This is a genomic window from Rhizobium aethiopicum (genome assembly GCF_900094625.1).
Classification (GTDB): Bacteria; Pseudomonadota; Alphaproteobacteria; order Rhizobiales; family Rhizobiaceae; genus Rhizobium; species Rhizobium aethiopicum.
The window spans coordinates 22,013-79,518 of record NZ_FMAJ01000016.1 but is presented as its reverse complement, the minus strand read 5'-3'; the positions used below and the strand labels follow the sequence as shown (position 1 = coordinate 79,518).

Below are 57,506 nucleotides of genomic sequence, written 5' to 3'. Positions count from 1 at the left end.
ATCCACGCTCGAGGGGGTTGAGCTGTCGATCGTCTTTGCGGAAGCGGAACCGGTGGGCAGTTTCGTTGGGACCAGCATCTCCGAGCCGCTACTCCAGATCGGCATCCTTGTCACCGTGGGCGGTTATCTGATCTATCTCCAGCCGCTGATGAGGATGGCCGTCGCAGCCACCTTCGCCCCGCAGATTGCGTTCGTCCCGATGTTAGGCTGCTCACCTGGCTTTTGGAGATGCCGCTCATACCCATGGCCTTGACCAAGTCGTCGACAGAACGAGTCGAGATTCCCTGGATATGCGCTTCCTGGATAACGGCCGTCAGAGCTTTCTCTGCCATGCGGCGCGGTTCAAGGAAGCTCGGAAAGTAGCTGCCTTTGCGCAGCTTCGGAATGCGAAGCTCGACGGTGCCAGCCCGCGTCTCCCAATCGCGGTCACGGTAGCCATTGCGTTGAGTGAGCCGCATCGAGTTCTTCACACCGAAGTCTGCACCCGTAGCCGAGCCTACTTCCAGCTCCATCAGCCGCTCGGCGGCAAGGCCGATCATCTCACGCAACAAATCTGCATCGGCACTCTTCTCAACAAGGGAGCGCACGTTCATCATGTCATTGGTCATCGGTGATCTTTCCGTCAGGTTGGTCTTGAACAACCCGACCCTAGCGGAAAAACACTGATGGCCGCCCGCAAAGCCGGTCACCCGCTACAGCGCAACGAGAAGCGCGCGGGCGCTCGGCTTTACTCCCTACCGTCACCTACGCCACGTACTGGGACACGATCCGATAGAACGGCCACCTTTTCCCGCGTGCAAGTGGCCATATGGGGGTGGCGTAATAACCAGGCATACGCGAGGTCGGTATGGCAGGTTTGATCTCTCCTTCCAGGTCGCTCGCGTTATAGATCGCGACGACGCCGGGCACCGAGAACGCATCGCCGACATCGATGTTCAGGATTCGGGCATGTGGCTGGTCGGAGCGTCGCAATGCGATATGCAACATACCGCGGCGCCATGTCATCGACATACTGACCAACACCCGTCAGCAGACGTGGATCTTCGGTGCGCTTGTCCCGCTTGCCGACAAGTTTGGGCCGCAGCTCGACGGAATGGTCCTGCTGGCTCATTCGTAGAACTCCACACCCTTTCGCAACTCTTGCCATTGCGCGTCGTCGTGGCCGAAAATGATAGAAGCTCCCCGCTCCCGAAGAGCTTTCAGGCGAGCGAGTGCCTCTGCGGCGAGTTCGATGTTCCAAGTATTTCTCGGAGCGATACCGGTGTCGACGCTCGCCTGGAGCGGGGCAGCATCTGAAGCGAGTATAAATGAACCATCTTTTTCCAGCTCGACACGGGCGACGGTCATTCCGGGGGTATGACCCGGCATGGGCAGCAAGACGATGCGCCCGTCGCCAAAGACGTCATGCTCGGCATTGAAGGTCTGGAAACCCTGGGGCTGGTCCCATTCTCCTCGAAGATAGCCTTGATTTTCTGCACCGCTTGCCGTGGCGGCCTGCGCCTCCGCTTCGTGGCAGAGGATCGTTGCGCGCCGAAAGTACGCGTTGCAGCCGCAATGATCGGGATGCAGATGTGAACAGATCACAACATCTATGTCCTCGGGATCGAGAGCAAGAGTCTTCAACTGATGAACGACCGTCCGCTCTGGCGAAAAGATCGGGGTCATAACCTTGCTTAACCCACCCCATCGCGCGCCTGGATCGATGGCGGCCTCTGGATTGCATCCGCTATCGAACAGCGCGTTGCCTTGGGGATGGCGCATCAGGGTGGCGTGAACCGGCAATTCAATCGCTTCTTCCTTCAGCGCCCCAGGGACGTAGATGGACCGGCGCATACGAAGGCGGCCGGCCTCGAGAAAATGCATCTTCATCTTAAGGTCCTCTCTTGCTAGCCAGTTCGCGGACGGCGTTGACGATGTTTTCATAGCCCGTACAACGACAGATGTTTCCTGAGAGCGCTTCCCTGATCTTATCATCGGTTTCCAGCGGATGGTGGCGAAGAAGGTCGATGATCGCCAACGATGAAACTGGGCCTACAAATTCGCATTGCAGGCCATGATGCTGGCGGAACGCTTCTTGGATTCGTCCGAGTATCGACGCTTCCCTGGCCATGGTTTCGATTTCGCTCCCGTCTGCCTGCACTGCAAGCATCAGACAGGAGCGTGCGCTCCTTCCATCGAGAATGACGGTGCAGGCACCGCAAACGCCATGTTCGCACCCGACATGGGTTCCGGTCAGGCAAAGGATCCTGGCGCAGGAAGTGGCTCAGCAGCGTTCGTGCTTCGATCGTGCGCGTCATATACGCTTCGTTGACGCTGACGGTGATCGTCTTCTCACTCATCTTGCTTGAAGCCTTTCGTGGTTCGCGCGGCTCCAGGCGGCGCGAAGGGCCCGTTTGGCAAGGACGCCTGAGAGATGCCTGCGGTAATCTGCAGAGGCATGGATATCCGTGTTGGGCGTGAGGATTCCAGCCAGGCGATCCGCCACCGTATCGAGAGCCGGCTCGGAAACATCCGTCCTCGATGATCTCTTCAAGCCGCAGCGGGGTTTCACCAACGCCCATCATGCCAACGCGAACGTCAGACGCCCTGCCATCTACACAATGCAGCGTCGTCGCAAAGCAAGCGAGTGCGAAGTCCCCGTGGCGTTTTGCAAACTCCTCAAATCCCCATCCGGCATCCGGTCTCATCGCGTCGAGCTCGACGCGAATTACAAACTCGTCCGGTTCCAACGAGTTGACCAGCGATCCGACAAAAAAATCGGCTGCAGGTATTTCGCGTCTGCCGCGCTGAGAGGAGGCGATGACCGTCCCACCGAGGAACCGTGTCATCATCGGCATCTCGGTCGCTGGATCCGCATGCGCGACGCTGCCGCCGAAGGTGCCGCGGTTGCGCACGGTCATATGGGTGACGTGATGCATCGCCTCATGCACGATCGGCAAGTGTTGGCGGATGATCGGGTCTGTCGCGGTCATGTGATGGCGTACCGTCGGCGCCGATTCTCACCCGATCTCCGTGCAGTTCGATCCGATCTCCATGAACCGACGTTACTACGCGCGGCGCCCAAAATCCCGCGGCCCTGCTCGGATGGATACGATCTCTCTGAGCAGTTCGAGGTTCTCGCCGGTCATGGTGGCCACGTCTTCGATCGTGCAGATATGCATCGAACGAGCCATCAGGCGGCCTTTTGCGCAGTGGAGACCGTCGGAAGCATATTCCACGGCAACAGGTCTTCAAGCCTATCTACCGGTTAATCTTTGATCTGGGTTAGGACGTCCGTGAGGTAGCTCTCGGGGTTGCGGCCATGCAGTTTGTCCGTTCCAATGATGGTCAAATATTAGCGTTGCGCTATCCCGTTCGTAATTTGCATCGTGTAAGTCTTCACTCCTGATGCTCGTTCTCGGGCCGCGCCACGCAACGCGCGGCCCGTCTTTCGGTTTTCTCAACCCGGGAAATTGCTACTCGGATTGATTGATTATTACGAGTTTATATGCAACCTTCGGTACGATCGCCGACGGTCGGCGCACATCAGGAGGAAAAACCATGATCCGTACTAATGCAGTTGCAGCACTTGTGTTTGCTGTAGCAACCTCAGCTCTTGCTTTCGATGCAAGCAACTTCAAGGATTTTTCAAGCATCGCATCGGCTTCCAGCAGTTGGCAGAACCAGTCCGGCTCGACGATGATCATTCAAGTCGACTCGTTCGGAAATGTCTCCGGCCAATATGTAAACAGAGCCCAGGGCACCGGATGCCAGAACTCGCCCTATCCGCTAACAGGAAGGGTAAACGGGACGTTCATCGCATTTTCGGTCGGCTGGAACAATTCGACGGAGAACTGCAATTCCGCAACCGGATGGACCGGCTACGCACAGGTCAACGGCAACAACACTGAGATAGTCACGAGCTGGAACCTCGCTTACGAAGGCGGCTCCGGTCCGGCCATTGAGCAAGGACAAGACACTTTCCAGTACGTGCCGACGACTGAGAACAAAAGCCTCTTGAAGGATTAATCTCCTCTGCCCTGCCGGCGCTGGCCCGTCAGAGATTGTGGAGCAAGAATTCATCGAATATGGCCAAAGGCTTAGACGAAGCTGCTTTCCCTGCCGAATAAAAGCGCCGCGTGCTCGTCCGCGCGGCGCAAATCCTTATTTGATGAGTTCAATGCGGCCAAAACTTTCCGGACAAAAGTAAGCATCCGAGGATGCGCCGCCTTGGGGCAAACGCGGCGATCTGATCAAGGTCGTTTGGCACGATGGCCAGGGGGCCTGCCTGTTCACGAAAAAATTGGAGCGAGGAAGGTTTATCTAGCGTGACGGCCAGGGCGCTTGTCTGTTCACGAAGAAGCTGGAGCGCGGCCGCTTCATCTGGCCGTCAGCCGCTGACGGCACGGTGGTGATCACACCGGCGCAGCTCGGTTATCTGCTCGAAGGTCTACAGAAATATCCCTGCTTGTGAGTCTGACGAATCATCACCGGACAAGATCGAGGTGCTGGATCCGAGCCATCCGTTATTTGGACGCCCCTTTAATGTGATGCGTGAGGTGGGACGTAGAGGCGGCAACTTCGCGCCGTCGTATGAGGTTGAACATCGTGGTGGATCGACCTTGCTGATACCCGTGTCTGCGACACAGGGATATGTCGAAGCCTGAAATACTGACGCGCGAAGGACACCATTCGCCCAATTGTGAGGAGAAGGTTTTGCCAATCACTGTGCAACGCCTCCGCCTTGCAGCGGGCATCTAGGTAAAGGCACAGCGCAACAGATGGACACACGAACCTAGTTTGCTCAGCGCCGTACAACTTGCCGCCAGGCTCGATATTCCCGTCAATTGGATTTACGTTCAAATCAGGCGGAAGCGCCTGCTCATCGACCAGCAATCAACCGGAGCATATTTGTTCCAAAATTCCCCAGCGGTCGTCAACGCGGTTCGCGACCTTCGCAACCGTACCATTCATCAACTCGATCTGAGAATCATTCAGCCTCACCAGGAGGGGCATCAACATGCGTTGTCGCTGGAGGGAATTGACTGGCGCGCACGGCAGGAAACCTGGCGCCCCAGCCGGGTTTGACTCAATTTTTGCATTGAAATTGTTGAGAAATCTGATTCAATGTCGTTATGACATTGCCGCCGCTTACCCTGCCATCGGACCTTGCCAGCGCTCATCCGGCGCTGCTGGCCGAACGTGCTGCGCGGCTGCAAGCTGAGGCGGACGCGGCCAACGCGAAGGCGCGGCTGTCGAGCATTGAGGCGCTCAACGTGCATTTGCAGTTGCTGACCGGCAAGCTGGAGCGCGAGAAGCACGGGCCGCGCCGCGAGCGCACGCAGCGGCTGATCGATCAGTTGGAATTTGCAGCTCGAAGAGCTCGTGGCGTAGGCCGCCGAGGACGAACTGAGCGTCCAAGAGGCCGCGGCCAGAACGCAGTCCGTGCGCGCCTTCGCCCGCAAGCGTCCAGTGCGCAAGGCGTGGCCCAAAGACGTCGAGCGCGCACGCATCGTCATCGAAGCGCCGACGGCATGTGCCTGCTGTGGCGGCTCGCGGCTGTCGAAGCTGGGCGAGGATGTGACGGAAACGCTGGAGGATATCCCGCGCCGATTCAAGGTGATCGAGACGGTGCGCGAGAAATTTACCTGCCGCGATTGCGAGGCGATCAGTCAGGCTCCCGCACCGTTCCATGCGACGCCCGCGCGGCTTCATCGGCCCTCAGTTGCTGGCGACGATCGTGTTCGACAAGTTCGGGCAGCACATCCCGCTGAACCGCCAGAGCACGCGGTTCAAATGTGAGGCATCGGTCCGTCGACCTAGACCCTGGCCGGTGAATGTTGATCCGAATGTCTTCGAGCTGCGGCAAATGCTGGAGCATCACTGTCGCACGGCATACCAGGAGGCAACGTAGCCGGCTGCGGCGACCCCATGCGAATGCGGGACGTCGCGGACGATGCTACCGACAATGGCGTCCCTTTGATCGACGCCATTCGGCCAGTTCGGCACGATGTAGCCGCGATAGCTGTAGATCCAGGTCTCGCCGGCCACATCGCCCTTTCCAGTGAATTGCAGCTCGACAGGGTCTCCCGGACGCACCGTACCGGTCAATTCCAGCGACCACCCGGGCCCACCAATGGTTCCGCCGACCTTGCGCCGAGCCAACTCGGTCAGCACCAGCGTTCCCTGGCCAAATTCCAGTGCATTGAAATCAACCGATAAATCGGGATTGTTGATCAGGCTGCGATAACTCCAAGTGCCAGTGAAGCTCATAGTTCCTCCCAATGGCGATCGACGCCCTAATGATGGCCGGAAACGGTGCCACCCTGGCCGTCCGGCAGGGTGATCCTGATGTTCTGCATCATGCCCTGGTCCTCATGATCGAGGATGTGGCAATGCAGAACGAACTCGCCGATATAGCGCTGGTAGTGCGTCCGCACGGTGATCGTGTAGCGCGCCGACGGATCGGTGCCGGGATTCTTGATCCACAGCGTGTCCTTCCAGACATTTTTCAAGCCTGGATATTGCGGATCGCCGTCGTCATCGGCGCCAAGCGCGCTGACATCGTTGCCGGCCGCATCGACAATTTTGATGATCTGAAACGGATTGACATGGATATGGAATGGGTGGCTGACGAAATCCGAGCGGAGCGTCCATTCGTCGACTCCGCTCAGCGGCAACGTCCGGTCGATGCGGTTGGGATCATAAGGTTTGCCGTCAACCTCGAAGAAGGTGGCACCCGGCTGTTTCACATCGATGTTAAACACCAGTTGCTGCTCGCCGGTGACCTCGCCCGCGTCGATGTCCGGATGGGGAATAAAGCTTGAGAGCGACATCTCGTTCTTGAGGTCATCGATAACCTTGCCGGCGACATTCTGTGACATCGTGCGCTCAGCCGCCGAAATCAGCCAATCCTGAAGATAGGTGCCGATCTCGCCATTGACGGCATGGCCGCCTACTGCAGTGACTATGCCGAGAAGCCGTCGGCTTGGAGCCTCCTGGTTGACGCTGGCCGCTGCCGGTGCGGCGCCATCGATGATGCAGTAGTCACCCGCTCCTGGCAACACCACCAGCGCGTCAACGCGGTAGCCCGGTTGCAGGATCGCTTGCTGCCGCATCTGCACCTGCGCCATTGTCAGCCCGTCCTGGGCCACCACCCCATACGGAATAGTATCCTTGCCGCAATTCTGGTCGATCCATCTGTCGGTGTCCGCTGCCGCAAGCGTGCGGAACGCGGTCGTCCCGGTCTTGCGCCGGATTTCGAAATTGATGGTGTCGCGAACCCCGGCGTGTATCATCCGCCACCGCTCGACCGAGCCAGCCTCCGCTGATGCCAACTGACCAAGCACCTGGCCGTTGACGCTGGTGAAGCGGCCCGAAGCCGGCCAACTGCCAGGTCCGAACTGATCGTAGCTTTCGATGCCGCCCACCTGTCCTGGCTGGCAATCATAAGTGATGTCGCCATTGTTATCGGTGCAAGCATATTGAATCTGCTGTAGCACCAAAACCCGTTCGGCGATATCGGAGCCGCCCGGCTGCTTCAATAGGCGGTCTATATCGCCAGTCTCGGTCGGTGTCGGCATGCGATCGCCACGGATGATCAACGCCCCGGACATGCCACTCGACACCTGCAATGCGGTTGATCCGTGTAGGTGTGGGTGATACCAGAAGGTGCCGGCGGGATGCTCAACGGCGATGTTGTATTCATATTGGAACGAAACGCCGGGACGGATTGAGATCAGCACATTATCGCCATTGCCAGACGGATTTACCCAGAGACCGTGCGAATGCAGGTTGGTACCGTTGAAGCAATGGGGGGTATTGGCACTGCCACCGCCGATGCCGCAGGTGGAATCCTGAGGGAACAGGTTGTGAAGCGTTACCCGCACCGTCTGACCGGGCCGTAGATCGATGGTCGGTCCAACCAATGGCGTGTCGGCACCGGATAAGCCGGTCTGGCGGGCGTCTTGATAGCCGCGCAGTTTAACGTGGTCGTAGCGCGCCGTGGCCGGATTGTAGATCTGTCGGTCGAGATAGGTAGCGTTCATATCGAGCAGAACCTCGCCCGGAAATGTCTCCCGGCTTTGTTCGAAGGTTTTCAGCATCCCCTGGGATTTTGTGATAGGTTGCAGCATATAGGCCAGGGGGTTAGTCACGGCCCTGGCCTCTTGAGCGACTGCGAATAGCGCATGGGTGACCGAAAAAACGCTCGCCATACCGAAGATCGCAATTTTGTCAGACACAGACAAACAACCCTCCCAAACCTCTGCCCGGAGTTTTGTTCTCCCCGGGTCGAACCGCATCCACAAAGTTCTACTGCGTCACCATGCGTTCACCTGCAATTCGACTTTGACTCGCGCGCTTTCTCGGGAGAAGACAGCTGCCGCCGCGCGACGAGAAAGTTTCAAGACTCATGCCACTCTGGCCGGATCGAGCCTCAGAAGGAATCTTGTGCCTATGCTTCAAGGACTTCCACGAGAGCGCGGTAGGAAGTCGGGCGGAACAGCACCATGGCGCGCACCTGACAAACCTGACAGCAGGTGTAGTAGGCCCGACATTTTTGTGGGGAGCATCGTTACGTGCGGCAATACGCGTCTCACCTTGTTTGTTTGTCGAGCTGCACTCGAGCAACGCCTTGACGCTCATATCGCGGTCACCGCCGCGGGCATTAATGTCGGCGTCACATACCGTTCATCACACCGCCTAATCGGAGAGACACCACGGGCAGACTACGCCAGTTCTTCCGGCTCTCTGCGCTGCGCGATGATCTCGAAACAAGGTTGCTTGCTCAGGAGTATCGCGCCCTGCTCCTCGACGATCATTTCGACGACGGCAGGAGGGAGCCCTTCCACAATCTTCTCCTATGGACGTCTCTTATGGACGTCCAACGCGATATCTCAGATGCACGGAGCCGAGGCCAGCGGCTTCGGCGCTGATAAACGTGAGCCTCGCCCTGCCGGCAAGCCCATCCTCGCCGCCCTCGAATATGGCCGGTGTATTCGACTTGCCTCCGATCGCAGGGAAGATGACCAGGCTGACCTCGTCAACAAGACCCGCCTTCAAGAAATGGCCATTGGTTTGCGCCCCGCCTTCCAGCATCAAGCGCTTCACACCGAACTCGGTTCCAAGAAGGTCAAGCGCGTTTTTCAGATCGACGCCATCTTTCTCCGAGACGATATAGGAAACGCCAGCCTGGGTGAGGCCCGCCAGGTAAGCATCATCCACGTCAGATCCTGTCAGGACCACAAGGTGAGCTCCGTCAATGTCGCTCTTGTCCCAGCGTAGCCGACCGTCCTTATCCACGATGACAGCGAACTCGCCGGCGTCCGGGTTGGCGATATGGATCGGTCGCGCGGCTGTGCCGGTTGCTTGATAGGGGCGGTCGACGGCGTCCGCGAACTCTTCTCCCGTCGCTCTTCCCGAAAGCCAGGCGTCGGCACCGATCTTCTCATGCAGGCCGTCATAGATCTTCACGAGCTCATCGACCGAATGGCCGGTTGCCTCGGCCCAATCATTGACGATCAATCGGCCATCCAGCGGCGACATCATGTGACAGATTACATAGGGTCTGGGCATTGGATTACTCTCCTCTACAAACATTCCACCGTCAGTGACCTGCCTTCAACCAGGCTGCGAATTTATCCATCCAGTCGGGGTGCCAGCGTGAAAGCGCCGGCCGGTTCAGGATCATGTCGTCGGCCGCCCAGCGGATCCTTCTGGCATCGATCGCAGACGTAACCGCGTTATCCGGACAGATGATGTAAAAATTCTCGTCGAGCAGACGGACCAGGAAGTATTCCACCAGTTGCTCTGCGGTCCATGCCTCATCGGGTTTCGCAATGCCCTGCGGCTTGAGTGCGATGTTCATGGGTGTCCACGTGTAGCCAGGGACGAGGAGATGAGCCGAAACACGACCTCCCGTCTCCTTCAGAAGCTCGTGCGACAGCTGTTCGGTCAGGACTTTGACAGCTGCCTTCGCCACCGAATATGCGGCGTTACCTGGAGGAGTCGTAATACCTTCCTTGGAGCCGAGGTTGACAACGGCCGACTGGCGACCGGCTTCGATCATGTAGGGCACGAAGACGTGTTGCGCGGCCTGAACACCTCGGAAGTTTACATCGATCTGGCGTCGCCACTTTGCAGGATTGTCCCAAGGGCCGGCTCCTTGCGTTATGCCCGCGTTGTTTACTAGAACGGCCACGTCGCCAAACCGCGAAATCGTTTCGTCCCGCAACCTGGTCAGTGCCGACAAATCTGATACGTCGCCGCTCACGATCAGGATGTCCGTGTCGAGTGTCGAAGTAACATCCTCAAGTGCGTCGGCGTCGAGATCCAGCAGCGCGAGCTTCATGCCGCGGGCCGCGAGAGCCCTCGCGATTGCCAAGCCGATGCCCTTCGCAGCTCCCGTGATGACCGCAACGCGGCCAGGAGCAACGACGCTGTTCATTCTCTCGCTCATTTTTTGTCTTTCCCGTCATTGGACCGTCACCGCTGGAAGGTGTGCCGGACAAGCCGTCGCCGTGGAATTTTTCTCCGAGAAGCGTGCCGGCCGATGGCACCAGCGCAGAGAAGTCCATCAACGCTACTCGGGCGCTTGGGTCGTCGGATCATATCCGCGGGCTGCGAACGACCGTTCGATCGCACTATAAGAATAGGGTAGCGCGACGGCTACTTGAAGTGAGCGGGATCGCACGCACCGATGAGCCGTGTTCACTCAAGGGCCTTCGTGACGTAGGGAATGCCTGGCCAGTTCGACCGCGGACGGGACCAAAAAGGTAACGCACTCCTGGTCCCTGCCAGATCGGTGGATGATTTTCACTCACCGCCCCGATCAATTTTGCTCATGTAACCAATCGGCTCCACGGGCATTTGGTCACCAGCGCCTCGAGACGATCGTGGTGCTGACCAAACCAAAGGAGTGAAATCATGACAGGGAATAAACCACTCGCAATGATCACGGGCGGCTCATCTGGAATAGGCTTCGAGCTTGCCAAACAATTCGCCAAGAATGGATTCGATGTCGCCATTTCAGGCTCAAGCGACAAGGTGAACGAGGCCGCCGATGCGCTACGAAGCCTTGATGCCGAAGCATATCCGTTCAAAGCGGATGCCTCGACGTACGATGGCGTCGAGAGGTTCTGGACCTTTACGCACGGGCTGGGGCGCCCCTTGGAAGCCGCGGCTCTGAACGTCGGTATCGGTATTGGCGGCGCCTTTGTCGATAACGATCTCGAGGATGAGCTTCGCCTGCTTGCGATCAATGTAACCGGGACCGTCCATATGGCCAAACGCGTCGTCCAACATATGGTCAAGAACGGCCGCGGCAGGATTCTCATCACCTCCTCGGTTTCGGCGACCCTGCCCACGCCATACGAAACCGTTTACGGCCCGTCGAAGGCATTTGGTTATATGTTCGCGTCTGCGCGAGGAGTTGCGCTCGACCGGGGTCACGGTGACGGCACTCCTTCCGGGCGCCACCAACAGCGACTTCCACGCGAACGCTGGAATGGGCGGTACGAAGCTCGGTGGCCAACAAAAAAACGACAAGACGCTCGTCGCCCAGCAGGGGTTCGAGGCTCTCATGAACGGCATCGACCATATCGTCGGCGGAGATCAGGAAACCAAGCGCCAGGTGTTGGAAAACCGGACGACCCCCGAGCCCGTCAAAGCCGCGCGGCAAGCCGAATTGACCCAACCGCAGTGAAGGAGCACGTCATGTCACATCTGAAAAACAAGGTCGCCATCGTCACAGGGGCTTCCTCGGGCATTGGAGCGGCGACCGCCAGAGGATTGGCGGAAAAAGGTGCGCGCGTCGTCCTTGCCGGCCGCAATGAGGAACGCCTCAGTCAGATCGTCGAAGACATCACCGGTTCGGGAGGTATTGCCAGCTACAAGGTTGCTGATGCCACGGATTTTGAGAGTACCAAGGCCCTCGTCGCGTTCGCCACAACGACGTACGGCCCGGTCGATATATTGGTCAACAATGCCGGCCTCATGCTCTTTTCCTATTGGAAGGATGCCGCCGTCGGCGATTGGAACAAGATGATCGATACCAATCTGCGTGGCTATCTGCATGCGATCGCCGCGGTGCTGCCGTCGATGTTGGAGCGCCGGTCCGGCCGCATCCTGAATATGAGCTCTATCGCCGGCGTTCATGTCGGCGAGGCGGCAGGGGTTTACGGAGCCACGAAGTTCTTCATACGCGGTATTACCGAAAGCCTCAGGAAGGAGGTGGGCGTGGGTAGCGGGATCCAAGTGTCTATGATCAGCCCTGGCGTGATCGATACCGGCTGGGCCGACAAGGTTCATGACGAGACGGGCAGAAAGATCGCCGGAGAGCTCAACAAGCAGGGTATTCCGCCGTCGTCGATGGCTGAAGCCGTGGTCTATGCACTAGACCAGCCCCCGGAGATCACGATCAACGACATTTCGTCCATCCAACCCGGCAGGACTGGTAGCCCGCGTTTTCGAGAGCTCAGAACTAGAACCTCCGGGACTGTTAGACCGCCTCGCGGAACCAACCGGTGCCGTCTCTCGTGGCTGTGGACACGAAGATCTTCATTGCATGACGATCTAATCCCGGACGTTTTCGTTTTTCAGCGACCGGGCCATCTCCGCCGTCCTTCGCAGGATCCAACATGGATCACTAGGTCAAATTTTTGACTGCTTCCTCGGCCATCACATACCAAATACAGGGCCAGTTAAATAAGGATTGAAGGTGCCGGCCGGCCTGAAGCAAGGTCGGCGCCGGCAAGGGCGATCTTTTTCAGTACAAGTGCGAGTATCCATAACTCATGGTATCAACGCGGGCCGATCTGGCCGACCTTGAAACTTTCGTCGCGATCGCGCGTGCGGGGGGGTTCCGAAAGGCCGCCGCGCTTCGCGGCGTTTCCGGGTCTGCCCTCAGCCACTCGATCAGGGGTTTGGAGGCCCGTCTGGGCGTCCGTCTGTTTCATCGGACAAGCAGGAGCATCAGTCTCACCGCCGCCGGCGAAGTGCTGCTTGCCGAACTGGAGCCCCGTTTCCTCGGCATTCAAGCTGCGATGGATCTCCTAGACAGTTTCAGGAGCGGGCCTACGGGCAGAGTGAGAGTGACCACCCTGCGTGACGCCGCCGAGCTGCTGATCGCTCCTCGACTGCACAGTTTTCGCAAGAGCTACCCAGATGTCGAGGTCGAAGTCAGCGTCGAGGATCGCTTCATCGATATGGTCGCCGAAGGTTTTGACGCGGGCATCCGTTATGGGGGAACGGTTCCCGAGGGGATGATCGCGTCGCGTCTGACATCCGAACTCGAATGGATCGTAGTCGGTTCTCCGGCCTATCTCAACGAACGAGGGCGGCCCGCGCGGCCGGAAGATCTCTTGACGCACGAGTGCATCCGGATCCGAACCGGTACAGATCACCTCTGCAAATGGGAACTTGGCGACGGCGATCGCATGGTTTCTCTCGACGTTCCGGGACTTCTCACGCTCGGAGATTCGGAACTATCTATCCGCATGGCGGAGGAGGGAGGCGGTCTCTTTTATTGCCTGCAGGCCCGGGTCGAGGACAAACTTGCGGCCGGTTCACTCGAAGTCGTGCTGCCGGACTGGACCTCTACCGGGCCGGGTTTTCATGCATACTACGTTTCGCATCGACAGGTGCCGTCCGCTCTCCGGACGTTTCTCGACTACCTTAAGGCGCCGGTTGCGGGCGATTGAAGTGACGACCAGACGAGACAGCTTCACCAGGCAGGAGAATCGCACATGGATGGTAAGGAGTTGTTTTGCTGAGGCAAATCGACTCAAGAACTCTCCGATAATTTGGAGGTTCGGATGAATCGATTTGCCACCTGTTTTAAAAGATCTGCCCGACCCTCGGGGCGCAACACACGTCATCCGCTGATGTCGATCCTGTTCATTGCCATTGCCGCGATCGTTTGCGGCGCCGAAAGCTGCGCCGACATGGCCGATTCGGCGTTTCCAAAAAGAAGTGGCTCAAGACGATCGTGCCGCTGCCCTATGGCATCGCCGGCCATGGCACCTTCTCCACCGTTTTCCGCTGCCTCAATCAGGTTGCCTTCGAAGCCGCTTTACCGAAGCCTTTGCAAAGGGCATGGAAGGCGTGGTGGCGGTCGACGGCAAGGCGGTACGAGGCGCCGCCGCTGCCCCTCGTCAAGGTCTGGGCTGCCGGTTGCGGCCTGGTCATCGGCCAACAGACCGCGCCGGGCCGCAACGAGGTCCAAGGGGCGCTCGATGCGCTTGCGCTTTTGTCGCTGGAAGGTGCCATCGTCACCGCCGATGCCCTGCATTGCCGCGCCGATACCGCTCATGCCATCCTTTCCGCCGGCGGCGACTATGCCCTGGCGTTGAAGGCCAATCAGCCCGGCCTCCTGGCACAGACGATTGCTCGTCTGGACGACGTCGAGCCACTCGGCGTCCAGACCGCCGCCGAGAATGACCATGACCGCTGCGAAAGACGCCGTGCCTGCATCGTCGCCGTCAATGACATCGACTTCCCCGGCCTGCAGGCCATCGGATCCGTCGAGGCCACAAGCCGTCATGCCGATGGCCGTCTGACCAGCCATGTCCGCTACTTCCTGCTCTCCACCATCATGTCGGCTGCCGCCCTGATCGAGGTAACCAGAACTCATTGGCAGATCGAAAACAAACTGCACTGGGTGCTCGACGTCCAGTTCCGCGAGGATGCCGCCAGAAACCGTAAGGATCACGGACCGGCAAACATTGCTCTGTTACGAAAGATTGCCCTCAACCTCATCCGAGCCCATCCAGATAAGGCCTCCATTCGTCGAAAGATCAAGAACGCAGGGTGGGACGATCAGTTCCTCATCTCTATCATCGCTCATATGCGATAGCCCTGCTTCACCAGGGGAATTTGAGTGCCGGCAGAAAGCGGTCGCTCGCAGCCAGAAAAATAATTGGCAGCAAGATCGCCTGGCATCCTTTAACATGCCGAAAGCGGAAAAAAATACGTGACAGCCTCCGATCCCTCTCTGAGCGGAGGCCATCCATGATGGTAGAGAATCCGCAAGTCTTCGGCTGTCTGACACGACCAGCCGGTACGAATGCGGTACTGCCACGGCTCTCCTCCAGGCGCCCGTTTTTGATCTCTCGATATCTAAATTTGTGCAGACGAGCAGGCAAAGCTATAACGGCAGGATCAACGAATACTGGTAGCTCTCAGACAATCTGGATCGATATCAACCGGGAATGCCTGCATATGTAGGGAGGATTCAAGCACGGCGTGAGGGCGATGCAGACGGACGAGGCGGAGACGTCACGGAAACCCGAGAGCACCTGCATCACCTCGCTCGAGGTTTCCAGGCGGCCTTGTAGGAGACCCGCGGCGTAGTGCCCCGAAAACCCCACCGCGCAAATGCTGATTATGAAAGACAGTACGAAAATGATTACTCTGTAGCCGGAAACGGGACAACAGCCTGTCCATTGTGGTCGATCCTTGTCCATAGGCGGCGAAGAAACTTCATCAATCGGGATCCGCCTCCGAGGGAAGCATCGAATCATCAATGACGACACGAAAGCTGCGCGACCGAGGTTGTCTGTCAACAGATTGTCTGATAAAGCTTGCTAAGGTTCAAACTGTCTCACAAACTTGCGGAGGAATAACTCCGTAACAGAACCGGCGCTGCCGCAGCCGGCACAACTTTCACTGCTGAAATCGATTGCCGCGATGTCCCTTGTTTTCAATGGAAAGCGGTGACCGCATCTCGGCTATGTGAAGGCTTCGAACATGTCGTCGTCCTCGCGACGGCGGGACGCGACGCCTTGATGAACAAACGGGCGTCCTTTTTATGGATGGACGGCTCCATGGCGCCGAGATCACCAGCTTCCCCAATATGCATCTCGAGATGCCGATCTGGGACAGGTAAGTATCGAGATTCAAGAAGCAGAGAAGATGATTGATAAGAAAGCATTACTCGATAATATGACCTTGGCGGAGCAGGTCTCGCTACTTTCCGGCGATACGTTCTGGTCTTTACCGCCCATCGACCGCCTAGGGATAGGGAGATTGCGCTTGACCGACGGCCCCAACGGCGCCCGCGGGGCGGGGTCTTTTGTCGGAGGTGTGACTGCAGCGGCTTTCCCGGTGGGCATCGCCATCGGAGCGAGTTGGAACCCGGATCTAGCCAAGGAAATCGGCAGTGCCCTAGGTGACGAGGTTCTTTCAAAAGGTGCCCACGTCTCGTTAGCCCCCACCGTTAACATCCAGCGTAGCGTCACAAACGGCCGCAACTTTGAGTGCTTCTCTGAGGATCCGATCCTGACGGCGGAACTTGCAGTCGGCTATATCGAAGGTCTGCAGTCCACGAAAGTCGGTGCCACGATAAAACATTTCGTCGGCAACGAGTCCGAGATTGAACGTACAACCATCTCTTCAGATATCGATGAACGCACGCTGCGCGAAGTCTACCTGATACCCTTTGAGACGGCGGTGAAGCGGGCAAAGGTCTGGGCCGTGATGTCTTCGTATAACAAGCTAAACGGTACTTACACGGCGGAAAGCCATTGGCTGTTGAACGAGGTTCTGCGCGGTGACTGGGGTTTTAACGGCGTGGTGATGTCGGACTGGTTCGGCTCGCGTTCGACCGCACCCACCGTGAATGCCGGGCTGGATCTGGAGATGCCGGGCCCGACTCGCGATCGCGGCTCCAAGCTACTGGCTGCGGTCGAAGGCGGCGAGGTTAGTGTCGAGACGATCCGCGCCTGTGTGCGCAATATCCTGACTTTGATGGAACGCACCGGCGCTATCAACGATCATCGCGAGTTTAAGGAGTACGCCATTGATCGACCGGAACATAGGGCATTGATCAGGCGCGCGGGAGCGGAAAGCGCAGTTCTGCTACAGAATGACGGGGTCCTGCCATTGGCTCAGCAAGGTATGGTCGCCATCATTGGACCCAATGCTAAGGTCGCGCAGGTGATGGGAGGCGGCTCGGCGCAGTTGAACCCTCACTATGTCATCAGTCCGTGGCAGGGGCTGGTGGACGCGCTGGGTGAGGAGAATCTGTGCTACGCTCAGGGTTGCAACAATTATCGGTTTCAGCCGCTAATCGAAAACCCCACAACCTTCGAGTTTTTCCAAGGAAGGGAGCTAGCTGGCGAACCGGTGAAGGTCGTCGAGGAACCGTCGAGCCTTGGTGTATGGTTGCCCCCCGTGGCCGAGGGCTTTGTCGATCCCCTTCGCTTTTCGGCTAGAATGCGCACCATCTTCACAGCCTCGGAAGCCGGCATCTATCGCGTCGGACTAACCTCGGCCGGGCTTGGCCGGGTCTATGTGGACGGCAGACTTGTGGTGGACGCTTGGGCTTCCTGGATACGTGGTACCACATTCTTTGAAGAAGGCTGCGAAGAGGTCGTGGGTGAAATCACGCTCGAAGCCGGCCGTACATACGAGGTCGTCGCCGAGTACGCCCGGCACGACCACGTCAACCTCTATATCGCTGCAATTCGGGTAGGAATAGGCAGATTTTCGGCCGAAGCGGAGATTGCCGAGGCAGCAGCCGTCGCGGCAAAGGCTGATCATGCGGTAGTCTTCGTGGGCAGAACGGGCGACTGGGATACCGAGGGCTCCGATCTTCGCGGTATTGCACTTCCCGGTCTGCAGAACCAGCTTGTTGAGGCGGTAATTGCGGCCAATCCGAACACGATCGTCGTACTACAAACCGGTGGACCGGTGGAAATGCCCTGGCTTTCCGGTGCTCGTGCAGTACTGCAATGCTGGTATCCCGGACAGGAGGCTGGCAACGCGATCGCCGATGTGCTCCTCGGCAAGGCCGAGCCCTCGGGCCGACTGGCACAGACCTTCCCCGTGCGCTGGGCTGACAACCCCACACATACCGAGGATGACGCGGTCTATCCAGGTAAGGACGGCCATGTGCGATATGACGAAGGTGTGTTCGTCGGTTATCGGCACTACGACCGCCACGGCATTAAGCCGCTGTTCCCGTTCGGTCATGGTCTCGGTTATTCAAGCTTTGCGATGTCGGACCTGACGGTAGGGCTACCGGACGCTGCCGGCGCGGTGACAGTGACACTGGAATTGACCAACATCAGCGAGCGGCCAGGTTCGGCAGTGGTGCAAATCTATGTCGGCGATGTTGAAGCATCTATACCCAGACCGGTTAAAGAGCTGAAAGCCTTCTCGAAAATTGCCCTGGAACCCGGTGAGAAACGAAGGTTGCGTTTCATACTTGACGCCCGAACATTTGCCTTCTTCGACACGACCGAGCGGCGTTGGCGGATAGAGGCGGGGGAATTTGCAGTGATGGCTGGGTTCTCGGCCACCGACATCCGTTTGAGTTTAACTGTCACGCAAAAGGGCGCTGTCTTGGCGCTCTGAATGTGCCGCAAATCAATGACCATATTGGGCAGTGGTTGAGTTCCAACGTATGCAGTTTTGGCGGTGAAGCTGGGTGAGTTGAGTGAGAGAATGCCTCAAAACCGGTACTTGGTTAATGGCCCGGCCAAACACCGCCTGCGCCTCCAAAAACAGGCAATGTTTTCTGAACGATCGTAAGCGCGATTTTCTCCGCACCTTCTGCAATTGAGTGAGCTTTGGCATGAGGTGTCCACCCAAATAGGTGGACACCAAGGGATGGAAGAGGTGACCTGCCACTGAATTTTCATCCGGCGGCGATTAGAGCCTCGGCGGTTTTGAATACGCCAAGTGGCGCGGTGTGAGTGTGTTTCGGCGTGCAAATTTGACCCCCTTGGCGGGGTAATCGGCGTCCAATTTTGACCCCCCTCAGATTTCATCTGACCATCCGGCTTTTGGCGGCGGATGGAGTGGGAGTTGAAGCGAGTGGATACTATTGCGCGTGTTCGACGGGCCTTCCATGTGCAGGGCTGGTCGGTGAAGAAGATCGTCCGGGAACTGCATGTTTCGCGCAACACGGTCCGCAAGATTTTGCGTTCCGACGAGACCGATTTTACCTATGAACGAGAGCGACAACCGCTGCCGAGGATCGGAGCGTGGAAGGCCGAGATCGAGCGGTTCCTGACGACCAACGAGGGCAAGCCATCGCGCGAACGGTTGACGCTGATCCGGATTTACGAGGAGGTTCGGGCACTCGGCTACGACGGCAGTTATGACGCGATCCGGCGATACGCCAAGACCTGGGCGAAGAACCGGGGAGCCATGACGGCGGAAGCCTACGTGCCGCTCTATTACGCGCCGGGTGAGGCCTACCAGTTCGACTGGAGCCACGAGATCATTCTGATCAACGGCGTGACGACGACCGTCAAGGTTGCTCACGTCCGGCTCTGCCACAGCCGGATGATGTTCGTCAGGGCCTATATGCGCGAAAGCCAGGAGATGGTGTTCGATGCGCACGACAAGGCCTTCGCCTTCTTCCGTGGCACCTGCACGCGCGGCATCTACGACAACATGAAGACGGCGGTCGAGGCCGTATTCGTCGGCAAGGAGCGGCAATACAATCGCCGTTTCCTGCAGATGTGCAGCCATTATCTCGTTCATCCCGTGGCCTGCACGCCCGCATCAGGCTGGGAGAAGGGGCAGGTCGAGAACCAGGTTGGCCTCGTGCGCGAACGCTTCTTCACTCCACGCCTTCGCGTCAAAAGCCTGGAAGAGCTGAACGTATGGCTGCTCGACAAGTGCATCGCCTACGCCAAGGCGCACCGCCATCCCGAGCAGACCGAGCGGATGATCTGGCAAATGTTCGAGGAGGAGCGCGGCAGCCTCGTCCATTACGTCGGGCCGTTCGACGGATTCCACTGCGTCCCGACCTCGGTGTCGAAGACCTGCACGGTCCGCTTCGACAACAACAAATACTCCGTCCTCTCAACTGCGGTCGGCCGGCCGGTCGAGGTTCACGCCTATGCCGAGAAGATCGTCATCAGGCAGGACGGTGTGAACGTCGGTGAGCATCCTCGTTGCTTTGGCCGTGGCGAGACGATCTACGATCCCTGGCATTATGTCCCTGTTCTGGCACGCAAACCCGGTGCTTTGCGCAATGGTGCGCCGTTCCGTGAATGGGTCCTACCCACAGCGATGGAGAAAGTGCGCCGGCGGCTGAAGAGTGTCCATGATGGTGATCGGCAAATGGTCACCATTCTCGGATGCGTTCCCGCCGACGGTCTGGCGGCCGTCGATGCTGCCTGCCAGGAGGCTTTGGATCACGGCGTCTGCTCGGCCTCGGTGATCATCAACATTCTGGCCCGGAGCCGTGATCCGGCCCCGGCCGCAACCCTGCAAACCCCGGATGCGCTGCGGCTTACCCATGAACCGGTCGCCGACTGCGCACGGTATGACAGCCTCAGGAGGGCAAGCTGATGGAACGCACACAGGTTCTCGAACTGATGAGCACGCTGAAGCTCTATGGAATGCGCGGCGCTTACGACGAGGTCATGGGCAACGGCATCAAGCGGCAGCACGAACCGCCGCGCATCGTCGGCGATCTCTTGCAGTCGGAGATCGCCGAGAAGCAGGCCCGCTCCATTCGCTACCAGCTCAGCATTGCCAAGCTGCCGCTCGCCAAGGACATCGACGACTTCGACTTCGCCGATACGCCCGTCAATGAACCCCTGGTGCGGGAGCTGTCGACCGGCACCTTCGTCGCCGATCAGCGCAATGTTGTCCTCGTCGGCGGCACGGGAACCGGGAAGAGCCATCTGGCCATCGCGATTGCCCGCGCACTGATCCGCAACGGAACACGCGGGCGCTTCTTCAATGTCGTCGATCTGGTCAATCGCTTGGAAACGGAAACGCGCAGCGGCAAGCAGGGGCGGACGGCCGACTACCTCAACCGTCTCGACTTCATCATCCTTGACGAACTCGGCTACCTGCCGTTCGCCCAGGCCGGCGGCCAACTCCTGTTCCATCTGATCAGCAGGCTCTACGAGCGGACTTCGATCATCGTCACCACGAACCTGGCCTTTGGAGAATGGCCGACGGTGTTCGGTGACGCCAAGATGACGACCGCGCTTCTGGACCGTCTCACCCACCACTGCGAGATCGTCGAAACCGGAAACGAATCCTGGCGCTTCAAGAACCGCTCTCAAAGCTAAAGCCGAAGACGATCATCACGCGCACTTGGCCTACCCTCTGCAACCCCGGCCAGCGCCGGGCAGGCCAAGCGCTGATCTACAGCATATGGGGGGTCAAAATTGGACGCCGATAAGGGGTGAACTTTGGACGCCGATTGACAGTGACCGTTCTCGACTGTGGCGTCCTTTGAGTGGGGAACGACCGCCGTCAGGATCCCGAAGAGTTGGAGACTGAGGTCTTGTTGTAGATCGCTCCTCCGCTATGTCGATAGCTGGAGGATGTCACATGCCAACGCACGACAAACACTTCCGCATGCTTTCGGAAGCGGTACAGGCTTGGTACCGCTATTACGAGGTCGAACCCGACGACCAGGCGTCGCAAACCTTGTGCTCGGCCGCCATCGAGTTCTTCAACGAAGGCGCGAGATCGTTAGAGGATGTCACGACGCTGCTCATCGGCACCTATGTCGGCAGGTGGGCAACACGTGTAAACGCGCCGACGTCGGCTGCCGTTCACTGACCTGCCCGATTGACTGCATAACCAGGCTTCGCCCTGAGCATTCTTAATCGATCGACAGCTTCCAGCCGACGGCCACGACCTCACTGGAACCGAACTCGCCTCGCGACGCCATCTTCTGGAAGGGCTGGTGCCGGCAGGCGGCGAAGACGCCCTTCGACTGTCCGAGGAGATCGAGACGGACGGAGAGGTTCTCCTGCGCATCGCCTGCGACCACGGGCTTGAGGGGATCATCGCCAAGCGAAGGGACGCCACCTATCGACCCGGTCGGCTGGGTGAAGATCAAATGTGTCCAGAGCGATGGCTTTTTAATCATTGGGCATGAGAAGTCGACGGCGTCATTGCGGGCATTGGGCGGCTGCTGCTCGCCGCGCAGAGGAAAAGAGCTGGTATGTGGGGGGAGTGGGAACCGGCTTCAGCGAATATTCTGCGGGTGAGTTCCGGAAACAGATAGACAAACTGACCATCGGCAAGCCCCCTGTCGATACGGACGGAAGTGAAATGCGGTCTTCGTCGATCCGAAGCTTGTTGCCGAGATCAAATATCGAGCGTGGACGCACGACGGGAAGCTGCGGCACGCGTCATTTAAGGGGCTGCGCGACGCTGCTGATAACGCAGGCGTTTATGAGGTGCAATAATTCGCCGGCGCCGCTACGACCCGTAGCGGCCAATTCACGCCCGCGATGGGCTGAAATCCGTCCCTGGTCGCTGAATGAGGTTGCAGTTTACAATTTCTTCCGGTCCTCCTGCTTAGGTGTGATTATCCGCACGAAGCGATAGAGCCATGGAACCGGCTGGAAACCTGCGACACGACATCGAAGCGGCACTGCAACGTCAAAACTTGACGGGTTGGCAGCGAACGTTTCTTGCCGACATCCACGCTCGCCTTGAGCGTTCTGGCGGAAATGCTCGCCTCTCAACAGTGGCGAAAGACTTTCGAGATTCTAAGGCAGCGCGCTCGGCCCGCCCCATCGCAATCCGCGGTCGTTCCCTTTCCCCGATCTCGCCACCAGCCCAAGAAAATGTTCGTCCCCAGTTTTGGTAGAGCAGGCAGACGGCTGGCCATTGGGCTCCTGATCGTTGCTGCTGTGGCCGTCGCACAGCAGGTATCCGATTTGGGAGGGCAATTTCAGTCAACTCCGGCACAGCGAGGACATCTGTGGCCCAGGAATTCACGGTGACCGACGGAGACACCGTACACGTCGTTGGCGATGCCGCCGGAACACGTTTGGTGGGCTTCAACACGCCGGAGAAGTTCTCGCCCCAATGCTAATATGAGCGCCAACAGGGCGAGCGGGCGTTGGCGCGGCTTCGAGAGCTGGTTGCCGGCGGCAGCACCGAACTGAGAAAAGTCGCGTGCTTTTGTCCGCCGGACACCGAAGGTACGAAGAAATGCAACCATGGCGCCCTTTCGGGATGCTGTTGGTTGACGGGAAGGATGTCGGCAGCATTCTGATCAGCGAAGGCCTTGCAGTACCATTCGTCTGCGGCCGCAAGAGCTGTCCTCCGAGGCCGAGACCATGGTGCAAGGCATAGCCGACGAAATCCGGTGGACCCGTTGGATAGTGAGCGCCTTATGACGACCATCGAAAAAAGCGCGCCCCTGACTCCTTTTTTGAAAGGAACGAAATGGGAACATTCCTGAGGCGCTCTATTCCATCTCGAATACGGAGGATCCGGCATGCCTACGGTGTTGTTCAGACACGACCAAGACATCTCGCTTAATGATGTACTGAAGATTGCAGTAGAACGTTGCAGGCAGTGCTATGAAGTGTTCGCGGAAGATGGTTCGAGGTCTCGTCGGACGCTATGTCGCGGCGAGCGCGGGACGTGTCTGATGCCCTCGATTTCAGTGAAGAACCATATTTCTCGCCGGAGACGACGAGGAAGGTTCTTAAGCTTCGCAATGCGGTGTGGGGTATGTGCTTCGACTATCTCGGTGAATGCGGCCACCTGGGCAAATCAACCGACCTTCTCAGGATGGACCAGGACCTGGAATACGTCGTCGAAAAACTCGTCATCTACCACCTGTCTCCTCAGGAGATCGAAGAGGCTGAGGCCGAGTAGGCGCATGAAGGCCAGTTGTTTCGCTGATCTTGGCATCGGCGACGACACGGAGCCTCGGGGCAGCATTTGACATCTCTTCATACTTCAAGATCCGGACAATTTTGATATTGCAGTTTCTGAAGCGATGCCTCGAGGTCGAGCTTGAAGCCGGTTGCGGCGTAGTCAAACGAGACGTCTCCGAAAGCGGACAGGCTCGTATTGACCAAGCGGGAGCCGAAGCCCTTCTTCTTTGGGGCTTCCACGGCTGGGCCACCGCTCTCTTGCCAATGGAGATTGAAGCGATCGTCGCCGACATTTTTGCGCACGGACCACTCGATCTCGACAGTTCCTGTATCCCCTGATAGAGCCCCGTACTTTGTCGCATTGGTGACAAGCTCATGCAGCACGAGGGCGAAGCCAAGAGCCGCTTGCGGGTTCAGGCTGACTGCCGGACCGCTTGCTTTGATGCGGCTCGGTTCAACGCCGAGATTCACCGCGGTCGCTTCGATGATCGTATCGACGGCTGCGGATAACCAGTTCTTCTGCAGCAAAATATCGTGCGCGTTTGCATATGCCTTGATGCGCGACGAGATCGACTGCTCCGCGGCTTCGATGCTGGCGGCGTTCCGGAATGACTGGTTGGTGATCGCCTGAACGACTGCCAGCGTGTTCTTGATGCGGTGAGAAAGTTCGTGCATCAGGACGCGCTGTCGCTCCTCATTTTCCCGCTGCTCGGTTCGATCCCTGAGGATCTTCACGAAGCCTTCGAGTTCGCCATCATCCGATCTCAACGCCATCATCTGGCCCGACGCCCAGAATAACGAGCCGTCCTTTCGAAGGTGCCAGCGCTCATCATCTCCATGGCCCTGGGTCAGTGCGGCGGTCATTTCCCGTTGAGGAATGCCCGCCGCGCGGTCTTCCTCAGTGAAAATAACGGCCACGGGATGGCCGACGATTTCGGTCTCATCCCATCCGAGAATTCGGCGGGCACCCTCATTCCAGGTGATCACTCGGGAGTCGAGATCCAGGGCGATGATCGCATATTCGATGGCACTCTGAAGGATTGCTTCGAGAAAGCGCTCCCGAGCGCGACTGGAGGTGGAAATGGGGTTCATGATTTTATTCTGCGCCTGATCCTTCCGGTCGCGCAAGCGGAATTGCCTTACCTCATCCCATACAGGCGCAATGACAACGCCATCGAACCGTGACTCCCGGACGGGCTGGTCGGGAAGCCTGCCGCATAGGCCAAGTCGGTCGATCGTCTTTTAGGAAAAAGACGGCGTGCGACGTTATCGGACCTCTTATTGAGCGTGGAAGGATGACGACCCAATTTGACAAAGACTTACCTTCGGTATCGTCAGAAGCAGCCTTGGCCGACCGGAAAGAACTTGCGGCGGTCGCGTTCGAACGAATAGGATGCCGATGGTCGTCAATGACGCGCGCAAGCCGGATCTGCCGATCGGGCTGGCCTACAGATCATTCCTCGAGCTGACCGGTTGCGCCGCCGGAGAGGTGCTGGGCCGGAATTGTCGTTTCCTTTAGGGCCCGGCGACGTCTCCGATCGCCGTCGCCGAACTTCGCGCTGCATCGCCGACGAGCGGGAGGTGAGCGTCGAGATCTTGAATTATAAGAAGAACGGGGAGCAGTTCTGGAACCGCTTGCATTTAAGTCCCATCCATGGGGACGACGGAAGGATGCTTTATTTTTCGGATCGTAAATCGACATGACGGAGTACCGGCGGATAGAGGCGCTGGAAGCGTCCGAGCATCGGCTGCTGACGGATCGGCCACCGGTCGAAGAACGTCCTCGCCATCGCGGACAGCATTGTTCGCCTCACCAACGCCGACGATCCGGCCGGAGGCGGGCAAAGAGGGCGAGATTGTAAGCGACCACCGATGACCAGACATAAGCCTTGAAGTGGTCGAGCCCACGCCAGGTGCAGCGCCCCAAGCCACAAGCGCGTTTCAAACATGAGATGCCGGCCTCGATGCCGGCGCGGAAGTTTCTGAGCTTGCGATAGACCCCGGCTACCGACCATATCTTCGATCTTGAGGCCGCACTTCTTGTGGAAGGCCATGTCGCGGATGCCGCAGGCTTTGGCTCGGCTCAAATTATCGCGGCTGGCATAGCCGGCCCTGATGCGGCGCCTGGCCATAAAAGGCGATGTGGCGTTCCAGCATCGGCAGCAAACGCTTGCTGTCTGCCGGTTGCCGGTTTCGACGACGAGGTCGAGGACCAGTCCGCTTCTGCCGGTGGTCAGATTGAGTTTGTGGCCGTAGTCGACGTCGCGGCTGCCTTCGACGATGATGTCGGCATGCGGCTCGAAGAGGCTCACCAGCTTCTCGCCAGCCGGCACCGGCTCGCCGGCCAGGACCCGCCGTTCGGTCTGGCCGATGATCCGGTCGATCAGCAGCTTATAGTGGCGGGGCTGGGTCTGCCACAGTTCGCCGGCCGGGCCAGCCGTCAGGGGCAACTGTTCACTCGCCTGCTGCAGATAACTCAAGGTCGTGCGCGTGATCTTGAGCAGTTCGCGGTAGTGCTTGATCCGTTTGGGGCGGCCGCGGGTATTCGATCGCTCGAGCCCGCTTCTTTGCCGCGCGGCGGTGGTCGTGCCATGGGATGGCTCTACCCAGTGCCACGGCCTGCTGCAACAGCCGCACCGTCACCCGGACAGCGTCCCATAATAGGCTACGGTCGCTCGGCTCATGGATCAGTGCGGCGGTGACGTGCTGTCGACGCGCACGACCTTGCCACTTTCCAGCTTCTCCTGCCGGGCGCTCGCCAGCAGCACCCTGCCAGAATAATTTTGCCCTGCGAGGAAAAGCAAAATTCGTGCGTGTTTGTGCCTGTGGTTCCCGAGGTTGCGAGTGTCGCGGCATTCAGGATAGAACGAGCGAGTTCCATCTCAGTGTGCTCCAAGCATTGGCGGCGACGAGGAGGCTGCTGCAGCAATGTTATACGCAGAGGACTTTGGTCGTCAAAGCTAAAGGTGACATTCAAAACGACGATCGTTTTCTCAGATGCCACCCGCTTTTCAATTGGATGCTTGGCAGAGGGGAATTGGACGCGGCGGTGGTGCTGGATGATCCTGCTTATATCTTGCGATGATCGGCTCCAGCCGCTCTTTCGGCCAGAACTGCGGAGAGCCGATCTCGCCAAGGCAGGTAGCGTTCCAGTATGATCCAGCGCTTACTGGCGACTTGCCCGATGTCGTTGCCCGGCCGACCGCGGCGATGTCGCGCGCCTCCGGGTAGATATAGAGCGTCGTCGGATTATCCTTGACCATCGACAAGACTTCCGGGGTCTCTTCCGGCGACCAGCTGGTGCATCCGTCGCTTCGCCCGCCCGCATAGGTGACCAACTTCCCGACAGGGACATAGCCTTTCCGATCGGCATATGGGCTCTCCGGCTTTTTCTGCATGCAGATCCCAGAGACGAGCGCCGCAGCATGCCCGCCGATGGCGCGTTGTCTGGCGTTGGCGGTATCGCCGATCCCATCGAATTGAACAAACGAGCGGGTCAAAACCGCCTCTCTGTTAGAAGGCGCCAGATAATAGCCTTTGAACGAGGTCTTGATCTCGCTTGTCAGATACGCGCCGGCGGTCAAGTTTGAGTCCAGCGCGTTGCCAAAATTCTTAGCGCATTCCCGGCCGTTGGAGAAGTTGACCACGCCAGGGAGGTTGAGGCCGCCACCATGCCCTGCCGAGATCACCCGAAACGACTGCTTCGCCTCGCAGATCACGTAGAACCGGCCAACTGTCAGATCGTTGGGTCGTGTCGCATCCATTGCGAAGTAACAGGCGTTCTTGACCGTTCCCTCCGCGACCTTCTCCAGATATAACCTCCGCGCCCGCTCCAGAACCACGCGCGTGATCTGGCCTTTCCCGTCGCCGACGTAGTCTGCTATCCAAGCCGGGAAAGGCGAACTCTTGCCCGCGGCACGTGCGGGAGTTGATCCGGACAGCATTGGTGCCAGGATGACCAACCCCGTTGCTAGCAAAAGGTTGAGCCTGGAACGCATCTGGTGCTCTCCGTGATGTAAACAAAGACCTGAATGACATCGATCATCATGACAGAGGCGACAACGAGGTTCGATAGTTCGCAATTATGCCTCGACACTCCTTAACAGCGCACTTCCAATCGGGTCGCAACAATCTGCGAGTAGTCTGTGCCCACTGGATCGTTGAAGAACATCGTCGTCAGCATCGCCTGATTTTCGGAAAGGATTTCTTTCGAGCCAGGCCTGACGACTTTGTGAGTGCAACCGCTAAAGCCTTCGCCCGAGATTTTCAGATCGGCATCGCTGGCAAAATCGAGAGCAGTATAGAGTGTCGGATCATAAACGCCGAAAACAATCAATCCTTTGAGCGGCGTCTTGGCCATTGGCTTCTGTGCGAAAGACAGGGTGAGGGAGCCGTTCTCATAGGTCCCATGCAGGATGTCCGGCTTCGCAAGCGCGAGTGTTTTCCCATTGATCGTGATGTTCATATAATAGTTGTACTGCGCAAGCGACTCCCGGACTGTTTTGGCGACGGCAGCAACTTCCGCAGGGTCGAGGGCATTGTTGCGGTTCTTGTCGTAGTCGAGCAGCACTGACGACGAAAACACCTCATCGAACTGCCATGTGTCGCGCAGCTCCTGGAGGCTTCCATCGGGCGCCGCGACCGCCTCGAATTTCGCATCAACGAAGATATGGGGATGGGCGAACGTGTTAGTCGGCATCCCGAGGAGGAGAAGTGAAATTGCCATAGTGGCGTGGCGGCGTTTGTTCGCGAGGCTCATGCTACGTGAGTGTCGAGAAGATTGCGACGGATTTAAGTTTCGATCGCCGTGGTTTACCGGAATGCACCTTCCGCTATTTCGCCGCCGAGACGTTGGTCGAGTTCCTCGTGCTGGCCGTTGCGGCAACTTGGCGATTCACGCCGCCACCGCGCGCCTATCGCTGCGGCAGCACAGCCGGCTTCGACGCATCTTCATTCAGACAAGGCGATGGCAAAAATCATCGTCACGCCCGGGCGCGCTGGCCCTGTCGAGATTGCGGCCTTCCTGATGAAAGGCGACATCGATCCGCTGGACGCCAAGAAGTGACCGTCGTCTTGTCGACCCCCCCTGCGGGAATAGAGCCAATCAAGCGTGCGGCGCGCCAGTGGGAGGATGGCACTTGGCGCGAGAACGTGCCGTTGCGGCAAGTGGAACATCCGTGTCGATTCTCGCGTCAGCGATTTTGAGCTTGCTCGGGCTTCCGGCGAGATTGAAATTGGGAATTGGAATGCCTTCACTGCAAACACACCGGATCTTCGTTTTACGTGGCGCAACTTTCCTCAAACGAACCCGCGCCCGTGCGGTATTTGGCCACATCCTCGCCGAGGCCGGAGCCGGAATAACCGGGTCACTCTCATCACATCAAGGGTGCCTGCCACGAGCAAACGCCTAATAATTGGCGCGAAGCCAAACCGCGTCGGTGACAGGGCACTCACAGTAATGGGCAGGTGCGGCTGTGGGCCGGCAATTGCTTATTTTGACGCGTCGCTTTTGTTGGCATGCGCCTGAATTTGCGTGCATCGCTCGATCAGGTGCTCGAACGGCTCGGAATCGCCGAGCAGCAGGCCGTCGTCGACCATGCGCACGTAATCCTCGCCGAGCGCACGCAGACCTTCTCCGGATGGCGTCAGAACCAGATTGCCGTTGACGGCTGCGGCGTAGTCGATGGGCGAGCGGTCGGCCGCCTTTTCCGCAAAAAACATGGATTTGTGTTTCGCCACGGCATTGGCGAGTTGCCGATCCGCGGATGCTTTGTCGGCGAAACCAGCATCGTCCAGCCGGACGACATCATGCCAGTGGCGGGCAAAACGATCGCCGCGAAGGCGCTCCTGCAGGCAGAAGACATGGATGGCGGTCGCTTTCTCCCAGAACGTCCGCTCCGCGTGCATGACGCGGGGACTCGCTTTCGGAAATTCGACACCATCAACCTGGCCCGACGCGTCACAGTCGATATCGCGGATACTGGCCGGCTCGCCGGTCGACGCGCTCCGAATTCGAGCATGACGCTCGGGGCGACATAGCCGGATCCGCTGCTCACCGCTTCATAGTCGAGGTAGAGCGTATCGTCCTCGAGGCGGATTGCCGCCGGAAGAGATTGAACGCGCAACGCGCCATAACCGGCTCCACCGAGCCCGCCACCCAGACCGGAAGCCGCTTTCGCACCTCGCTGGTCCAGTGTTTCTCCTCGCTGCGGGTTTTCGGCAGTGCTTCGTCATTGTCGCCAACAGTCCGGCGCCAGGGCGCGGATATCGTAGGTCAGGTCGACATCCTCGGAGAACCTTTTGATGACACCGTAGGCTTTCGAAAGCGAGGTGCCGCCCTTGAAGACGAGATGCTCACCGAGCTTGGACGAAAAGAGCGTCTGCAGCGTCCAGACGACCCAGACATCCTTTTCGAGGAGATGAATGGGCCGTCCGCTGTGGTCGGCTGCCACAGCCAAGGCTTCGCGCCGGTCATCTTTGACAAGCTCAGGAATAGATCAGCGATGCGCAGCCCTTCCTACGCTTCTTGCAAGCCAGGTCGGAAACTGCGGAGCCGCCGCCACCAGCTCGCCGAACGCCTCCGGCGGCAGCTTTCGCTTGATCCGCGACAGTGCTTCATCGGCCCTCTCCGGCCCAAGCCATGCAAGTGCGCGGACCGCCACGCCAGCAGGTCGATCGGCCAAGGCCAATTGCCAGCGCGGCACGTGCTTGAGCTCGACCGTCTGCTGTCCAAGGGTCATCGTCCGGCTACGGCCGGATGTCAGGTAGACGGAGCGGACCGGGACCTGGGAGGTCAGGCCCAGGGCATTTGCCGCGGCGGCGCCATTCGAGACGATGACCTCACCGCGCTGCTGCGCCACCGCCTCTACGGCCTGTTCGACCGTCGGCGGCCGACTGCCAAAGCGACTTTTGACGGGCCGCATATAGATACCACGGCCCGCCCGGACGAGCTCGCCACGCTCGGCCAGGCGCGACAGAGCCTGATCCAGGGCGGCTCGATTTCCGAGATGCAAAAAACTCTTTGCCGAAAGCGCGGATCCTTCCGGCAGTCGTTCAGCATGTCCCATGATTTGCTATGTCAGCTTTTGCATGGCATTTCTCTTGTCAGAAATATATGCAAGTTTCTGACAGTTTGCAATGAGAGGGGAAGACGGCGAGCCCGGACGGTGCTGACCAATTTTTATCGGTCAGTGACCCGCTGTCTCTTCACAATCACGATTCATCTATCAGGCCGTCAAACACTTCCACCATCGCATCGCTGATGGCCTTGCCTAGCGCGGCTGCAGCGTTTGCAAGCGCCTCGTCGTCCATATCGCGAGCGGCCATCGCAAAAGCAGTTCCCTCGGACGTTATGATTTCCCGCGCCCGCTCAATTGCCCAAAGGCCGAAGTCGCTGCGGCTGCTGATTTCCACGGTTTCCATGTTGTCCCCTGATTTGTTCGAGAGGACGGCTTATACCGATTTGCCGGACAATGCAGTCTGAAAACCGAGCCCGAGGACCGACTTCGATCTGTCTCGTGAGCGCATTCCCTACGGGAGCGTGCTCTATTGCGCCGCACCTTGGCGACTGCGGTGTCACCAGCATTTGTACTGCGGTATAATTTGGAAGCTATGTGGGGGTCAATGGTTCAATTTTGCCGCTCCGATAGCACCCATTTGTCATATCACTGAAAAACTTCTGACCTAACGAGGCTTTCCGGGCCTCCGTTCAGGGTGCGGCCGTCGATCAGGAGTGACGAAATCATGTTGGAACGTGTTGGCAGCGGATCGAAAGAGGTCGAAACCCTGGTCGTGGACCTCGGCCAGAAAGACGTGACTGGCCGTTCTGCATCGACAAAAACCATCGACGCCGGCGAAATACGCAAGATCGCGCCGAGCGGCAACGGGCAGGCACTCGACATCTCCGCTGCGCGGGGCTTCGTCGGATTTACCCAGAGCAAAAGCGGCGCCACCGCGATCCTGGTCGATGCAAAGGTGAGCACGCCCGAAACCGACCCGGGCAACGATCTCAAGATCGACCTGGACGGCTTGAAAAAGGTTGCCGCTTCCGAATTCGGCAGCACCGTGCCCAATAATATCACTCACCTGTTCAACCCGACCATCGAGGCGATGGCCAACCAGTTTTACGGGGGAGACAGCGTCGAGGTCCGCGACAGGTTCAAGGCCGACGTCAAGGCGCTTCTCGGTCCGCTGCTCGACAAGGTTGGCGCGGGAGAAATCGGCATTGGCGATCTCGCCGGCAACCTGGAGCGCCTGACCTCGCGTCTGATCGCTCCCGGCGGCAAGGAAGTCTGGGGTTACCGTCACGCGGTGCAGACCGCGCTGGAAGGGCTCGTCATGAGCGCCAGCCTCGTCTCGAAGATGCCGGCCAATCCGGACTGGGACAAGAATTTCTCGCCGCTGCCTTCCAGCAATCTCGCCAGCTATTCCTTCAACGACGTCATGGCTATGATCATGGTCGGCACTGGGCTGGCCGGCAAGGAGATCGCCGCCAACGGCTCAGGTGACGGACGCTTCTTCGCCGGCAGCGGCGGCGACGCCTGGATCGCCGAGCGTATGTTCGGCACCAAGGACAATGGCTGGAGCAAGACCATCCAAAATCTCGATCTGCCCTATATCGACAGCGACTATCTGACATCGAGCCTCAAGAAGATGGACCTTGTCATGTCGGGCTCGGATGCCATCGAGCCGGTCGTGGAGCGCCCGATCGACGAGAACGACATCCTGGAAAGCAAGCTGCTGCGCGGCTACGCTCCGTCGACCGCCTATGAGCCGACGCTGAAGAAGCTCGACGAACTCAAATACGGCATTCTCGGCGACGCCGTGAAGGACGTGAGCCGGGATTTCGTCGCGCCCGACAACATGGACCACCTCGACCAGCTGACGCCGGAACAGAAGGCGACGCTGCTCTACGATCTCATCGAGATCAAACAGCAGTTCAATGGCTATATGAACCAGTATGGCGACAGCGTGCCCGATGGCGAGCGCGTCGGCAAGGACCTCGATGCGCGGATCGAAAAGCTGACGGCCGATCCGGCGACGCAGCAGCATCTCTCGGATATCTTCGCGAGCGGCATGAAGGAATATCTGCAACGCCCGGCGAATTCCGATCTGCTCACCAACATCGAAGACGCCTATCTGATCGATATCGGCGGCGGCAAGGCGATCGACCGGGCGCTGAGCGCCGGCAAGAGCTTCGAAGATGCCCTGAAGGATTATTATTCCGAACTCAACACGCTCGTCGATCTCCTGCCCCAGGATTATATCGACGCGCATCTCGACGCCGCGAACGTCACCTTCTCGAACGTCATCAAGGAACATTATATCGGCGACGGCCAGGGTGTCGATCTCGAGCCGCTGCTGTCGGGTCCGGATGACACCTTCGTGCCCGGCGCAACGAATGACGCCATCAGCCAGTTGGCAAACACCTTCGCCGAGGATTTCATCAGCAAAAACGGCCCGGCCGATGGCGGCGAGACGCTGAAACAGAACCTGGCACAGGACATAGCACGCGACGTCGACGGCGTTCTGCGGATGATGCGCGGCGGTATGAAGCTCGACGATGCGCTTGCCTCCTTCAAGGATTCGCTCGATCTGCCGCGCCAGACCCGGACACCTGCCGGCATCGATGCCGAAGTGTACAAGGCCGGTCTGATGCACGCCGTGCAGATGCTGACGATGTCGAGCGTGCTGGTGGCGCGCGGCCTCGGTGTCGGCGGCAAGTGGACGCCGGCCGATATCGCCGCTGCGGTCGGCTCGGCGACACAGATCGTCGGCATGACGATGGAAGGTCTCGGCAAGAACCTCGACGTTGCCGGCAAACCGTTCAGCGCCTTCGGCAATCAGCCTGGCAGCTGGGGCAAGGGGATCTCGATGAACTTCTCGCCGAAGACGATGGAAGCGGCAGGCAAGATCCTCGGCGCGGCCGGCGGCCTCGCCATGGCCGGCCTCGGCTTCTATTCGGCGTCGCGGTCGATGAAGGCCGGCGACCGCGCCAAGGGCGCGCTCGAAATAATCGGCGGCATTGCCGGTACCGGCAACGCGCTCATCGGTTTCTCCGAGGCGATGCTTTATCTGACCAATGCCATGTCCCGTGCCTTTTCCGGACTCGGAACGGTGGCGCCGGAAGTCGTGACCATCTTCAGCAGCGCCGCCAAAACCGGCCTTGCCGCGGCCGGACTGGTCACCGGCCTCGTTGCCTCGGCCGTCGGGCTAGCGCTTGGCCTGTGGGATATGGCCAATGGCGTGAAGAAGCTCGACAAAATGGAAAAGCAGCTGAACGAGAAGCTTGAACGCTACACCGGCGAGTCCGTGCATCTCGAATTTGGGCCAGACCCGTCATTCATCTGGTAGAGGCAGAGGGGCGGCAACGATGACCGCCACAGCCTGGGAAATACCCTGCGACCCCTCGGTAAAAATGTGATTTTTGATCTCCAGGCGCGAGGCCGCTGCATTTTATGCAACCGCGATGTCGCGATCGGGCTTGAATTATCACGCAAAGGTCGATCTTATGCCTAACGTAAGGTAAACGACGTCATCCGCGAAAAGCGGAAAAAGAAAATCAAAGGGAACGCATGTCATCGATCGCACCAGCATCTTCGGATATCGATACGGTTTCATTTCTCCGGCTAAACGCCAATTCCGATCCAAAGTCCGAAAATTCCACGAGCCAGGGCAAAACCACGAGCACCACGGTCAAGAAGGCATCGCCTTTTGCCTCTGACGGGACCACGACGGCAGCCCTGACGATTTTCTCCTCTATATCGGCGCAGACGAGCAGTCCGAAGTTCGTTTCGCTGGCCGCCACGTCGAATGGCACGTCCCGCCCTACCGCGCCGATCCAGCCGGTCATCGATCTCCTGTTCAATTCCGATTTCATGAGCGAGATCAATCAGGGCTTCATGGAAGGGCTGAAGGACAAGGACAAATCCTTCGAGAGCATCGACGTCGTCAAAAACCCTCACAATTACACTGCCGAGCAGAAACTGATCATGTATCTCGATCTGCTTCAGACCAAGGCGACCTTCGGCCAATACAAGGACAGCCTCGGCGACAACCAGCGCGGCATCTACAACGACCAGGAGATCCTGAAGGATCTCGACAAGTCGATCGCCATCCTGGGCTCGGACCCCGACGTCAACTCGCTGATGACGGAGAAGGCGCTGAAGGCCTTCAAGCTGATCTTCTCCGGTTATCGCGTGGCGCCGCCCGATACGAACAAGGACGCTTCCGAGATCATCAACGACACGATAACGCGTGACGAGAAGATGAAGGACCTGCGTACGAAGGTCGAGGATGCCTTTGAGCGCGACATCGTCAATGGCGGCCTGCTGAATGACGGTCTCAAATCCGGCAAGGACGTCACCACCATTCTCAAGGAATATAATGCCGCCCTCGGCTTCTATTCCATGGTGCTTCCCGACGATTTCGTAAAGCAGCGCTCGGCGATTGCCGACAAGACCTATGCCGAATTCTTCGACAAGAACGTGCTGCCGACGATCTCCGATCCGACGACGGCGCTCGATGGCCTGATCCGCATGGGACTGGCCGGCAACAAGACCGAGCGGGAACTGAAGGGGCTCGGCTCCATCCTGCCGGTTATGGATTTCGACCAGTCGCTCGGGCTCGGCGGCAGCCTGTTCCCCGATCTCAAGATCGACCTCGACGGTTTGAAAAAGGTTGCCGCTTCCGAATTCGGCAGCACCGTGCCCAACAATATCACCCACCTGTTCAACCCGACCATCCAGGCGATGGCCAACCAGTTTTACGGGTCAGACAGCCCCGAGGTGCGCGATCAGTTCAAGGCCGACGTCAAGGCGCTTCTCGGTCCGCTGCTCGACAAGGTAGGCGCCGGAGAAATCGGCATCGGCGATCTCGCCGGCAATCTGGAGCGCCTGACGTCGCGCCTGAGCGCACCCGGCGGCAAGGAGGTCTTGGGCTACCGCCATGCGGTGCAGACCGCGCTGGAAGGGCTCGTCATGGGCGCCAGCCTGGTCTCGAAGTTGCCGGCCAATGCCGAGTGGGACAAGAGCGTCTCGCCGCTGCCCTCCAGCAATCTCGCCAGCTATTCGTTCAACGACGTCATGGCGGCGATCATGATCGGCACCGGGCTGGCCGGCAAGGGCATTGCCGCCAACGGCTCAGACGGCGGGCGCTTCTTCGCCGGCAGCGGGGGCGACGCCTGGATCGCCGAGCGCATGTTCGCCACCAAGGACAATGGCTGGAGCAAGACCATCCAAAGTCTCGATCTGCCCTATATCGACAGCGAATATCTGACATCGAGCCTCAAGGACATGGGACTTTCCATGTCAGGCCTGATGAAGACGCTGATGCCCGGCACGGATGTGATCGATCCAATCATCGTCGACGGCAAGACCGCCGAAGAGGCGATCAAGAAGATCATCGCCCCGAGCCTCGACGCGCTGGCGGAAACCCTGTTCAAGGGCAATGCCGATGCCATGGCGCAATACAAGACCAATTTCACGACGATCTTCACCGCGCTTTGGGCGACGATGCGACCGGGCGGCAGCGTCGAAACGATCAAGGCCGACCTTGCCAAGCTGATCGACAAGACCGCGACGGCGGCGCCGGCAGGGGTCGATCCTGTCAAATACAAGGCGGCGCTCTCTTCCGGCGTGATGTCGGTGCTCACCGCATCCCGCTCCATCTATGCCGGCCTCAACATGACCAGCCCGACCTGGGACAGCATCGGCATCGTGGTTCTGCACGCCCTTGGCGCTCTCGCGCACATGGGCAGTGCGCTCGGCTCGGCGATCAAAGCCTCGAATTTTTCGCTGCTGGATGGGATCAGTTCACTCGTCGGCGTTTCCGACGAGCTGGCGCGGGCGCAGCGCAGCGTGCTCTCCGCCTTTTTCAAGAATACCGGGACGACGGTTGGCGCCGTTGCCGGCGTCGCTTGGCTGCCGGTGGAATATTACCAGTTCCTGCAGGGGCTCACCAGTGGCAAGGGCGATCCGGTCGATCTCATCTTCATGGGTATCGGAACCGCGGCGGACACGGTCGGCGCGATCGAGGGCATCGCAGGCGTTGCCAATATGCTGGTGAATTCCACCTTCCTCGGGCGCACGGGCGCAACGGTAGCGCTCGTCTCCGGCGGCTTCTCGCTCGCCTTCGCAGTCGCCTGCGCGGTGTCCTGGGCGGCCTGGGCGGGCTTTGCCATCTACCAGAGCATCAAGCAGGAAAAAGCCTTCCACAAGCAGACCGACATGATGAACGACATGCTTAAGCGCACTGTCAACGACACGGTCGGCATCTACGCCAAGACCGGCCCGATCGTCGGCGCCAAGGGCGGCGTCGCCCCCGCGCCCCGCGACCCGGAACAGCGCGAGCTGACCCCTGAGAACTGGGACGCGATCATCGCCGATATCGAGAAGCGCCGCGGTACGGCGGTGGGCTGATCCGGGACGCTTTCGCAACACCAAATATCTGGGTACTCACAGGCCCGGTTGGCGTAGAGGCAGTCTGGCCTGTGAACATTTGATAGCAATAAATTTAAGTATGAATTTCATGCGCAATCTGGATATCTGCTGCGCTTTACGGATAAAAAACGTTCAATTTTAATATAAAGGTCGATAAAGTTGTCAATGCCGATTGCAAGTTCCGAAAATTAACCATCGGTTAAGTTTAAACAATTGACCGGCCGTTTTTTTATCCATATCAAATCATGCATTCATTTTGATAACTCCTTGATGGAAGTGCTCATATGGCCGTAGATTCAGTGAACTCCGACCTCAACCTGGCGCTCGCAAACCCTGTCTCGGTGGAGCTGACGACCGATAAGACGGGTTCCAAGGACACCACCGGCAGCACGACGAAAAAGGTCGATCCGAACAGCGAGAGCGAGATACTCTCCGCTGCCGTGGACGCGTTTCTGCCAGGCATGATTTCCAACACCCTGATGCTGAACAATTCGCTTTTCAATTTCGCCAAGGAGGCGATCGACGAAGGCAGCGACGAGTAGCGTTCCCGTTCATCGTTTGCAGTTGACGTGTACCGAGTTGAGGAATTGCAATGAGTGGAGAAGAACTTTCCGGCCGCGCCTTCACGCCGCCCGTCGACGGCGTATCGACAGGCAATGTGCTGAAGACCTCGGAGATCGTGGCGGAGCGGATCGGACTGCAACCGGCGGATTTCGCCGGCCTTCGGCCAACCGAACTCACCTCTATTCCCAACACCCAGGGCCGCAAGATCGCGCCTGAGTCCGACGCCGTCCCGCCCTCCTATTCACCGGAAGGCAATACCAGGCCCTCCAGCATTCTCGAACGGCTGTCGGCATTCTTCATGCCCGTGGCCGGGAGCGGCCAGCCGGAGACGCCGCTGGTGCGATTTGCCGCGGACAAGGATCACAGCGGCCCGAAGATCGAAGACATCACGACATCGATCGACCGGCTGGAGAAATCACAGCAATTCGCAACCGGCACGACGCTGCTGTCGTCACTCACCCAGTCGGTGATGTCGTCGTCCAAACGGCTGACGCAGGGCCAGTGAATATCATGATCTCATCGGCCCTTGCGAGATCATCGATCTCTTCGCCCGCGCGCAAAGTCCTTCCGAAGGCCGCCATGCTCGCCCTCTGCCTGTTCCTCGCCGCCTGCAGCCAGGACGTGCTGACGGGACTCGATCAGCGCGATGCGCTGGATGCTCAGGTCCTGCTGGAACGCGCCGGCATCTCCGTCACCATGAAGAGCGAAAAGGGCGGGACCTATGCGATCATCGCTGAATCAGCCGATCATGCCCGGGCGATCGAGTTGCTGGCGGGCGCCGGTCTGCCGCGTCAGTCGTTCGGAAATGTCGCCGAACTCTTTCCCGGCAACGGCTTCCTTGTGACGCCTTACGAACAGAAAGCCCGGATGAGCTACGCCATCGAGCAGCAGCTTGCCGAAACGCTTTCCGGGCTTGACGGCGTGGCGACGGCGCGCGTCCATGTGGTGCTGCCGGAGGAGAACGGCCGCGGGCTCATCAAGGAGAAGGCGAGGGCGGCGGCCGTGCTGCAATATCGCCCCGGCGCCAATCTCAACGAGATCGACATGAAAAGCCGATCCGTTCTGGTCAACAGCATCCGTGATCTCTCTTACGAAGATGTCTCGGTGGTGGTCAGCCCCTGGTCGGAGGTCGGCGCGCCGGCGGCTCCTGCCACAGCCGCAGCGCCCGCCCCAGCAGCACCAGTGACGCCGGCACCCGCTGCGGCGCCATTCTCGATGGTGCAAAGCGCTCTCTCGGCTTTCAAAGGCCCCAATCTGGCCGTGATCGGCGCCATCATCCTCGCCATCGGGGCATGCCTGCTGCTGCTGTTGCCGCAGCGGAAGGAGCGCTGAGCATGCGCACGCCGCGTTCGGACGGCGAGGCGATCTCGGATGCCGCGAGGATCCGCAGGGCAGCGCTGCTTTCCGCGGATATGCTGCCGGCCGCCCGATGGGATGGGACCGCGCCGCTCCTTGCCGATGGGTCTACCCTGTCACCGCGGCTGTATCGGCGGCTTTTCACTGAGATCGCGGAAGCCCATGGCGACCCCGCCACATTTGCCGACGGCGCCCGCCGCCTGATTTCCATGGACGCGGGCGGACGCGCAACGGCCGCGCTCCGGGCGGGCCTCGCCTATCATCTCGCAGCCTTCTGCCCCGCGGTCGATCGCCCGACCCTTGCGAGGCTCAAGGCCGTCTACGGCGAGGAAGCGGTCGCATTCGCCCTCGGCCACATCAATCTTTCCACGGCAACGCCGCCGCTTGATCTGTTGAGCGAGCAGGCAAGGCATGTCGTCGAGGCCGATGGCTGGTCGATGCTGGCGCTTCTGGCAGACGAATACCGGATCTCTGCGGCATGGCGGTGGGCGGGCTGGCGCGACATGGCCGAAAACGGCTCGGCTTCCCTCTTGAAGAGCCCGGCGCTCGTTCTGGCGACGGCCGCTGTCGACGAGGTCGCCTCCATACAGGAAGGCGCCGGACGATGAGCTCGGGATTTGCGCGCCACGACCGCATCATTCCGGCGGAGAGTTTCGGCCAGATCAGAGAGGCGGCGCAAATTCTGGAGGCTGCCCGCCACGACGCCGCCCAATCGCAGGCGACACTTGCCGCCGCCAGCGAGCAGGCCGCCCAAAACGGCTATCGCGACGGGTTCGAACAGGGCGTTCGCGATGCCGCCGCACGGCTTGCCGCCTCGCTCGGAAAAGCCGAACAGGAAATTGCCAATCTCGACAGCTGGGTCGAGGCGGTGGTTCTGAAATCGGTCGGATTGATCCTCGGATCGATGGAGGCCGACGAGCGCACGAGGCGATTGGTCCGCCACGCCATATCCCAGACCGCTGAGGCCCAGGAGATCGCCCTGCATGTCGCCCCCGACGATGCCGCCATGATCGCCCGGGCAATTGCGGATATCGATCACCGCATCACTATCGAGACGGATCCGCTGATGTCTGCCGGCGAGATTATTCTGGAGACGTCGGCGGGACGCAGCCAGATCGGCTTGAAAGACCAGCTCGCCACCGTGATCGAGGCCCTCGTCCATGGTTGACGCGTTGCTTCGGATGGAGCGGAGACTCGAACAAACGGACGTGCGGCGGCAGAGCGGGCGCGTAAAGAGTGTTTCGGGCCTGCTGGTGCGGGCGCTCATCCCCTCGGTCAGGATCGGCGAGCTTTGTGAACTGCATGAGCCGGGCCGAGGTCGCATCGGCCTTGCCGATGTCGTCGGCATCGACGGCGAGACGGCGCTTCTCTCGCTTCACGGCGAAACCCGCGGCATCTCCCTGCGCACGGAAATCGTCCCGACCGGCCGGGAACCGGCCGTCTCCGTCGGCAATTTCCTGCTCGGCGCGATCGTCGACGCACACGGCAATATCCTGCGTCCCTCCGCCAACCCCGCCGGCGAGGACGCGCGTTTCCTGCAGCCGCTCTACGGCCAGCCGGTCGATCCTCTGTCGCGGCGCCCCATCCGCCAGCCGTTTACCTCGGGGATTGCCGCCCTGGACGGATTGCTGACCTGCGGCCAGGGCCAGCGCATCGGTATTTTCGGCGCGCCTGGCGCCGGCAAGTCGACGCTGGTGTCCCAGATCGTCGCCAACAACAAGGCCGATGTGATCGTCTGCGCCCTGGTCGGCGAACGCGGACGCGAGGTCGGCGAATTCGTTGCCGGCAACATGCCGGAAGGCGTCCCCTCGAATGTGGCGTTGGTTGTCGCCACATCCGATCGCCCGGCGCTGGAGCGGTTCAAGGCGGTGATGACGGCAACGGCGATCGCCGAATATTTTCGCGAGCAGGGAAAACATGTGCTGCTCGTCATCGATAGCGTCACCCGCATGGCCCGCGCCTTGCGCGAAGTGGGGCTTGCTGCCGGCGAACCGCCGGTGCGACGCGGCTTTCCGCCTTCCGTATTCGCCGTCTTGCCACAGATCTTCGAGCGCGCCGGCAACAGCGCAAACGGCACGATGACAGCTTTCTATACGGTCCTCGTCGAAGGCGAAGAGCAGGACGATCCGATTGCCGAAGAAACCAGATCGCTGCTGGACGGCCATATCGTGCTCTCCGACAAGATTGCCAGGGCGGGCAATTTTCCGGCGATCGATGTGCTGGCCAGCCGAAGCCGGACGATGAGCGCGGTGGTGAGCGAGAGCCATCGCCAGGCCGCCGACAGGCTGCGCGCCCTGCTGGCCCTCTATGACGAGGTGGAACTGCTGATTCGCGTCGGCGAATATCGCCAGGGGCGCGATGCCGCCGTCGACGAGGCCGTCGCCAAACACGGGCTCATCCAGCGCTTCCTGTTTGACGGCCAGGGCAAGCCGCAGCCGTTCGGCGTGATCGTCGAAGCGATCGAGGAGCTTGTCCGATGAATATCGCAGCGACCGCATGGCCCCGGTCATCGATGGCCGAGAGCTTCTTTTCCCGTTCCGACACGATGATGCGCGCCGCCTGGCAAATTCCGGTCCGGGAGCAGACGCTTTCCGTTCGCCCACTGTCCCCCGATATCGCAGCCGCGCGGATCGTCGATCCGGTCGGTCTTCTCTGCCGCATCGGCGAACGGGAGCAGATGCTGATTGCGTCGGCCGGCGCATTGCGGTTGCTGGCCGAAAGGCTTGAACCGCTGCTCCTCTGGGAAAAACTGTCGCCGCATGAACAGGCGGCGGTGGTCGAACATCAGTTCGTCGAGGCCTTCGAGGCAATCGAGAACAAGATCGGCATCAGCCTGTCGCTGCTGCAGATCGGCGTGGAGCCGCAGCCGGATGCCAGCGGCAATTTCGGCTTCGAAATCGGCTGGAACGGCATGAGCCTGCCCTTGAGCGGCCGCTTCGACGAGGCTTTTCTGAACGGGCTGGTCGGCTGGGCGAGCCGCCTGCCGCGCCGCACGCTCGATGCCCTGACGACGACCGTCGGCATCCGGCGCGGTTATGCCGTGCTGTCGGTCGGTGAGATCAAATCCCTGCGATTGGGGGACGGCATCGTCATCGATGGGGCGGCGCCGGAGACCGTGATCGCGATCACGGGTGAACGTTACCTTGCAACCTGCATGCGATCGGACAAAGGCGCGGTCCTCACCCAGCCGCTTCTGTCGACGCCAACCGGACCAATGAGGCATTTCATGACGAATGAAACCGTCGATCAGGAATTGCAGGGCGAGCCGCGTCCGTCGCCTGTCGACAGCATCCCGATCAAGCTGGTCTTCGATGCAGGACGGCTGGAGCTTCCGCTTCGCACACTCGAGACGATCGGCGAAGGTTATGTCTTCAATCTCGACAGGCCGCTGACGGATGCCGTCGATATCATCGCCCAGGGCCGTGTCATCGGGCGGGGGGAAATTATCTCCGTGGATGGATTGAGCGCCGTTCGCGTGACAATGCTGCACGACTGATGGAACAGACCTTTCCTCTTGCCCAGAGCCTCGTGGCGATGGCGGCGATCTCGATGCTGCCGGTCATTGCCGTGATAGCAACCTCCTTTACCAAGATTTCGGTCGTTCTCCTGATCGTGCGCAATGCGATCGGCATCCAGCAGACACCGCCGAATCTCCTGGTCTTTGCGATCGCCATCGTGCTCTCGGCCTTCGTGATGAACCCGGTGCTGCAGAACAGCTGGCAATTGCTGCTCGCCCATAGCGGCGATTTCGCCACGGTCAGTGGTATGGCGGACGGCATGGTCAAGGTGGCGGCACCGCTGAAGGATTTCATGCTGAAATTTTCCGATGCCGAGGTCCGCGACTTTTTCGTCCAGGCATCGCAGAAAATCTGGGCAAACGCACCGGTTAGCCCGATCGCCTCCGACGACATCACCGTTCTGACGCCGAGCTTCCTCGTTTCGGAACTGACGCGGGCATTCGAAATCGGATTTCTGATCTATCTGCCCTTCCTGATGATCGACTTCGCCGTCTCCGCCATTCTCGTGGCGCTCGGCATGCAGATGATGTCGCCGACGGTGGTTTCAACGCCGCTGAAGCTGCTGCTCTTCGTCTCGATCGACGGCTGGCGGCGACTGCTGGAAGGTCTGGTGCTATCCTATGCGCAGTGAGCAGCCTGCCATGACGAACGCACCGGTTCGGGTGCCTGCCGCGCAGACCGGAAAGGCTTGCCGTCATGGGTGAGGATCAGGTCGCAGCCGAAATCGGCATGTCCGTGATGGCGACCTTCGCCTTGGCCGGCCCTATTCTGGGCCTTGCCGCACTTCTCGGCCTCGTCATCGCCATCTTCCAGGCGGCGACGCAGATCCAGGAACAGACCATCGCGCAGATCGTCAAGATTTTCGTGATCTCCATCACCCTGCTGCTGTTCGGCCGGGTGTTGGCAACGCCGCTGATCGAACATTCCGTTCACATCCTCAACGACTTCCCGACCATGGTTCAGTGAGGCGAGGCGGATGGGGCCGGATCATCTTCCGCTCGTCGGCATCGAGGTCGCGGCACCGGCCGCAGCCATGCTCGGCGCCGCCCGCGCGCTCGGGATACTGCTGATCTTCCCGATCTTCTCGCTGTTCAGCATCGTCGGCATCCTGCGTTTCGGCCTCGCAATCGGCCTGTCGGCGCCCTCCGTCGCCTTCGCTTATTCGACGCTGGCGCTGGGGGATACGTCCTGGTTCGATCTGGCCGCCCTTTCGATGAAGGAACTTTGCTTCGGGGCGCTTGTCGGCATGGGGCTCGGCATTCCCTTCTGGGCGGCCCAGGCGGCGGGTGATATGACTGATGTCTATCGCGGTGCCAATGCCGCCAATCTCTTCGACCAGATCAACGCGCTGGAAACCGCGCCGCTCGGTTCGCTGATGATGTCGATCGCCCTGGTGATTTTCGTCAGCGCCGGCGGCATCATCGATCTGGTCGCGATTTTCTACAAGTCGTTCGAGTTCTGGCCGCTCTTCAAGCTCATGCCCGCCATGCCCGACGATCCGCTCGACATGATCCTCGGTGTATTCGGCCGGCTGTTCAAAGCGGCCGGATTGCTTGCCGCCCCGTTCATGATCGTCACCTGCGCGCTCGAATTGTCGCTGGCCTTCGTTGGCCGCTCGTCGAAACAATTCCCGCTGAACGATAGCCTGCCGGCCATCAAGAACTTCGCGGTCGTGGTCATTCTCGTCATCTACACGGCCTTCATCTCCAGCTATTTCCACGATCTCTGGATCGACGGATTCAACGAGGTGAAAGCCATGCTGGAGGTGACCCATGGCCAAAAATGACGATACCGAAGAAAAAACCCTGCCGCCGAGCCGGGTGAAGCTCGATCGGCTCCGCCGCGAGGGCCAGGTTCCCCGCTCGAAGGAAATCCCGGTTGCGATCTCCGTTCTTGCCATCGCCGTCTACGTCACCTGGGGCTTGCCTGATATCCTCGAGGATTTCACCCGCAGTTTCGATAGCGGCCTGCAGTCCGCCGCGCGGGCCGACCTCTCCGACGCCGTCACTGTCGGCTTGAGCGAAACCGGCGTGGCGCTGCTCGATCTCATGTGGCTGCCGCTTGCCATGGGTCTTGCCGCGACCATCCTGGTGTCGATCCTCGACGGGCAGGGGTTTCCCGTATCGTTCAAACATATGAGCTTCGATTTCACCCGGCTCAATCCGTTCGAGGGCATCAAGAGGCTTTTTTCGCTCGCGAGCATCGCCGAGTTCGTCAAGGGGCTCGTCAAGTTTGTCCTGCTCGCCGCCGCCGGCGGCGGTGCGATCCTCTATTTCCTCAACAGCATCTTCTGGTCGCCTCTTTGCGGAGAAGCATGCACGCTCTCCACGACAGCCCATCTCCTCGGCTCGATCCTCGTCATTGCCGCCGGCATCATGGTGGCGGCGGCCTTTTTCGATATCCGCATTTCGCGCGCGCTGTTCAGGCACGAACACCGCATGACCAAGACCGAGGCGCGGCGCGAATACAAGGATACCCAGGGCGACCCGAAGCTGAAATCGGCGCGCCGGCAAATCGGCGCGGAAATGCGCAGCAGCCCGCCGCGCAGGCAAGGACCAGGCCGGCAATGAAAAGCGGGAGCCTAAGCCGCCCGCTTGATCTTCGCTTTGCGGTTCCGGTGGTCGGGCGTCTCAGACGCCCGATTGGTTGTCACCTACACGCGTCCAGTTCTTCACATCGTCCAGCGTGATATCGGAGAGGAACGTCACGCTGGCAAGCGAGCTGTCGGTGCGGAAGACGTTGCTGCCGTGGGAGAACGCCCCGCCATCGATGGTGACGTCGGCGTCGATCTGCTTGCCGCCGTTGGTGCGCACGAGCGTGGTAAAGCCGTCAGCGACGAAATCCTTCAGATAGAACCTCGTGTCGGCATTGATCTGGAAGATCTTGTCGGTCGCGCCCTTGGCGGAGCCACCGATAATAGTGACGTCGCCGGCGCTTTTTACCGTCAGCGCATCCTCGCCGACATTCTGCCAATTGACGTTTTCGAGCGTCGCGCCGCCATAGACGTGAATGCCGTCGGCGCCATTCTCGCCGAGATCGACATTCTTGAGCGTGGCGCCGTTCTTGAGAATGAACAGCGGCGATTGGGTTTCGGACTGGCCGCCATCGCCGAGCTTGGACGAGGCCGTATAGGTCGCGCCCTTGCCGTCGAACACGCCGCCATCCACGACGATCGGCTCGTTGACGACGATGACGCTGCCCTCTTTCGAGAGGTCGGGTTTTTCCGTCGTGGTCTGCAAAGTCGTGGCCTGTTTCTCGTCGGATGGATCCACCTTCTTGGAGTGGGATTGCCAGTTGATGTGCTTGCGCAGCAGATCCTTGGGGTCGGAATCCATGCCGTTTTCCGACGTTTCCCGCGACTTCGGCACATAGGAGGTCAGCGTCGGCGGGTTGCCGGAGAAATCTTCGAAGGGCGAGACCTTGCGGGTTCGGATGGCGGTGAAATCCGTGTCGGCCCTATTGCTGCCGCCAAGGCAATCGGACTCAAGGTCGAAACGGGAGGTTCTGTCGAAGTCTATGGGCCTTTGTCCATCTACGCCACACATTGCATTCATCCCCAGTTGGTCTCGTCTACTTCACTTGCTCTATCAGCCCGGCCTTTGTTTGGAGCCGGCAGCGTTCCGGATTTGCCCGATCTCTCCGATGGTTTCGATCGTTATATCCCTGTCGATCTCCTCCGCCGCCAGCACCGGAATGCGGCAGTTGTGGTGGATCATCAGCGTCTGGGTGAGCAGGCGCCACTCGCCCGGCACGATGATGATGGGATCGTATCCCCGCTCGTTGGCGTCCTCGAGAGCCTGCCTGGCTTTCTCGGCCAGCAGGCGCAGCCTTTCGGCTATCTCGATCTTCTCGGTCGCTCCAGCGGCGTCATAGGAGCGGATGAAGTGGTCCCATTCGGCGGGAAGCACCAGCGCCGGCAGCAATCCGCGCCGGTCGAGAAGCCCGAAGGCGATCTGCTTGACCAGCGCGGCGCGCGCCATTTCGGCCAGGGCATCCGGCGCGTGATCGGTGCCGGCGTGCAGCATCACTTCCAGCAGTCCGCGCGGCTGGGAAAGCGTCACGCCGGAATCCAGCAGGCGTCTGACGACCGCGACCGTCAGCATCAGCGGCACCTGGGTGGCGACGTCGATCGCCAGTTTGCCGAGACGCGGTTCGAGGCTGCCCAGCCATTGTGCCGCGTCGTCGACGCTGAACAGGGCGCCGATATGGCGGCGGACGATGCGCACGATGTCGTCGGCAATCTGTTCGGCCGTCCGTTCGGGACCGCAGCTGACGAGACCGGCGGGCACGTTTTCGACCTGAAGGTGGATCAGATCCTCGGCCATGCGGGGATCGGCGTTGAACGTCGGCACCGTCACGGAGACGCCGACGGCGCGCGCCGCCATGCGGATCCGCCCGTCCAGCATTTCGCCGAGCCGCATCGCCTCAAGCCGCGCCAGCGTTTCCACCGAGACGGTGGCGACGACGGGATCGCCATATTTCGTCCGGTCGAGCGGATAGGAATTGGCGCTTTCCACGGCATTCGCCGATCCGGCTGCGGCCGGGCCGGTGCGCCGGCGATGCACCATAAAGGCAAGGCCCGCCAGGCACAGGCCGATTGCGCCGAGCACGCCTGTGGGAAATCCCGGCACGAAGCCCGCGCAGATCGTCAGCGCCGCCGCAATCGCCAATGCGCGGGGCTCCCGGAAGAGTTCGCGGCCGATATCGCTGCCGAGGCTGCCATTGCCGTCATCGGACACGCGGGTCACGACGATACCCGCCGAGACTGCCATCAGAATGGATGGGATCTGCGAGACCAGGCCGTCGCCGATCGACAGCAGCGTATAGAGATGGGCCGCCTCGGCAAAGCTCAGGCCCTTCTGGAAGATACCGATCGCCAGGCCGCCGATGAGATTGACGGCGACGATCACCAATCCTGCGACCGCATCGCCCTTGACGAAGCGCATGGCGCCGTCCATCGCGCCGAAGAACTGGCTCTCCTGTTCGAGACGCGACCGGCGCTTCTGCGCGGCTTCCGTGCTGATATGGCCGTTGCGCAGGTCGCTGTCGATGGCGAGCTGCTTGCCCGGCATGGCGTCGAGCGTGAAACGGGCGCCGACCTCGGCGATGCGCTCGGCGCCCTTCGTCACCACGATGAACTGCACCAGCGCCACGATCAGGAAAATGATCAGCCCGACGACGACATTTCCCGCAACGACGAAATCGCCGAAGGCCATGATGATCTCGCCGGCATCGGCGTCCGCCAGCACGAGCCGGGTCGAGGAAATCGTCAAGGCCAGGCGGAACAGCGTGCCGATCAGAATGACCGCGGGAAAGGTCGCGATTTCAAGCACGCTCTTCAGATAGGTCGTGGTGATCAGCACCACGAAAGCGAAGGAGAGATTGAAAGCGATCAGCACGTCCAGAACGATTGTCGGAAGCGGCAGCACCAGCATCGTCACGACGGAGGCGAAAAAAACCGCAAGCAGCATATCGGTGCGCTGCGCAAGCATGGCGATGGCGGATGACCTTACCTTCATGATCCGGCTTCCGACGCCATCGCCTATTCTTGTTCGCTGCTGGAAATTTCGGCGAGCTTCGGCTCGGCATTGCCGGCAGAGGCGAAATTGACCGTATCGTCCTCACTGTCACGGGAAACGATCATCTGGTCTTTGCCGATCTCCTTGATGCGCCAGCCGCTCGCAACGACATCGCCTTCCTCGTAGCGGCGACCGTCGGAGCCGATGATGAATCTGACGGGCGTATAGCCGGCGGCGGCGACGAAGCCGTCGAGACCGGAAGAGAGGGCGGTGAGATCGACGATGGAAACGGAACCCCGCCGGCTCATCGAGGCGATGATGCTGCGCAGCTTGGTCTCATCGGGCAGGCCGAGAGGCCGCGATCCTTCGCCGATGCGAATTTCGTCGGCGGTGGCGACGATGCTCAGATCTTGGGGAAGCTGAGCCATACGAATGGCCTGGCGGATTTCGGCAGCGATCGCCGCCGATGACGGCGCCGGTTCGGGCGCGGCGGAAACCTTGACGAGCGGGGCTTCGTGAGCCGGCGCATCGCTGTTGTAAAGGCCGGCCAGCAAAAGCAACGCCGCCAGCCCGAGAAGGCCGGCAGCCGCAATCCGGCGCGGCTCGAACCGCACGCGCCGGGCGCCGAGACCTTCGAGTTCGCAGATCGTGCCGTCGAAGGAGATGGTCTGTCTCTTCGTAAGGCTCATCGTCCGATCGCGCGGGATGGAACGACCGTCGATCGCCACGTCATCCCGCAACGCGGTCAACGACACCGTGTCGGAGCCGCGGGAGCGCTGCAGACTGATGGCAAAGGCGGGTTCCGGTTTGGCGCCTAGGATGATCAGGTCACAATCGGCGCTGCCGCCGACCACCTGCCGCTCCGCCGTCAACGGCAGAATGGAGCTGCGCCCGGCGCGCGTGATGCGCAAGACCGGTCCGCCGCTGCCTGACGCAGTGTTGCCGGCGTTACCTCTGAATGTCGGCGAAGAGGGATCTAGATCCATGGTCATCTTGTTCCCGAACCGTCCGTCGAGCGGCTTTTATTGTCTTCGAGAGCGGGGAAGCGAGACGGGCGAACCCGTCTCGCCATTGTTTCAATCAGCCTGGGCCGATCTTCTTGATGGCGTTTGCGACGCCATTGATCTTGGTGATTTCGGTTGCAACCTGCAGGCTCTGCGCGGTCGCTTCGTTCTGGGCCGACTTGAAGGCGGAAATCGCCGAGCCGATGCCCGCATCAAGTGTCGAAGTACTAGTGCTGGTAGCCATGTCTTGAACTCCTTGCATGGTTTTGGCGGCCAGAACCTTGCAGAATTCAAGATCGAATTCAATAGCTTATGTTAAAAAGTTATTAATTCGCGATATGTACAACAAATGCGCGAAATGGATATCCGTCCTGTTCCCAGCAGACCGATGATCTGCAACAGTAGATCAGATAATTATTAATAGACTGGATTTTGCAGCCCCTGCCTTCCTTCGTTCATTAGTTGTCGGGCGATATCCGGATCGTGAGGTAAACTCAGATGTTTGCGCGTTTTGTTTACATGGCCGCTATCGGACTGCTGGCCTCCTTTCCTCCACCGGCCGGCGCCAGCGAGCGGGAGGTGCGCCTGGATGTCGTCTCCCTGCCGCTTGGCGATGTTGTCCAGACGTTGTCCTTCATGTCCGGCATCCCGGTCACGACAGTCGGGACACTGAGCGGCAAGGTCGAGCACTGGTCCGTGCGGGAAAGCGGAGCCAAGGCCTTCGTCAAGCTTGGCGATGCCAGCAATCTCTTCGTCGCCTATGACGGCAGCCGCATCATCATCGCGCCGAAGCAGGAGGTCTCCACCGTTGTCCTCGATCGCGGCGGCCGCAGCTGGAAGACCGAGCAAAACGCCATTCGCGCGCTGTTCCCGCTGCTGCCGGACGATGCGCTGCGTGAAGATCCCGCCAGCGGCTTGGTGCTGGTGCGCGGGCCCGCCGTCTTCACCAAGGCCGTCGAAGACGTGCTGAGCCGGCAGCAAGCCGACAGCATCAAGGTCATCAAGGGCGGCCAGCTGGAAATCCTGACGACGAACAACGGTGCCTGAGCGGCTGATATGAAGGCGCTGAAATCTCTCAGGCAGTTGCTGCAGATCCGCAGCCTGCGGGCCGACAATCTTTCCCGCAGCCTCTCTGAGGCGCGGGCGGATGCCGAAAGCGCGCGGGAGCGGGAAGCAAAAGCCTCCGAAGCGCTCGACATCGCGGCAAGCCGGGCCGCCGGCAATCCTGTCGTCGACGCATTGCGCAAGAGCGACGTTATCTCCGCCGCCGAGCTTCAGGACGCGCTGATGCGACAATCCGTATTGCGCAGCCATGAAGCCGATGCCAGCCTATCGCTTGCGCAGCGCAAAGCCGCCCGGCGCGCCGCGCAAGAGCGGGCAGAACACGTCGCCGCCGATTTTTCGCGGGCACAGAAGGCGGTATTGCGCACCGAGTTTTCGCTTGAAGCAGCGGAGAAAATCGACCGGTAGGGAGCTAAGAACCAGCAGATGAACCAACCGGCTTCTGTTCTTCCATCTCTTCATCGACAATCGAGCTGACGAGGGCAACGATCCGGCTGCGCACACGCGGAGAAAGGAGCAAAACGTCGTCTATCAGACGCCGTCCCTCCGCCGTGGAAATATAGGCAATCTTCTCATCGATCTCTGTTATGATTTGCTGGCCCTGAGTGGTTTCGGGATCTGGAAGACCTTCGAAAAACCTCGAAACAGGGATCTTGAGGCAATTGGCAAGCTCGTAGAGCATCGAAGCGCTGACGCGGTTCTTACCGCTTTCATATTTTTGTACCTGCTGCAAACTGACCCCGATGCCGGCGCCGAGATCCCCTAGGGATACATTCGACTGCATTCGGCGGATACGGATTTGCTGTCCGACATGCCGATCAACTGGATGCACCAACTCGCGCGCTAAATTCGACTGTTCGGCTTGCGCAGGCCTCGAAGTCCGGACCTGTGCTGCTGCATAGCGCTTCATGGTGGACACCCCGATGGAGAGTTTCACGCGGTGCGCCCCCGCTGAAAACTCGCTAAACCCACTGATCGGGGAGTTGGAAACCGTACACGACGGTCCTGTGGCCTTTAGTTCCGAGGAACCTGGACATACGCCACAGGCTCCTCGACCGAAGGTCAAGGAGTGTGATGCCGTTACGGCCGGCATCAACCACGTGTAGGGGTTTCCACACCCCAGGGCAGCGCGTACTGCCCTATCGAAAAAGATAGCGGGAATCCGCCCGCTGCGCAACCGAATTCTTTACAAGATTCAATAGCTTCGCTTTACGCTCGGACACTTGCCTCAAAAGCGAGAGGTCACGCTTCGGGCGGTAAAGTGGTCAGAAAACCAAAGGAGGTGCGATCAGCGGAACGCCCATTGCGAGGATTGTCTGCCCACTCTCCCGGAAGAGATGACGATGACACCTGGGAGAGCGCGGACGTCGTGGCGATCGAGGAGACGGACGATACCGTCACCGTACTTCTCTGGCATCTGAAATACTCGCAGGCAGTAATGGGGCGCCGGGCGGACGATCTTTACCTCGTTTGCGGTCAAGCACAGAAGGGGGTGAAGGGGACATGGAGCTTGAAGAACCTCATCAACCACCTGACCGTGAGAGAAACATCACATCTTAAGGGCCGGGCCCGTTTCATTCGAGGCAGCCTGAATGACTTGGCCACGCTTCGAAAGGCTGCCCGACGCAAGTTCATCGAGTACCGGATCGGGATTGTACAGCCGGGTCTTAACGGTGAAAACATACCCGCAGAACATCTTGCGCTTCTGGGAGCGACTGCCACTTCATACTGTCTGTCACCGGGTGTCCCCTAATGACTGTCGCGAACCGCACCGATCCAGCTTAGCTGCCGGCCACCGTCTCCAGCGGCGCTACTTTCCATGACGGCAGGGCCGCCGCGAACTGTCACGGCCTTCTTGGGGCTTTCGATATCGAAATTGACGTTGTAGCGGTTCCACTCTGTAACAGCGGCAGAGCCGCCGACAAAATCAGGGGTAGGAATGCTCGATGTCCTGCCGATTGTTGCGGCGGGTGCATAGCTGCAGTGCAACATAGACGCTGGCTTCATGGCGCTGGCCCGAGTATTGCTATTTTCATCGAAGCGATGCTTCCTCCCGCAACGCTTCGAAGTTTAGACGGCCCACTCCTCCTCCCAAAGGGACGTCTGTGGGAACAGCGGCACTCCTCCTCCCAGGTCGCCGTTCGGTTCTTTTAGGAAAGCCTGCCGCACCTCCTCCCGCGGCAGGCTTTTCTATTTCGGGGCGATGGGCCGTCAGAGCCCGAGATCAAGTTGGGACTGGGGTCGTGCATTGCCGATCGGAGGTCGTCAGCGTTGAAAGCGTGACGCCGAGCAGCCGCACTGGCCGCTTGAATGGATAGACAGTCGCCAATCGACGGGGCATCGTTCGATGGTGTGCTCGAAGATCTTGGCTGGTTCGGCAAACGGTTCACGCCGGACATGCGCGCCGATGTGCTGCTGTTTCGAGCGGGAGACCGGCGGCTGGTTGCCGTGGATCCCAAATGGATCCCGCTTCGGCTAACGTTGCGTTTTTATAAGATCGACAGGACGCGTGTGGCAAGCAACCAAGTTTTCCTATCTCCAGCGCCGGCTGCGGGCGAGGGCCCGGTCGCGTCTTTGAAGGCCATGATGTTCGGCTGCGTCAAGAGCGCGGCCATGGTCTATGACGATCAACCCATCGTCGACCATTTCCGGCGGATCGACGCCGAGAGGATCATGGGCGCGAAATTTCGCTCTGCGCAAGTAAGGCACGAACCGTCGAGACGGCAGTTCCTAATGAGCTCATCGAAAGGACATATCATGCTGAAATACAAGCTCTACGTACTCGTGGTAAAAGCCGACGGGAATCTCGCGATCCTCGCCGCGCTTGCCATGGTTCTTACCGCGATATGGCGCGGCGTTTTACCCATAGGAAGTTTCTACTAAAAGACTGGAGGTGCAGGATCATTCCTGCACCCTCCTCACATATCACCGCGTTCGCAGTACGCGTGTCACCTATCTCTCACGCGCAACAGCGGAAACGACAAGGTCTGTCATTTGAGAGTTACCCGGAGCACCCCACCAGTCGCAGAGGGACAGGTAGGAGAAGTCGCTCACACTGTCACCGTAGCCGATCACTGGGCGACCTGGATGCTCCGTCCGAAGCTTTTTGAGCAGAAATTGTGAGGCCACCCGTTTTGAGATCGCAGGCGGAACTAGCGCAAGGTTATTGCCGTTGTGGTGTCGAACCCAACCCCGTTTTTCTCGAATGATCGGCACAATCTCTTCAAGGCGTGAGCCGTCTCCGTCAATCTCTTTGAAGACAACATATGTCGCGAGATCAGCTTCCATCACCGACCAGCACCGGATGTGGACGCCAAGTTCCCTCGCCTTGGTCCTGCCCTCATCGAGGAGCTTATCGAAAAAGCCGGCAAGCGGCCGGAGCTCCCTTGCGACGACCTCATGCCATTCGGCGTCAGGCTTGCCGTCCTTTTTGAGGATGACGGCACCGTTCGATACGATTGAGTAGCTTTCAAACGCGATCGTAACGCGCGAAAGAGCCTCAGAGCCGCGCGCCGTAACCGGGATGGCCTCCGTGGAGACGAGCAGCCACTCGACAAAGGCAGCTTGAATCTTCGTCATATAGGAGTTGCTTCCATTAATGGATTTGGACGCCAATACCAGATCGGCTTCCGCAATCTCCGGTATCTTTTTCTTGGTTTGAAACAAGGTGTCGTCAAGGTCCACCAGAGCAATGGGCTTCATATGCGTACTCCAAAATGCGACTGGTTAAATATCTGATCGATTGCCAGATGTGAGTTTTCGCGGATTTTCCATTGGCAATGAATTTTACGATACGGAATTTGTCACATCTCAGTTTCCTTGACCTGCGCGCCGAGCTCGTAAGTAGACATACGTGGAGATTAGGAGACGTGCCGGATCAGCGTGACGGCGCGGTAGGGGGCGATCTTTCTAGGGGAGACGACATACGGGACGCCTTTGTTGTCGATCAGGTACATGAGGGCCGCGAGTTCTGGATCGGTTGGCGACGAGACGTACACCTTTTCCGGCACACGTCGCAGGATGGCCCTGGTCGCCTCCGCAATGCCCGGCTTTACTCGGTTGATGTTTGTTACGGCGTCCTCCCCCATCACCCAGGCGACGGCAGCGGCGGCGGCATCGCGATGCGCCCGGCGGGTCTCGATACTCCAGACGCTCGGGATTTCGGTTGCAATCACAGTGGAGACATCATTCCACATACCATCCACGAATGATCGGGAAATATCGTGTTGCGCGAGATTATCCCACTGGACGCAGGCGTGGAAGTCACCGGGACCGACGAGGGCAGCGTTGAGGATCGAGCGGCTGATAAGCCCGGATACGGTGCATCCTAGCATTCCGGAGGGAATAAGCCAGTCGTCGCCCGATGCGGCGAGCCATGCGCAGCCGCAGGGGTCGGCCAATACAACTAGCCGCGCAGGCCGGTCTGAGTAGTCCTTGAAGCTCTTTTCGAGTTGGTTCGCAATTGCTCCTTTGCCCGTCCAGCTATCTACGAAGACGATGCTCTCGACAGGACGCCTGGCAAGAATGTGGCGCATAGCCTCGTCGTCAACGCCCTTGTCGCGAATGATCGACAACCCGTAGTGTCCGACGTCCCGGCCGAGTAAGGCGATGGCCCTCTTGAGAAGGATGCCGAAGGGCACGCCGGCGCGGACCAAACTGACAAGGGTAATAGGACCCTCGACCGACTGCACGATCGCGAGGGCGAGGCGTGCCGTCTCGGCGCCCATGCGCGGGCCACCAGTGGCCATGGCCTTAGCAAACAGGTCCATGTATTCGCGGGTCGGGGCCATCTCGGCGGAAATCATTTCCGAGTAATGCCGCCGCCCGGATTGGATGGCCTCTTCCCTCGTGGCCGTGTCAGTAGGCTGAATATCCACTCTCTTGAGAAGGAGCGTCACGTCGTATTCGGCGTAGGAGCCTAGTGTGGCAGGGGAGGCGATGCTGTCATAGATATCCCCCATGGGAGTGATGTCCTTAGATAACGCGACAGCAGTGTTGTGTCGCTGTGGACTGGCGGAAATGTCCGATCGAGTGAGCCGATTTCGAAGCGGCAGACCGCATGGCCTAAGGCGGCTTCATTCACCTTCTACGTCTGAAAGGACAATGGGATCGCCCAGTGCGGACATCAGGCTGGCACAGACATTTTCCGGGCCTGTCTCCGAGCAGAGTATAATTTTCGAGTACAGCGCTGGATCGACGTTGTAGAGGTAATGTGGAACCGTTCCGCCGTAGTTGTCGGAGAACGAAAGTACTGAACCGATCGCGTGGCCTTTCGACAGGGGGGAACGCGTCACGGATGAATAGAAAACCTCAGCGCCCTCCTTTTCCAAGCGCTCCGCAAGCAGGAAGGGCTGCCACACGTGTTCGCCCGTTCCGAGTACGAGGGTAATCCCGTCATCGGCAGCGTTTGCATTGAGACCCTGCAAGTGATCGACGACGCCGAGACGCGCCCAGTCTCGAGCGACGTCGGGACAGACCTCGGGCCGCTTAGGACGGTCACAGTAAGGGACCTGCGGAGTAGCTGCCGTGAAATCCCCACGCGGAGTCCAACTGTACCGTCCGGAAACGATAGTAGCCTCACTGACTGTTCCCGTGATCTCCGCGCGGGCAGCGCCTTCTGACCAGTCGGTAAGCGTAAGTAGGACTGTGTGCTTCAGCTTCAAACGAATTTTTGCGGGAAGGGCAGCGAAGATGTTGGCAAATGTCTTACCTGTCGAAGCCTCATCGTCAACGAGTACCAAGCCGGTCGCACCATGAACCAAGTCGCGGAGCCTTGCCTCGCATGGTTCGTGCAGGAGGTGCCGCGGGGCATGGCTATGCTCTTCCTCAAATTCGCACAGCAGCGGCAGTTTAAGATCATGGCGAGTGGAGCAGATATATATTGCATCGCCGCGACCAGTGAGTTCGCGGAACCGCCGATGGACACCCGCACCAAGGCCAATGCCCGCTTCGGCTATTCCGATGAACAAAACCGGACCAGGAATATCGGCAGGAATCTGACGTGCAAGGAGGTCGAATGCATTTCCCATGACCGAAGGGCGGATCGGCAGGAATCGACCAAGAACCTTGGAAACAAACAGAAACGAGCGGTTCGGGTTGATTCGCTGCCCGAAGCCGAACATCTCGATGGGGGGTACAAGGCTTCGATCCACGTGAACCGAGATAGTGCCGTCGGCGAGTTGCGCAGAGTATGTTGAAGGATTCACCATTGCCAGCTTTCGAAAGTACGGACGTTTACCGTGGAAAAAATCCGTCCCATATGTTTCTGTGACGCCGCACGCTCATTGGCGTCTCGTTGACGAGCAGGGTAGCACTTACCTCTCGAGGCTCAGAGTGCATCCGCGCCACGATATCGCAGGAGAATTCGCCGGCCCTTGGCGCGAAGGCCAGCACGGCGCGAGCGCCTCCCTGGTTTCAGCTTCGTTGGGGCTAAATCCCGATCTGAGGCCTTCCTGCCCCGTCGATGCGGCTCGTGACCCATCTCCGACAAAGCGACTGGGGCGATAGAAATAGAGTTTACGTCAGTTCATCCTCGCTCTCTGCGGTGAATCAGTAGCATGAAGTGAAGCAAGGGACGTGCCACTCGGACATGCAGCACGAATGCGAGCTGAATAGGCACCAGAACTCGAATATTGCATTCCAGGTCTCACGCGGCAGATGTCCAGATTGCCGGGAAATTTCGTATTGCATCCATAACGGCTTTGGGCGACGGATTGCGGGACCTGCCATGGCAAGCGCGTGCGGTCGCGAAACCTCAGATGGCGGCGAAGCGCTGCAGTTAAGAGAGATGCTGGAGCGTATATTCGCCTAAACGCTGCTGACGTGGCGGTGGGGCCTTTGAACGGTGGACGAGATCAGCCGGGAAAAAAGGCGTAGCTTAATTGAAATCGGCAGGGTGTACCCCGCCCACTACCGGGGATCAGAGCAGGCCAGCCTTGGCCCCAACCTGCGATGATAGCAGGTGCCTGGGGCACCTCCAGCACGTCGAGGGTTCTGCATCTTCGTGTCAGCCAATAGCCGACAGTTCGCACCACGTTTGTATTCGCTTTGTCTGCTTTACGACAGACTTAAGTCTTGATGCCTGCACTCAGCCGTCGTTGTTCAGTCCCGGCATTTTCATGGAGCGGATCGAGGGTGAAACGTTCAGGCTGCGAAGTCTATGTCTTGCAGACGAACTCGTAGTGTGAGGCCCTTGAGGGTCTTGAGCCTGCGTGACCTGCCACTGAACTTTCATCCAGCGGCGATTAGAGCCTCGGCGGTTTTGAATACGCCAAGTGGCGCGGTGTGAGCAACCGGCACGCGGATCGTGTCCCAGCACCTGGTGTAGCTGACGGGAGGGAGTAAAGCCGAGTGCCCGCGCGCTTCTCGCTGCGCTGTAGCGGGTGATCGGCTTTGCGGGCGGCCATCAGTGTTTTCCGCTAGGGTCGGGTTGTTCAAGACCAACCTGACGGAAAGA

47 protein-coding genes and 13 pseudogenes are annotated in these 57,506 nt (G+C 59.5%); 31 read left to right on the top strand and 29 right to left on the bottom strand.

The features are described 5' to 3' along the window. Positions 1–203 precede the first annotated feature (203 nt). The 7 genes and pseudogenes from GA0061105_RS26095 to GA0061105_RS34115 all read right to left on the bottom strand — a co-directional run. Positions 204–608 (bottom strand): annotated as a pseudogene (locus GA0061105_RS26095) (transposase); the annotation flags it as partial. Between the two features lie 178 nt (positions 609–786). Next, positions 787–1,111: pseudogene (locus tag GA0061105_RS26090) on the bottom strand (xanthine dehydrogenase family protein molybdopterin-binding subunit); the annotation flags it as partial. Beyond that, entirely contained in the window at positions 1,108–1,869 is a 762-nt protein-coding gene (locus GA0061105_RS26085; protein ID WP_004674371.1) for an N-acyl homoserine lactonase family protein, read from the bottom strand. The pseudogene GA0061105_RS26090 and the gene GA0061105_RS26085, both read right to left, overlap by 4 nt. A 1-nt stretch (position 1,870) precedes the next feature. Then, complete coding sequence (locus GA0061105_RS33955; protein WP_008534159.1) at positions 1,871–2,149, bottom strand: (2Fe-2S)-binding protein; 279 nt, start codon at positions 2,147–2,149, stop codon at positions 1,871–1,873. Positions 2,150–2,335: 186 nt separating this feature from the next. After that, on the bottom strand, positions 2,336–2,485 hold the full coding sequence (locus tag GA0061105_RS33515; RefSeq protein ID WP_237353190.1) for a hypothetical protein: 150 nt from the start codon (positions 2,483–2,485) through the stop codon (positions 2,336–2,338). Between the two features lie 268 nt (positions 2,486–2,753). Then, positions 2,754–2,972: pseudogene (locus GA0061105_RS33510) on the bottom strand (FAD binding domain-containing protein); the annotation flags it as partial. A gap of 200 nt (positions 2,973–3,172) precedes the next feature. Then, positions 3,173–3,331, bottom strand: a pseudogene (locus GA0061105_RS34115) (transposase domain-containing protein); the annotation flags it as partial. Positions 3,332–3,540: 209 nt separating this feature from the next. Between GA0061105_RS34115 and GA0061105_RS26070 the strand changes: the two are divergent. The 4 genes and pseudogenes from GA0061105_RS26070 to GA0061105_RS26050 form a co-directional block, all read left to right on the top strand. After that, the gene (locus GA0061105_RS26070; protein ID WP_004674376.1) at positions 3,541–4,008 is read left to right on the top strand and encodes an avidin/streptavidin family protein; all 468 of its coding nucleotides are present in this window, start codon (positions 3,541–3,543) and stop codon (positions 4,006–4,008) included. Between the two features lie 217 nt (positions 4,009–4,225). Continuing rightward, positions 4,226–4,453: pseudogene (gene tnpB / locus GA0061105_RS34110) on the top strand (IS66 family insertion sequence element accessory protein TnpB); the annotation flags it as partial. Between the two features lie 326 nt (positions 4,454–4,779). After that, on the top strand, positions 4,780–5,067 hold the full coding sequence (locus GA0061105_RS26055) for a hypothetical protein (protein WP_008534161.1): 288 nt from the start codon (positions 4,780–4,782) through the stop codon (positions 5,065–5,067). Between the two features lie 47 nt (positions 5,068–5,114). Then, positions 5,115–5,782 (top strand): annotated as a pseudogene (locus GA0061105_RS26050) (transposase domain-containing protein); the annotation flags it as partial. A gap of 77 nt (positions 5,783–5,859) precedes the next feature. Here the strand turns inward: GA0061105_RS26050 and GA0061105_RS26045 are convergent. The 5 genes from GA0061105_RS26045 to GA0061105_RS26030 form a co-directional block, all read right to left on the bottom strand. After that, the gene (locus GA0061105_RS26045; protein WP_004674379.1) at positions 5,860–6,252 is read right to left on the bottom strand and encodes a hypothetical protein; all 393 of its coding nucleotides are present in this window, start codon (positions 6,250–6,252) and stop codon (positions 5,860–5,862) included. Between the two features lie 26 nt (positions 6,253–6,278). After that, entirely contained in the window at positions 6,279–8,228 is a 1,950-nt protein-coding gene (locus GA0061105_RS26040; RefSeq protein ID WP_016737399.1) for a multicopper oxidase family protein, read from the bottom strand. Between the two features lie 480 nt (positions 8,229–8,708). Beyond that, entirely contained in the window at positions 8,709–8,831 is a 123-nt protein-coding gene (locus GA0061105_RS33800; RefSeq protein WP_009982859.1) for a hypothetical protein, read from the bottom strand. 22 nt (positions 8,832–8,853) lie between these two features. Beyond that, positions 8,854–9,555: a RibD family protein gene (locus GA0061105_RS26035; RefSeq protein WP_008534164.1), complete on the bottom strand. Its 702-nt coding sequence runs from the start codon at positions 9,553–9,555 to the stop codon at positions 8,854–8,856. A gap of 31 nt (positions 9,556–9,586) precedes the next feature. Next, positions 9,587–10,438, bottom strand: coding sequence for an SDR family NAD(P)-dependent oxidoreductase (locus GA0061105_RS26030; RefSeq protein WP_008534165.1), 852 nt, complete (start codon positions 10,436–10,438; stop codon positions 9,587–9,589). A 467-nt stretch (positions 10,439–10,905) separates the two neighbouring features. Between GA0061105_RS26030 and GA0061105_RS34105 the strand changes: the two genes are divergently transcribed. From GA0061105_RS34105 to GA0061105_RS26010, 3 genes are all read left to right on the top strand, one after another. After that, complete coding sequence (locus GA0061105_RS34105; protein WP_225884156.1) at positions 10,906–12,642, top strand: SDR family NAD(P)-dependent oxidoreductase; 1,737 nt, start codon at positions 10,906–10,908, stop codon at positions 12,640–12,642. Positions 12,643–12,773: 131 nt separating this feature from the next. Continuing rightward, positions 12,774–13,679: a LysR family transcriptional regulator gene (locus tag GA0061105_RS26015; protein WP_004674388.1), complete on the top strand. Its 906-nt coding sequence runs from the start codon at positions 12,774–12,776 to the stop codon at positions 13,677–13,679. A 287-nt stretch (positions 13,680–13,966) separates the two neighbouring features. Further along, the gene (locus tag GA0061105_RS26010; protein WP_237353186.1) at positions 13,967–14,833 is read left to right on the top strand and encodes an ISAs1 family transposase; all 867 of its coding nucleotides are present in this window, start codon (positions 13,967–13,969) and stop codon (positions 14,831–14,833) included. Between the two features lie 409 nt (positions 14,834–15,242). Here GA0061105_RS26010 and GA0061105_RS33495 read toward each other — a convergent pair. Beyond that, positions 15,243–15,423 (bottom strand): annotated as a pseudogene (locus tag GA0061105_RS33495) (hypothetical protein); the annotation flags it as partial. A 468-nt stretch (positions 15,424–15,891) separates the two neighbouring features. On the opposite strand from GA0061105_RS33495, the gene GA0061105_RS25995 reads away from it, so the two are divergent. From GA0061105_RS25995 to GA0061105_RS32980, 6 genes and pseudogenes are all read left to right on the top strand, one after another. Next, positions 15,892–18,336: a beta-glucosidase gene (locus GA0061105_RS25995; protein ID WP_016737400.1), complete on the top strand. Its 2,445-nt coding sequence runs from the start codon at positions 15,892–15,894 to the stop codon at positions 18,334–18,336. A 453-nt stretch (positions 18,337–18,789) separates the two neighbouring features. Further along, positions 18,790–20,283, top strand: a pseudogene (gene istA, locus GA0061105_RS25985) (IS21 family transposase); the annotation flags it as partial. A gap of 5 nt (positions 20,284–20,288) precedes the next feature. After that, on the top strand, positions 20,289–21,023 hold the full coding sequence (gene istB, locus GA0061105_RS25980) for an IS21-like element helper ATPase IstB (protein WP_064818141.1): 735 nt from the start codon (positions 20,289–20,291) through the stop codon (positions 21,021–21,023). 265 nt (positions 21,024–21,288) lie between these two features. Continuing rightward, entirely contained in the window at positions 21,289–21,522 is a 234-nt protein-coding gene (locus GA0061105_RS25975) for a hypothetical protein (protein ID WP_016737406.1), read from the top strand. A 67-nt stretch (positions 21,523–21,589) separates the two neighbouring features. Further along, positions 21,590–22,157 (top strand): annotated as a pseudogene (locus GA0061105_RS25970) (ATP dependent DNA ligase); the annotation flags it as partial. A gap of 1,192 nt (positions 22,158–23,349) precedes the next feature. After that, positions 23,350–23,586 (top strand): hypothetical protein, encoded by a 237-nt coding sequence (locus tag GA0061105_RS32980; protein ID WP_158464442.1) that lies wholly within the window; start codon positions 23,350–23,352, stop codon positions 23,584–23,586. A gap of 77 nt (positions 23,587–23,663) precedes the next feature. On the opposite strand, the gene GA0061105_RS25955 is transcribed toward GA0061105_RS32980, so the two are convergent. After that, complete coding sequence (locus GA0061105_RS25955) at positions 23,664–24,680, bottom strand: sensor histidine kinase (RefSeq protein ID WP_029532363.1); 1,017 nt, start codon at positions 24,678–24,680, stop codon at positions 23,664–23,666. 203 nt (positions 24,681–24,883) lie between these two features. Here GA0061105_RS25955 and GA0061105_RS25950 point away from each other — a divergent pair. Then, positions 24,884–25,421 (top strand): annotated as a pseudogene (locus tag GA0061105_RS25950) (PAS domain-containing protein); the annotation flags it as partial. Here GA0061105_RS25950 and GA0061105_RS25945 read toward each other — a convergent pair. The 6 genes and pseudogenes from GA0061105_RS25945 to GA0061105_RS25910 form a co-directional block, all read right to left on the bottom strand. Continuing rightward, a pseudogene (locus tag GA0061105_RS25945) lies at positions 25,399–26,359 on the bottom strand (ISNCY family transposase); the annotation flags it as partial. The pseudogenes GA0061105_RS25950 and GA0061105_RS25945 sit on opposite strands and share 23 nt — an antisense overlap. Before the next feature lie 240 nt (positions 26,360–26,599). Continuing rightward, entirely contained in the window at positions 26,600–27,586 is a 987-nt protein-coding gene (locus GA0061105_RS25940; protein WP_064820003.1) for a hypothetical protein, read from the bottom strand. 101 nt (positions 27,587–27,687) lie between these two features. Beyond that, entirely contained in the window at positions 27,688–28,347 is a 660-nt protein-coding gene (locus GA0061105_RS25935) for a DUF1007 family protein (RefSeq protein ID WP_016737409.1), read from the bottom strand. Between the two features lie 731 nt (positions 28,348–29,078). After that, positions 29,079–30,093: pseudogene (locus GA0061105_RS33085) on the bottom strand (nucleotidyl transferase AbiEii/AbiGii toxin family protein). Continuing rightward, positions 30,086–30,655 carry a DUF6088 family protein gene (locus tag GA0061105_RS25915; RefSeq protein WP_225884183.1) on the bottom strand — a complete coding sequence of 190 codons (570 nt, stop codon included), beginning with the start codon at positions 30,653–30,655 and terminating at the stop codon, positions 30,086–30,088. The pseudogene GA0061105_RS33085 and the gene GA0061105_RS25915 overlap by 8 nt, the downstream one beginning before the upstream one ends. A 145-nt stretch (positions 30,656–30,800) precedes the next feature. Then, positions 30,801–31,010: a hypothetical protein gene (locus GA0061105_RS25910; protein ID WP_064820004.1), complete on the bottom strand. Its 210-nt coding sequence runs from the start codon at positions 31,008–31,010 to the stop codon at positions 30,801–30,803. Positions 31,011–31,331: 321 nt separating this feature from the next. Between GA0061105_RS25910 and GA0061105_RS25905 the strand changes: the two genes are divergently transcribed. Beyond that, positions 31,332–33,941 (top strand): hypothetical protein, encoded by a 2,610-nt coding sequence (locus GA0061105_RS25905; RefSeq protein WP_064820005.1) that lies wholly within the window; start codon positions 31,332–31,334, stop codon positions 33,939–33,941. A 208-nt stretch (positions 33,942–34,149) separates the two neighbouring features. Here GA0061105_RS25905 and GA0061105_RS33490 read toward each other — a convergent pair whose 3' ends face one another. Beyond that, on the bottom strand, positions 34,150–34,440 hold the full coding sequence (locus tag GA0061105_RS33490) for a hypothetical protein (protein WP_004672580.1): 291 nt from the start codon (positions 34,438–34,440) through the stop codon (positions 34,150–34,152). A gap of 25 nt (positions 34,441–34,465) precedes the next feature. Between GA0061105_RS33490 and GA0061105_RS25900 the strand changes: the two genes are divergently transcribed. From GA0061105_RS25900 to GA0061105_RS25845, 12 genes are all read left to right on the top strand, one after another. Further along, entirely contained in the window at positions 34,466–37,006 is a 2,541-nt protein-coding gene (locus GA0061105_RS25900; RefSeq protein ID WP_225884182.1) for a hypothetical protein, read from the top strand. 305 nt (positions 37,007–37,311) lie between these two features. Next, on the top strand, positions 37,312–37,569 hold the full coding sequence (locus GA0061105_RS25895; protein WP_008534237.1) for a hypothetical protein: 258 nt from the start codon (positions 37,312–37,314) through the stop codon (positions 37,567–37,569). A 50-nt stretch (positions 37,570–37,619) separates the two neighbouring features. Then, entirely contained in the window at positions 37,620–38,096 is a 477-nt protein-coding gene (locus GA0061105_RS25890; protein WP_064820006.1) for a hypothetical protein, read from the top strand. Further along, entirely contained in the window at positions 38,093–38,923 is an 831-nt protein-coding gene (gene sctJ / locus GA0061105_RS25885) for a type III secretion system inner membrane ring lipoprotein SctJ (protein WP_046977177.1), read from the top strand. Before GA0061105_RS25890 ends, sctJ begins: the two co-directional genes overlap by 4 nt. Before the next feature lie 2 nt (positions 38,924–38,925). Beyond that, a complete protein-coding gene (locus GA0061105_RS25880; protein ID WP_046977178.1) occupies positions 38,926–39,555 on the top strand; it encodes a hypothetical protein in 630 nt (209 codons plus the stop codon). Beyond that, complete coding sequence (gene sctL / locus GA0061105_RS25875) at positions 39,552–40,115, top strand: type III secretion system stator protein SctL (protein WP_046977179.1); 564 nt, start codon at positions 39,552–39,554, stop codon at positions 40,113–40,115. The genes GA0061105_RS25880 and sctL overlap by 4 nt, the downstream gene beginning before the upstream one ends. Further along, complete coding sequence (locus GA0061105_RS25870) at positions 40,108–41,427, top strand: FliI/YscN family ATPase (RefSeq protein WP_046977180.1); 1,320 nt, start codon at positions 40,108–40,110, stop codon at positions 41,425–41,427. The genes sctL and GA0061105_RS25870 overlap by 8 nt, the downstream gene beginning before the upstream one ends. Beyond that, positions 41,424–42,443 (top strand): FliM/FliN family flagellar motor switch protein, encoded by a 1,020-nt coding sequence (locus tag GA0061105_RS25865; RefSeq protein WP_046977181.1) that lies wholly within the window; start codon positions 41,424–41,426, stop codon positions 42,441–42,443. The genes GA0061105_RS25870 and GA0061105_RS25865 overlap by 4 nt, the downstream gene beginning before the upstream one ends. Beyond that, positions 42,443–43,096 carry a type III secretion system export apparatus subunit SctR gene (gene sctR / locus GA0061105_RS25860; protein ID WP_046977182.1) on the top strand — a complete coding sequence of 218 codons (654 nt, stop codon included), beginning with the start codon at positions 42,443–42,445 and terminating at the stop codon, positions 43,094–43,096. The genes GA0061105_RS25865 and sctR overlap by 1 nt, the downstream gene beginning before the upstream one ends. 65 nt (positions 43,097–43,161) lie before the next feature. After that, positions 43,162–43,431 (top strand): flagellar biosynthetic protein FliQ, encoded by a 270-nt coding sequence (locus GA0061105_RS25855; protein WP_046977183.1) that lies wholly within the window; start codon positions 43,162–43,164, stop codon positions 43,429–43,431. A 10-nt stretch (positions 43,432–43,441) separates the two neighbouring features. Next, positions 43,442–44,251, top strand: coding sequence for an EscT/YscT/HrcT family type III secretion system export apparatus protein (locus tag GA0061105_RS25850; RefSeq protein ID WP_046977184.1), 810 nt, complete (start codon positions 43,442–43,444; stop codon positions 44,249–44,251). Then, complete coding sequence (locus GA0061105_RS25845) at positions 44,238–45,035, top strand: EscU/YscU/HrcU family type III secretion system export apparatus switch protein (protein WP_046977185.1); 798 nt, start codon at positions 44,238–44,240, stop codon at positions 45,033–45,035. Before GA0061105_RS25850 ends, GA0061105_RS25845 begins: the two co-directional genes overlap by 14 nt. Positions 45,036–45,095: 60 nt before the next feature. Here the strand turns inward: GA0061105_RS25845 and GA0061105_RS25840 are convergent, their stop codons facing one another. The 4 genes from GA0061105_RS25840 to GA0061105_RS32975 form a co-directional block, all read right to left on the bottom strand. Beyond that, entirely contained in the window at positions 45,096–46,010 is a 915-nt protein-coding gene (locus GA0061105_RS25840; protein WP_046977186.1) for a pectate lyase, read from the bottom strand. 42 nt (positions 46,011–46,052) lie between these two features. Then, positions 46,053–47,984 (bottom strand): flagellar biosynthesis protein FlhA, encoded by a 1,932-nt coding sequence (locus tag GA0061105_RS25835; RefSeq protein ID WP_064820007.1) that lies wholly within the window; start codon positions 47,982–47,984, stop codon positions 46,053–46,055. A 23-nt stretch (positions 47,985–48,007) separates the two neighbouring features. After that, positions 48,008–48,976, bottom strand: a complete 969-nt coding sequence (locus tag GA0061105_RS25830; protein ID WP_064820008.1) for a SctD/MshK family protein — start codon at positions 48,974–48,976, stop codon at positions 48,008–48,010. 88 nt (positions 48,977–49,064) lie between these two features. Beyond that, complete coding sequence (locus GA0061105_RS32975) at positions 49,065–49,232, bottom strand: hypothetical protein (RefSeq protein ID WP_007636000.1); 168 nt, start codon at positions 49,230–49,232, stop codon at positions 49,065–49,067. A gap of 254 nt (positions 49,233–49,486) precedes the next feature. Between GA0061105_RS32975 and GA0061105_RS25825 the strand changes: the two genes are divergently transcribed. Next, positions 49,487–50,035, top strand: coding sequence for a hypothetical protein (locus GA0061105_RS25825; RefSeq protein WP_008534289.1), 549 nt, complete (start codon positions 49,487–49,489; stop codon positions 50,033–50,035). Between the two features lie 9 nt (positions 50,036–50,044). Next, positions 50,045–50,458, top strand: a complete 414-nt coding sequence (locus tag GA0061105_RS25820; protein ID WP_064820009.1) for a hypothetical protein — start codon at positions 50,045–50,047, stop codon at positions 50,456–50,458. A gap of 4 nt (positions 50,459–50,462) precedes the next feature. On the opposite strand, the gene GA0061105_RS25815 is transcribed toward GA0061105_RS25820, so the two are convergent. After that, positions 50,463–50,960 carry a helix-turn-helix domain-containing protein gene (locus tag GA0061105_RS25815; protein ID WP_064820010.1) on the bottom strand — a complete coding sequence of 166 codons (498 nt, stop codon included), beginning with the start codon at positions 50,958–50,960 and terminating at the stop codon, positions 50,463–50,465. 459 nt (positions 50,961–51,419) lie between these two features. On the opposite strand from GA0061105_RS25815, the gene GA0061105_RS25810 reads away from it, so the two are divergent. Both GA0061105_RS25810 and GA0061105_RS33940 read left to right on the top strand, forming a co-directional pair. Further along, positions 51,420–51,803 carry a hypothetical protein gene (locus tag GA0061105_RS25810; RefSeq protein WP_008534295.1) on the top strand — a complete coding sequence of 128 codons (384 nt, stop codon included), beginning with the start codon at positions 51,420–51,422 and terminating at the stop codon, positions 51,801–51,803. A gap of 581 nt (positions 51,804–52,384) precedes the next feature. After that, positions 52,385–52,732 (top strand): annotated as a pseudogene (locus GA0061105_RS33940) (DUF4334 domain-containing protein); the annotation flags it as partial. A gap of 270 nt (positions 52,733–53,002) precedes the next feature. On the opposite strand, the gene GA0061105_RS25795 reads toward GA0061105_RS33940, so the two are convergent. The 3 genes from GA0061105_RS25795 to GA0061105_RS25785 form a co-directional block, all read right to left on the bottom strand. Further along, positions 53,003–53,752, bottom strand: a complete 750-nt coding sequence (locus GA0061105_RS25795) for an HAD family hydrolase (RefSeq protein WP_004675991.1) — start codon at positions 53,750–53,752, stop codon at positions 53,003–53,005. 158 nt (positions 53,753–53,910) lie between these two features. Beyond that, entirely contained in the window at positions 53,911–55,011 is a 1,101-nt protein-coding gene (locus GA0061105_RS25790) for a cysteine protease StiP domain-containing protein (protein ID WP_077991529.1), read from the bottom strand. Between the two features lie 114 nt (positions 55,012–55,125). Continuing rightward, the gene (locus GA0061105_RS25785) at positions 55,126–56,259 is read right to left on the bottom strand and encodes a phosphoribosyltransferase domain-containing protein (protein WP_225884181.1); all 1,134 of its coding nucleotides are present in this window, start codon (positions 56,257–56,259) and stop codon (positions 55,126–55,128) included. Between the last annotated feature and the right edge of the window lie 1,247 nt (positions 56,260–57,506).

What these genes read in the sequence shown, in the direction of transcription:
- GA0061105_RS25845 (WP_046977185.1), top strand. Translation starts at nt 44,238, where the DNA reads ATGGCCAAAAATGACGATACCGAAGAAAAAACCCTGCCGCCGAGCCGG.
- GA0061105_RS25915 (WP_225884183.1), bottom strand. Translation starts at nt 30,655, where the DNA reads ATGGGACATGCTGAACGACTGCCGGAAGGATCCGCGCTTTCGGCAAAG.
- GA0061105_RS25820 (WP_064820009.1), top strand. Translation starts at nt 50,045, where the DNA reads ATGAAGGCGCTGAAATCTCTCAGGCAGTTGCTGCAGATCCGCAGCCTG.
- GA0061105_RS25855 (WP_046977183.1), top strand. Translation starts at nt 43,162, where the DNA reads ATGGGTGAGGATCAGGTCGCAGCCGAAATCGGCATGTCCGTGATGGCG.
- GA0061105_RS25905 (WP_064820005.1), top strand. Translation starts at nt 31,332, where the DNA reads ATGTTGGAACGTGTTGGCAGCGGATCGAAAGAGGTCGAAACCCTGGTC.
- GA0061105_RS34105 (WP_225884156.1), top strand. Translation starts at nt 10,906, where the DNA reads ATGACAGGGAATAAACCACTCGCAATGATCACGGGCGGCTCATCTGGA.
- GA0061105_RS25795 (WP_004675991.1), bottom strand. Translation starts at nt 53,752, where the DNA reads ATGAAGCCCATTGCTCTGGTGGACCTTGACGACACCTTGTTTCAAACC.
- GA0061105_RS25825 (WP_008534289.1), top strand. Translation starts at nt 49,487, where the DNA reads ATGTTTGCGCGTTTTGTTTACATGGCCGCTATCGGACTGCTGGCCTCC.
- sctL (WP_046977179.1), top strand. Translation starts at nt 39,552, where the DNA reads ATGAGCTCGGGATTTGCGCGCCACGACCGCATCATTCCGGCGGAGAGT.
- GA0061105_RS25815 (WP_064820010.1), bottom strand. Translation starts at nt 50,960, where the DNA reads ATGAAGCGCTATGCAGCAGCACAGGTCCGGACTTCGAGGCCTGCGCAA.
- GA0061105_RS25910 (WP_064820004.1), bottom strand. Translation starts at nt 31,010, where the DNA reads ATGGAAACCGTGGAAATCAGCAGCCGCAGCGACTTCGGCCTTTGGGCA.
- GA0061105_RS26030 (WP_008534165.1), bottom strand. Translation starts at nt 10,438, where the DNA reads ATGAGCGAGAGAATGAACAGCGTCGTTGCTCCTGGCCGCGTTGCGGTC.
- GA0061105_RS26015 (WP_004674388.1), top strand. Translation starts at nt 12,774, where the DNA reads ATGGTATCAACGCGGGCCGATCTGGCCGACCTTGAAACTTTCGTCGCG.
- GA0061105_RS25835 (WP_064820007.1), bottom strand. Translation starts at nt 47,984, where the DNA reads ATGAAGGTAAGGTCATCCGCCATCGCCATGCTTGCGCAGCGCACCGAT.
- GA0061105_RS25790 (WP_077991529.1), bottom strand. Translation starts at nt 55,011, where the DNA reads ATGGGGGATATCTATGACAGCATCGCCTCCCCTGCCACACTAGGCTCC.
- GA0061105_RS25955 (WP_029532363.1), bottom strand. Translation starts at nt 24,680, where the DNA reads ATGAACCCCATTTCCACCTCCAGTCGCGCTCGGGAGCGCTTTCTCGAA.
- GA0061105_RS26070 (WP_004674376.1), top strand. Translation starts at nt 3,541, where the DNA reads ATGATCCGTACTAATGCAGTTGCAGCACTTGTGTTTGCTGTAGCAACC.
- GA0061105_RS25785 (WP_225884181.1), bottom strand. Translation starts at nt 56,259, where the DNA reads ATGGTGAATCCTTCAACATACTCTGCGCAACTCGCCGACGGCACTATC.
- GA0061105_RS25900 (WP_225884182.1), top strand. Translation starts at nt 34,466, where the DNA reads ATGAGCGAGATCAATCAGGGCTTCATGGAAGGGCTGAAGGACAAGGAC.
- GA0061105_RS25865 (WP_046977181.1), top strand. Translation starts at nt 41,424, where the DNA reads ATGAATATCGCAGCGACCGCATGGCCCCGGTCATCGATGGCCGAGAGC.
- GA0061105_RS26045 (WP_004674379.1), bottom strand. Translation starts at nt 6,252, where the DNA reads ATGAGCTTCACTGGCACTTGGAGTTATCGCAGCCTGATCAACAATCCC.
- GA0061105_RS33490 (WP_004672580.1), bottom strand. Translation starts at nt 34,440, where the DNA reads ATGACCGGCTGGATCGGCGCGGTAGGGCGGGACGTGCCATTCGACGTG.
- GA0061105_RS25850 (WP_046977184.1), top strand. Translation starts at nt 43,442, where the DNA reads ATGGGGCCGGATCATCTTCCGCTCGTCGGCATCGAGGTCGCGGCACCG.
- GA0061105_RS25890 (WP_064820006.1), top strand. Translation starts at nt 37,620, where the DNA reads ATGAGTGGAGAAGAACTTTCCGGCCGCGCCTTCACGCCGCCCGTCGAC.
- GA0061105_RS25995 (WP_016737400.1), top strand. Translation starts at nt 15,892, where the DNA reads ATGATTGATAAGAAAGCATTACTCGATAATATGACCTTGGCGGAGCAG.
- GA0061105_RS25870 (WP_046977180.1), top strand. Translation starts at nt 40,108, where the DNA reads ATGGTTGACGCGTTGCTTCGGATGGAGCGGAGACTCGAACAAACGGAC.
- GA0061105_RS25940 (WP_064820003.1), bottom strand. Translation starts at nt 27,586, where the DNA reads ATGCGTTCCAGGCTCAACCTTTTGCTAGCAACGGGGTTGGTCATCCTG.
- GA0061105_RS25895 (WP_008534237.1), top strand. Translation starts at nt 37,312, where the DNA reads ATGGCCGTAGATTCAGTGAACTCCGACCTCAACCTGGCGCTCGCAAAC.
- GA0061105_RS26085 (WP_004674371.1), bottom strand. Translation starts at nt 1,869, where the DNA reads ATGAAGATGCATTTTCTCGAGGCCGGCCGCCTTCGTATGCGCCGGTCC.
- istB (WP_064818141.1), top strand. Translation starts at nt 20,289, where the DNA reads ATGGAACGCACACAGGTTCTCGAACTGATGAGCACGCTGAAGCTCTAT.
- GA0061105_RS25830 (WP_064820008.1), bottom strand. Translation starts at nt 48,976, where the DNA reads ATGACCATGGATCTAGATCCCTCTTCGCCGACATTCAGAGGTAACGCC.
- GA0061105_RS25880 (WP_046977178.1), top strand. Translation starts at nt 38,926, where the DNA reads ATGCGCACGCCGCGTTCGGACGGCGAGGCGATCTCGGATGCCGCGAGG.
- sctR (WP_046977182.1), top strand. Translation starts at nt 42,443, where the DNA reads ATGGAACAGACCTTTCCTCTTGCCCAGAGCCTCGTGGCGATGGCGGCG.
- GA0061105_RS33955 (WP_008534159.1), bottom strand. Translation starts at nt 2,149, where the DNA reads ATGCTTGCAGTGCAGGCAGACGGGAGCGAAATCGAAACCATGGCCAGG.
- GA0061105_RS25975 (WP_016737406.1), top strand. Translation starts at nt 21,289, where the DNA reads ATGCCAACGCACGACAAACACTTCCGCATGCTTTCGGAAGCGGTACAG.
- GA0061105_RS25840 (WP_046977186.1), bottom strand. Translation starts at nt 46,010, where the DNA reads ATGTGTGGCGTAGATGGACAAAGGCCCATAGACTTCGACAGAACCTCC.
- GA0061105_RS32975 (WP_007636000.1), bottom strand. Translation starts at nt 49,232, where the DNA reads ATGGCTACCAGCACTAGTACTTCGACACTTGATGCGGGCATCGGCTCG.
- GA0061105_RS26035 (WP_008534164.1), bottom strand. Translation starts at nt 9,555, where the DNA reads ATGCCCAGACCCTATGTAATCTGTCACATGATGTCGCCGCTGGATGGC.
- GA0061105_RS25935 (WP_016737409.1), bottom strand. Translation starts at nt 28,347, where the DNA reads ATGAGCCTCGCGAACAAACGCCGCCACGCCACTATGGCAATTTCACTT.